51 protein-coding genes, 2 tRNA genes, 1 other RNA gene and 4 pseudogenes (2 of these 58 running past the window's edge) are annotated in these 56,833 nt (G+C 56.2%); 38 read left to right on the plus strand and 20 right to left on the minus strand.

Annotated elements, in window-relative coordinates:
• The 7 genes from N018_RS03995 to N018_RS04025 all read left to right on the plus strand — a co-directional run.
• Positions 1-546: the 3' end of an ABC transporter ATP-binding protein/permease gene (locus tag N018_RS03995; RefSeq protein WP_024645563.1), read on the plus strand. Its footprint begins 1,188 nt before the window's first position; 546 of the gene's 1,734 nt are visible here — the last part of the coding sequence; its start codon lies off the left edge, out of view; its stop codon occupies positions 544-546.
• Between the two features lie 99 nt (positions 547-645).
• A complete protein-coding gene (locus N018_RS04000) occupies positions 646-1,395 on the plus strand; it encodes a FadR/GntR family transcriptional regulator (RefSeq protein WP_024645562.1) in 750 nt (249 codons plus the stop codon).
• 307 nt (positions 1,396-1,702) lie between these two features.
• Positions 1,703-2,614, plus strand: coding sequence for a 5-dehydro-4-deoxyglucarate dehydratase (gene kdgD, locus N018_RS04005; protein WP_005620479.1), 912 nt, complete (start codon positions 1,703-1,705; stop codon positions 2,612-2,614).
• Between the two features lie 164 nt (positions 2,615-2,778).
• Positions 2,779-4,164, plus strand: coding sequence for an MFS transporter (locus tag N018_RS04010; RefSeq protein ID WP_024647239.1), 1,386 nt, complete (start codon positions 2,779-2,781; stop codon positions 4,162-4,164).
• A gap of 10 nt (positions 4,165-4,174) precedes the next feature.
• Complete coding sequence (gene garD / locus N018_RS04015) at positions 4,175-5,728, plus strand: galactarate dehydratase (RefSeq protein WP_025388894.1); 1,554 nt, start codon at positions 4,175-4,177, stop codon at positions 5,726-5,728.
• A gap of 287 nt (positions 5,729-6,015) precedes the next feature.
• A complete protein-coding gene (locus tag N018_RS04020) occupies positions 6,016-6,255 on the plus strand; it encodes a PLD nuclease N-terminal domain-containing protein (protein WP_024647237.1) in 240 nt (79 codons plus the stop codon).
• Between the two features lie 188 nt (positions 6,256-6,443).
• Positions 6,444-6,638, plus strand: a complete 195-nt coding sequence (locus tag N018_RS04025; RefSeq protein ID WP_024647236.1) for a hypothetical protein — start codon at positions 6,444-6,446, stop codon at positions 6,636-6,638.
• Between the two features lie 319 nt (positions 6,639-6,957).
• Here the strand turns inward: N018_RS04025 and N018_RS27910 are convergent, their stop codons facing one another.
• From N018_RS27910 to N018_RS04040, 3 genes are all read right to left on the minus strand, one after another.
• Positions 6,958-7,158: a hypothetical protein gene (locus N018_RS27910; RefSeq protein ID WP_024647235.1), complete on the minus strand. Its 201-nt coding sequence runs from the start codon at positions 7,156-7,158 to the stop codon at positions 6,958-6,960.
• A 216-nt stretch (positions 7,159-7,374) separates the two neighbouring features.
• Complete coding sequence (locus N018_RS04035) at positions 7,375-8,160, minus strand: sulfite exporter TauE/SafE family protein (protein ID WP_025388895.1); 786 nt, start codon at positions 8,158-8,160, stop codon at positions 7,375-7,377.
• Between the two features lie 91 nt (positions 8,161-8,251).
• The gene (locus N018_RS04040; protein ID WP_025388896.1) at positions 8,252-10,075 is read right to left on the minus strand and encodes a sensor domain-containing phosphodiesterase; all 1,824 of its coding nucleotides are present in this window, start codon (positions 10,073-10,075) and stop codon (positions 8,252-8,254) included.
• Positions 10,076-10,513: 438 nt separating this feature from the next.
• Here N018_RS04040 and N018_RS04045 point away from each other — a divergent pair, with 438 nt between their 5' ends.
• Positions 10,514-10,969 (plus strand): GNAT family N-acetyltransferase, encoded by a 456-nt coding sequence (locus tag N018_RS04045; protein WP_025388897.1) that lies wholly within the window; start codon positions 10,514-10,516, stop codon positions 10,967-10,969.
• Positions 10,970-10,982: 13 nt separating this feature from the next.
• Here the strand turns inward: N018_RS04045 and N018_RS04050 are convergent, their stop codons facing one another.
• From N018_RS04050 to N018_RS28495, 3 genes and pseudogenes are all read right to left on the minus strand, one after another.
• Positions 10,983-11,483, minus strand: coding sequence for a GAF domain-containing protein (locus N018_RS04050; RefSeq protein WP_025388898.1), 501 nt, complete (start codon positions 11,481-11,483; stop codon positions 10,983-10,985).
• 210 nt (positions 11,484-11,693) lie between these two features.
• Positions 11,694-12,575 carry a methyl-accepting chemotaxis protein gene (locus tag N018_RS28490; RefSeq protein ID WP_418903466.1) on the minus strand — a complete coding sequence of 294 codons (882 nt, stop codon included), beginning with the start codon at positions 12,573-12,575 and terminating at the stop codon, positions 11,694-11,696.
• Positions 12,549-13,319, minus strand: a pseudogene (locus tag N018_RS28495) (MCP four helix bundle domain-containing protein); the annotation flags it as partial. The pseudogene N018_RS28495 and the gene N018_RS28490, both read right to left, overlap by 27 nt.
• A gap of 281 nt (positions 13,320-13,600) precedes the next feature.
• Between N018_RS28495 and N018_RS26060 the strand changes: the two are divergent.
• Together N018_RS26060 and nhaA are read left to right on the plus strand one after the other, a co-directional pair.
• Positions 13,601-13,835: pseudogene (locus tag N018_RS26060) on the plus strand (hypothetical protein); the annotation flags it as partial.
• Between the two features lie 87 nt (positions 13,836-13,922).
• Positions 13,923-15,101 carry a Na+/H+ antiporter NhaA gene (gene nhaA, locus N018_RS04060; protein ID WP_025388900.1) on the plus strand — a complete coding sequence of 393 codons (1,179 nt, stop codon included), beginning with the start codon at positions 13,923-13,925 and terminating at the stop codon, positions 15,099-15,101.
• A gap of 75 nt (positions 15,102-15,176) precedes the next feature.
• On the opposite strand, the gene katG is transcribed toward nhaA, so the two are convergent.
• Positions 15,177-17,447: a catalase/peroxidase HPI gene (gene katG, locus N018_RS04065; RefSeq protein ID WP_025388901.1), complete on the minus strand. Its 2,271-nt coding sequence runs from the start codon at positions 17,445-17,447 to the stop codon at positions 15,177-15,179.
• Between the two features lie 408 nt (positions 17,448-17,855).
• Between katG and N018_RS04070 the strand changes: the two genes are divergently transcribed.
• From N018_RS04070 to N018_RS27200, 3 genes are all read left to right on the plus strand, one after another.
• Positions 17,856-18,290, plus strand: a complete 435-nt coding sequence (locus N018_RS04070; protein ID WP_025388902.1) for a GNAT family N-acetyltransferase — start codon at positions 17,856-17,858, stop codon at positions 18,288-18,290.
• Between the two features lie 244 nt (positions 18,291-18,534).
• A complete protein-coding gene (locus tag N018_RS04075; protein ID WP_025388903.1) occupies positions 18,535-19,503 on the plus strand; it encodes an IS5 family transposase in 969 nt (322 codons plus the stop codon).
• 681 nt (positions 19,504-20,184) lie between these two features.
• The gene (locus N018_RS27200) at positions 20,185-20,961 is read left to right on the plus strand and encodes a hypothetical protein (RefSeq protein ID WP_154219930.1); all 777 of its coding nucleotides are present in this window, start codon (positions 20,185-20,187) and stop codon (positions 20,959-20,961) included.
• Between the two features lie 303 nt (positions 20,962-21,264).
• On the opposite strand, the gene tnpC (N018_RS04080) is transcribed toward N018_RS27200, so the two are convergent.
• Together tnpC (N018_RS04080) and tnpB (N018_RS04085) are read right to left on the minus strand one after the other, a co-directional pair.
• A complete protein-coding gene (tnpC, locus tag N018_RS04080; RefSeq protein WP_025388904.1) occupies positions 21,265-22,797 on the minus strand; it encodes an IS66 family transposase in 1,533 nt (510 codons plus the stop codon).
• A gap of 18 nt (positions 22,798-22,815) precedes the next feature.
• Positions 22,816-23,088, minus strand: coding sequence for an IS66 family insertion sequence element accessory protein TnpB (gene tnpB, locus N018_RS04085; protein ID WP_025388905.1), 273 nt, complete (start codon positions 23,086-23,088; stop codon positions 22,816-22,818).
• Positions 23,089-23,173: 85 nt separating this feature from the next.
• Here tnpB (N018_RS04085) and tnpB (N018_RS04090) point away from each other — a divergent pair, with 85 nt between their 5' ends.
• Together tnpB (N018_RS04090) and tnpC (N018_RS04095) are read left to right on the plus strand one after the other, a co-directional pair.
• Complete coding sequence (gene tnpB, locus N018_RS04090; protein ID WP_024647222.1) at positions 23,174-23,533, plus strand: IS66 family insertion sequence element accessory protein TnpB; 360 nt, start codon at positions 23,174-23,176, stop codon at positions 23,531-23,533.
• 18 nt (positions 23,534-23,551) lie between these two features.
• A pseudogene (gene tnpC / locus N018_RS04095) lies at positions 23,552-25,191 on the plus strand (IS66 family transposase).
• 43 nt (positions 25,192-25,234) lie between these two features.
• Here the strand turns inward: tnpC (N018_RS04095) and N018_RS04105 are convergent.
• The 8 genes and pseudogenes from N018_RS04105 to smpB form a co-directional block, all read right to left on the minus strand.
• A pseudogene (locus N018_RS04105) lies at positions 25,235-25,809 on the minus strand (transposase); the annotation flags it as partial.
• 38 nt (positions 25,810-25,847) lie between these two features.
• Positions 25,848-26,186: an IS66 family insertion sequence element accessory protein TnpB gene (tnpB, locus tag N018_RS27920; protein WP_229631276.1), complete on the minus strand. Its 339-nt coding sequence runs from the start codon at positions 26,184-26,186 to the stop codon at positions 25,848-25,850.
• A 170-nt stretch (positions 26,187-26,356) separates the two neighbouring features.
• A complete protein-coding gene (locus N018_RS04115; RefSeq protein ID WP_025388907.1) occupies positions 26,357-26,818 on the minus strand; it encodes a hypothetical protein in 462 nt (153 codons plus the stop codon).
• Positions 26,796-27,185 carry a polymorphic toxin type 44 domain-containing protein gene (locus N018_RS04120; RefSeq protein ID WP_025388908.1) on the minus strand — a complete coding sequence of 130 codons (390 nt, stop codon included), beginning with the start codon at positions 27,183-27,185 and terminating at the stop codon, positions 26,796-26,798. The genes N018_RS04115 and N018_RS04120 overlap by 23 nt, the downstream gene beginning before the upstream one ends.
• 29 nt (positions 27,186-27,214) lie before the next feature.
• Positions 27,215-27,715 (minus strand): Hcp family type VI secretion system effector, encoded by a 501-nt coding sequence (locus tag N018_RS04125; RefSeq protein WP_025388909.1) that lies wholly within the window; start codon positions 27,713-27,715, stop codon positions 27,215-27,217.
• 263 nt (positions 27,716-27,978) lie between these two features.
• Positions 27,979-28,370, minus strand: a transfer-messenger RNA (tmRNA) gene (gene ssrA, locus N018_RS26065).
• Positions 28,371-28,481: 111 nt separating this feature from the next.
• Positions 28,482-28,769 carry a hypothetical protein gene (locus N018_RS04130; protein WP_024644251.1) on the minus strand — a complete coding sequence of 96 codons (288 nt, stop codon included), beginning with the start codon at positions 28,767-28,769 and terminating at the stop codon, positions 28,482-28,484.
• A 291-nt stretch (positions 28,770-29,060) separates the two neighbouring features.
• Entirely contained in the window at positions 29,061-29,543 is a 483-nt protein-coding gene (smpB, locus tag N018_RS04135) for an SsrA-binding protein SmpB (protein ID WP_024644252.1), read from the minus strand.
• 112 nt (positions 29,544-29,655) lie between these two features.
• Here smpB and N018_RS04140 point away from each other — a divergent pair, with 112 nt between their 5' ends.
• Genes N018_RS04140 through N018_RS04150 form a run of 3 tightly spaced genes read left to right on the plus strand, consistent with a single transcriptional unit; the run spans position 29,656 to position 31,808 of the window.
• Positions 29,656-31,059, plus strand: coding sequence for a sodium-dependent transporter (locus N018_RS04140; protein WP_025388910.1), 1,404 nt, complete (start codon positions 29,656-29,658; stop codon positions 31,057-31,059).
• Positions 31,060-31,066: 7 nt separating this feature from the next.
• Entirely contained in the window at positions 31,067-31,501 is a 435-nt protein-coding gene (locus N018_RS04145; RefSeq protein ID WP_024644254.1) for a type II toxin-antitoxin system RatA family toxin, read from the plus strand.
• Positions 31,494-31,808: an RnfH family protein gene (locus N018_RS04150; RefSeq protein WP_025388911.1), complete on the plus strand. Its 315-nt coding sequence runs from the start codon at positions 31,494-31,496 to the stop codon at positions 31,806-31,808. Before N018_RS04145 ends, N018_RS04150 begins: the two co-directional genes overlap by 8 nt.
• Before the next feature lie 65 nt (positions 31,809-31,873).
• On the opposite strand, the gene N018_RS04155 is transcribed toward N018_RS04150, so the two are convergent.
• Positions 31,874-32,395, minus strand: coding sequence for an outer membrane protein assembly factor BamE (locus N018_RS04155; protein ID WP_025388912.1), 522 nt, complete (start codon positions 32,393-32,395; stop codon positions 31,874-31,876).
• Between the two features lie 98 nt (positions 32,396-32,493).
• On the opposite strand from N018_RS04155, the gene fur reads away from it, so the two are divergent.
• Positions 32,494-32,901 (plus strand): ferric iron uptake transcriptional regulator, encoded by a 408-nt coding sequence (gene fur, locus N018_RS04160; protein ID WP_002555142.1) that lies wholly within the window; start codon positions 32,494-32,496, stop codon positions 32,899-32,901.
• A gap of 47 nt (positions 32,902-32,948) precedes the next feature.
• Here fur and recN read toward each other — a convergent pair whose 3' ends face one another.
• On the minus strand, positions 32,949-34,622 hold the full coding sequence (recN, locus tag N018_RS04165) for a DNA repair protein RecN (protein ID WP_025388913.1): 1,674 nt from the start codon (positions 34,620-34,622) through the stop codon (positions 32,949-32,951).
• Between the two features lie 270 nt (positions 34,623-34,892).
• On the opposite strand from recN, the gene grpE reads away from it, so the two are divergent.
• The 7 genes from grpE to greA all read left to right on the plus strand — a co-directional run bounded on the left by grpE (position 34,893) and on the right by greA (position 44,961).
• Positions 34,893-35,456, plus strand: coding sequence for a nucleotide exchange factor GrpE (grpE, locus tag N018_RS04170; RefSeq protein ID WP_024644258.1), 564 nt, complete (start codon positions 34,893-34,895; stop codon positions 35,454-35,456).
• 110 nt (positions 35,457-35,566) lie between these two features.
• Positions 35,567-37,483, plus strand: a complete 1,917-nt coding sequence (dnaK, locus tag N018_RS04175) for a molecular chaperone DnaK (protein WP_024644259.1) — start codon at positions 35,567-35,569, stop codon at positions 37,481-37,483.
• Between the two features lie 325 nt (positions 37,484-37,808).
• On the plus strand, positions 37,809-38,951 hold the full coding sequence (dnaJ, locus tag N018_RS04180) for a molecular chaperone DnaJ (RefSeq protein WP_024644260.1): 1,143 nt from the start codon (positions 37,809-37,811) through the stop codon (positions 38,949-38,951).
• 21 nt (positions 38,952-38,972) lie between these two features.
• Positions 38,973-39,776: a 4-hydroxy-tetrahydrodipicolinate reductase gene (gene dapB / locus N018_RS04185; protein ID WP_007249034.1), complete on the plus strand. Its 804-nt coding sequence runs from the start codon at positions 38,973-38,975 to the stop codon at positions 39,774-39,776.
• A gap of 216 nt (positions 39,777-39,992) precedes the next feature.
• Complete coding sequence (gene carA, locus N018_RS04190) at positions 39,993-41,129, plus strand: glutamine-hydrolyzing carbamoyl-phosphate synthase small subunit (RefSeq protein WP_024644261.1); 1,137 nt, start codon at positions 39,993-39,995, stop codon at positions 41,127-41,129.
• A gap of 137 nt (positions 41,130-41,266) precedes the next feature.
• Positions 41,267-44,488 carry a carbamoyl-phosphate synthase large subunit gene (gene carB, locus N018_RS04195; RefSeq protein ID WP_024644262.1) on the plus strand — a complete coding sequence of 1,074 codons (3,222 nt, stop codon included), beginning with the start codon at positions 41,267-41,269 and terminating at the stop codon, positions 44,486-44,488.
• The gene (greA, locus tag N018_RS04200) at positions 44,485-44,961 is read left to right on the plus strand and encodes a transcription elongation factor GreA (protein ID WP_024644263.1); all 477 of its coding nucleotides are present in this window, start codon (positions 44,485-44,487) and stop codon (positions 44,959-44,961) included. The genes carB and greA overlap by 4 nt, the downstream gene beginning before the upstream one ends.
• A gap of 79 nt (positions 44,962-45,040) precedes the next feature.
• Here greA and N018_RS04205 read toward each other — a convergent pair whose 3' ends face one another.
• Positions 45,041-45,352, minus strand: coding sequence for a YhbY family RNA-binding protein (locus tag N018_RS04205; protein WP_002555133.1), 312 nt, complete (start codon positions 45,350-45,352; stop codon positions 45,041-45,043).
• Between the two features lie 103 nt (positions 45,353-45,455).
• Between N018_RS04205 and rlmE the strand changes: the two genes are divergently transcribed.
• The 12 genes from rlmE to rbfA all read left to right on the plus strand — a co-directional run.
• Positions 45,456-46,106, plus strand: coding sequence for a 23S rRNA (uridine(2552)-2'-O)-methyltransferase RlmE (rlmE, locus tag N018_RS04210; protein WP_005888982.1), 651 nt, complete (start codon positions 45,456-45,458; stop codon positions 46,104-46,106).
• Between the two features lie 193 nt (positions 46,107-46,299).
• Positions 46,300-48,204: an ATP-dependent zinc metalloprotease FtsH gene (ftsH, locus tag N018_RS04215; protein WP_024644264.1), complete on the plus strand. Its 1,905-nt coding sequence runs from the start codon at positions 46,300-46,302 to the stop codon at positions 48,202-48,204.
• An 8-nt stretch (positions 48,205-48,212) separates the two neighbouring features.
• Entirely contained in the window at positions 48,213-49,064 is an 852-nt protein-coding gene (gene folP / locus N018_RS04220) for a dihydropteroate synthase (protein WP_025388914.1), read from the plus strand.
• Between the two features lie 16 nt (positions 49,065-49,080).
• Positions 49,081-50,424, plus strand: coding sequence for a phosphoglucosamine mutase (glmM, locus tag N018_RS04225; RefSeq protein ID WP_024644266.1), 1,344 nt, complete (start codon positions 49,081-49,083; stop codon positions 50,422-50,424).
• Positions 50,425-50,490: 66 nt separating this feature from the next.
• The gene (gene tpiA, locus N018_RS04230) at positions 50,491-51,246 is read left to right on the plus strand and encodes a triose-phosphate isomerase (RefSeq protein WP_025388915.1); all 756 of its coding nucleotides are present in this window, start codon (positions 50,491-50,493) and stop codon (positions 51,244-51,246) included.
• Between the two features lie 4 nt (positions 51,247-51,250).
• Entirely contained in the window at positions 51,251-51,631 is a 381-nt protein-coding gene (gene secG / locus N018_RS04235) for a preprotein translocase subunit SecG (protein ID WP_024644268.1), read from the plus strand.
• A 45-nt stretch (positions 51,632-51,676) separates the two neighbouring features.
• Positions 51,677-51,762: transfer RNA gene (locus N018_RS04240), tRNA-Leu, on the plus strand.
• Between the two features lie 95 nt (positions 51,763-51,857).
• Positions 51,858-51,934, plus strand: a tRNA-Met gene (locus tag N018_RS04245).
• A gap of 130 nt (positions 51,935-52,064) precedes the next feature.
• A complete protein-coding gene (gene rimP / locus N018_RS04250; RefSeq protein ID WP_024644269.1) occupies positions 52,065-52,523 on the plus strand; it encodes a ribosome maturation factor RimP in 459 nt (152 codons plus the stop codon).
• Positions 52,524-52,582: 59 nt separating this feature from the next.
• The gene (gene nusA, locus N018_RS04255; protein ID WP_024644270.1) at positions 52,583-54,064 is read left to right on the plus strand and encodes a transcription termination factor NusA; all 1,482 of its coding nucleotides are present in this window, start codon (positions 52,583-52,585) and stop codon (positions 54,062-54,064) included.
• 27 nt (positions 54,065-54,091) lie between these two features.
• Positions 54,092-56,617 carry a translation initiation factor IF-2 gene (infB, locus tag N018_RS04260; protein ID WP_024673505.1) on the plus strand — a complete coding sequence of 842 codons (2,526 nt, stop codon included), beginning with the start codon at positions 54,092-54,094 and terminating at the stop codon, positions 56,615-56,617.
• Positions 56,618-56,777: 160 nt separating this feature from the next.
• Positions 56,778-56,833, plus strand: the beginning of a protein-coding gene (gene rbfA / locus N018_RS04265; RefSeq protein WP_024644272.1) for a 30S ribosome-binding factor RbfA. It continues 361 nt past the right edge of the window; 56 of the gene's 417 nt are visible here — the first part of the coding sequence; it begins with the start codon at positions 56,778-56,780; its stop codon lies off the right edge, out of view.

Here is a 56,833-nt window from a genome sequence, read left to right on the forward strand (position 1 = left end):
GGTGAGCGGGTAATGCTCAGCGGTCGTTCAGGCAGCGGGAAGAGCTCTTTGCTAAGGGCGCTGGGCGGTTTGTGGACAGAAGGCGCAGGTACGATTCAGCTGCCGGCCGGCGCGGCGCTATTCCTGCCGCAGCGGCCTTATCTGCCAATCGGGACCCTGCGCGGGGCAATGAGTTATCCACAGCCCCCCGAGCACTATTCGGCGGAACGCTTTGCCGAGGTGCTGATTCAATGCCGTCTTGAGCATCTGGTGCCGCATCTGGATGAAAGCAATCACTGGCAACGCTTTCTGTCACCCGGCGAGCAGCAGCGCGTGGCGTTTGCGCGTGCGCTGCTGATTGCACCGCGCTGGCTGTACATGGATGAGGCCACCTCGGCCATGGATGAAGAAGACGAAGCAGCAATGCACCGCGCGATCATCGAAGGTCTGCCTGGACTCGGCTTGCTCAGCGTCGGGCATCGCAGCAGCTTGAAGCGTTTTCATGATCGGCATGTGCGGGTGGAAAGGGGGACGTTGATCGAACAATCGACTTCCGAGCCTGTTTGAGCTTGATTTTGCCCGGAGAACGGCGATTTTTGAGGGTGTGATCATACAACCGCTGAGCTATGATTAGCCCTTGTTTAGCAGTCCAGAGATCGACGTTGGATGGAAAATCAAAGCGCTCTGCCTCGCGCCCGTAGAAAACATCGCAGTCTCGCGCAGGAGCTGGTGACCGAGCTGTCCGAGCGTATTCGCAGCGGTCAGCTCAAGCGCGGTGACAAACTGCCCACCGAATCCGCAATCATGGAAGAGCAGGGCGTCAGTCGTACGGTAGTGCGTGAGGCGATTTCGCGCCTGCAAGCGTCCGGCCTGGTCGAAACCCGTCACGGGATCGGCACCTTCGTTCTGGACACGCCGAGCCCCAGCGGCTTCCGCATTGATCCGGCGACCATCGTGACCCTGCGTGATGTGCTGGCAATTCTGGAGCTGCGCATCAGTCTGGAAGTGGAGTCGGCAGGGCTTGCCGCCCAGCGCCGGAGCGACGAGCAACTGGCAGCCATGCGTGCTGCTCTGGACGCACTCAATGAAAGTGCCACACACGCAACTGATGCAGTGGCGTCGGATTTCCAGTTTCACCTGCAGATCGCGCTGTCGACCGGCAACCGCTATTTCACTGACATCATGACGCACCTGGGGACCAGTATCATTCCGCGCACGCGTCTGAATTCTGCGCGCCTGGCCCACGATGATCAGCAGCACTACATGGACCGCCTGAGCCGTGAGCACGAAGAGATCTTCGACGCCATCGCCCGTCAGGACTCCGACGCCGCCCGTGCCGCCATGCGCCTGCACCTGACCAACAGCCGCGAACGCCTGCGCCACGCGCATGAAGAGGCTGAATCGCAGCGGGCTTGATGCCCGCACCTGCCTACACCGCTCAATCAAGATCGGACGCAGAGCGTCCAGAACGGCATGCCGACGCGGAGCGTCGCACGATAGTCGAGATTATCGTTGCTCACGCTCCAGCGTAGGAATGCCCTGGGTGACGCTCCGCGTCACAGATCTGCGCCATACCGCCTGCTCAAACCGGACGCTGTCTCCTTGCGCTGAAAAAACCCGAAAATCCCTGTTGAGTGATTTTATTATCAGTTGTACGATGACTTACGACATCGGCACTGGCCCGGTGATCTTCTAACAATTATGTCCCCAGGGTGTTCGAATAATGAATCCACAAGAACTGAAGTCCATCCTCTCTTCCGGCCTGCTGTCCTTCCCGGTTACCGATTTCAATGCGCAGGGCGATTTCCATCGCGCTGGCTACATCAAACGCCTTGAGTGGCTGGCCCCGTATGGCGCCAGCGCTCTGTTCGCTGCGGGCGGTACAGGTGAGTTCTTCTCCCTGGCAGCCAGCGAATACTCTGAAATCATCAAGACTGCCGTCGACACCTGCGCTACCAGCGTGCCGATTCTGGCCGGTGTGGGCGGTGCGACTCGCCAGGCTATCGAATACGCTCAGGAAGCCGAACGTCTGGGTGCCAAAGGCCTGTTGCTGCTGCCGCACTACCTGACCGAAGCCAGTCAGGACGGCGTTGCTGCCCACGTTGAAGCGGTGTGCAAATCGGTCAAGATCGGTGTGGTGGTCTACAACCGCAACGTTTGCCGCCTGACGCCAACCCTGCTGGAGCAACTGGCCGAGCGTTGCCCGAACCTGATCGGTTACAAGGATGGCCTGGGTGATATCGAGCTGATGGTTTCGATCCGTCGCCGTCTGGGTGATCGCTTCTCGTACCTGGGCGGTTTGCCTACCGCCGAAGTCTACGCCGCTGCCTACAAGGCGTTGGGCGTACCGGTCTACTCGTCCGCGGTGTTCAACTTCGTACCGAAACTGGCGATGGATTTCTACCACGCCATTGCCCGTGACGATCACGAGGCAGTCGGCAAGTACATCGACGATTTCTTCCTGCCTTATCTGGAAATCCGCAACCGCAAAGCCGGTTATGCCGTGAGCATCGTCAAGGCTGGCGCGAAGATCGCTGGCTACGACGCAGGGCCGGTTCGTGCGCCATTGACCGACCTGACCCCCGACGAGTGCGACATGCTCGCCGCTCTGATGGACAAGCAAGGCAAGCAATAACACTTGCTACGACAGAGCCGCTGAGCAATCAGCGGTTTTTTCGTTGCAATGCATGACCCTTACAGGTGGTAGATGTCGTCGCCGTGGCACTGCCAAGGGGCCTGTAACGCTTTACCCAAAAACAGCTTTACCCGCCTAAAAAAATAATCAGTGGGAGCTCTACCATGCAAAAGTCCAAGCCGACGCACGTCCGCTATTTGATTTTGTTGATGCTGTTTCTCGTCACCACGATCAACTACGCCGACCGTGCCACCATCGCTATCGCTGGTTCCAGTATCCAGAAAGACCTCGGCATCACTCCGGTCACACTGGGCTTTATCTTCTCTGCATTCGGCTGGGCCTACGTGGCTGGCCAGATCCCTGGTGGCTGGCTGCTTGACCGATTCGGGTCGAAAAAAGTCTATGCCATGAGCATTTTCACCTGGTCGCTGTTCACCCTGCTGCAAGGCTATGTGGGTGAATTTGGTATTTCCACGGCCATCGTCGCGCTGTTCATGCTGCGCTTTCTGGTCGGGCTGGCCGAAGCGCCTTCCTTCCCAGGCAACGCACGCATCGTCGCCGCCTGGTTCCCGACCGCCGAACGCGGCACAGCTTCGGCAATCTTCAACTCGGCGCAATATTTCGCCACCGTCCTGTTCGCTCCGCTGATGGGCTGGATCGTCTACACCTACGGCTGGCAGCACGTGTTTGTGGTCATGGGCGCAGTCGGCATCGTGTTCTCGATGATCTGGATGAAGGTCATTTATGGCCCGCGCAACCACCCGATGATCAACGAGGCCGAGTTCGAACACATCGCCAGCAATGGTGCGCTGGTCGATCTGGATCAGGACAAGGGCAAAGGCACTCAAGCGGCAGCCAACAGCGGCCCCAAGTGGGACTATATTCGCCAGTTGCTGACCAACCGCATGATGCTTGGCATCTACCTGAGCCAATACTGCATCAACGGCATCACCTATTTCTTCCTGACCTGGTTCCCGGTCTACCTGGTTCAGGAGCGTGGCATGACCATCCTCAAGGCAGGCATGATCGCGTCCTTGCCAGCCATCTGCGGGTTTATCGGCGGAGTATTGGGCGGGATCATTTCCGATTATCTGCTGCGCAAGGGCCATTCGCTGACCTTCGCCCGCAAGGCGCCGATCATCGGCGGTCTGCTACTGTCGACCTCTATCGTGACCTGCAACTATGTGGACGTGGAGTGGGTGGTCGTCGGCTTCATGGCCCTGGCCTTCTTCGGTAAAGGCGTGGGCGCGCTGGGCTGGGCGGTCATGTCCGACGTCTCGCCCAAGCAGATTGCCGGTTTGAGTGGCGGCCTGTTCAACACCTTCGGTAACGTTGCATCGATCACCACCCCGATTGTGATTGGCTACATCATCAGCAGCACCGGCTCGTTCAAATGGGCACTGGTGTTTGTCGGCGCCAACGCGCTGGTGGCGGTGATCAGTTACATTTTCATTGTGGGCGAAATCAAGCGTGTGGAATTGAAAGAGCCGCCTGCCAAGGGGCCATTGCTGAACGACTCGGTCAGCGACCTTTCCGAAGCAAAATCCTGAGGAAACCGTGATGAACCTGATTCAACATGCCGATTCTCCACGCTACATCCGGCTGCATCCGCTGGATAACGTTGTGGTCGTGGTCAACGACCAGGGCGTGCCGGCCGGAACCGAATTCGACGACGGCCTGGTGACCGTCGATAACGTGCCGCAAAGCCATAAGGTCAGCACCGTTGACCTTGCGGTAGGCGAGGCGATCATTCGCTATGGCCATACCATCGGCTACGCGCTGCAACCGATACCGCGCGGCAGTTGGGTCAGGGAAGATCAACTGCGCATGCCATCCGCGCCAGCGCTCGACAGCCTGCCGATGTCCGATGCAGTGCCAGAGAAACAGCCACCGCTGGAGGGTTTTACCTTCGAAGGCTACCGCAATGCCGACGGCACGGTGGGCACCCGCAATATTCTGGGCATCACCACCACCGTGCAGTGTGTGACCGGCGTACTGGATCATGCAGTCAAGCGCATTCGTGAGGAGTTGTTGCCCAAGTACCCTAACGTCGATGACGTGGTAGCGCTGACCCACAGTTACGGTTGCGGCGTGGCCATTACCGCCACCGACGCCTACATCCCGATTCGTACTGTGCGCAATTTGGCACGCAACCCGAATCTGGGTGGCGAGGCGTTGGTGATCAGCCTGGGCTGCGAGAAATTGCAGGCCGGGCAGGTCATGCATGAAGGCGACAGTTCGGTTGACCTCAGCGATCCTTGGCTGTACCGACTTCAGGACTCCAGCCACGGCTTCAACGAAATGATCGAGCAGATCATGGAGCTGGCCGAAACGCGCCTGAAGAAACTGGATGTGCGCCGGCGCGAAACGGTTCCGGCTTCGGAGCTGATTCTGGGCATGCAGTGCGGCGGCAGCGATGCGTTTTCCGGTATCACCGCCAATCCGGCCCTCGGCTATGCTTCGGACCTGCTGTTACGTGCTGGCGCGACTGTAATGTTTTCCGAAGTGACGGAAGTGCGGGATGCCATTTATCTGCTGACGTCCCGTGCGCAGGATCAGGACGTCGCCCAGGCACTGGTTCGCGAGATGGATTGGTACGACCGCTACCTGGCCAAAGGTGAGGCGGATCGCAGCGCCAACACCACGCCGGGCAACAAGAAGGGAGGATTGTCGAACATTGTCGAGAAATCCCTGGGGTCTATCGTCAAGTCCGGCAGCAGCGCGATCAACGGCGTGCTTGGCCCTGGCGAGCGGGTCAGCGGCAAGGGGCTGATCTTCTGCGCCACGCCTGCCAGTGATTTTGTCTGCGGCACATTGCAACTGGCCGCCGGGATGAACCTGCACGTATTCACCACCGGACGCGGTACGCCGTATGGTCTGGCGATGGCGCCGGTGGTGAAGGTCTCGACCCGCACCGAACTGGCCCAGCGCTGGCCTGATCTGATCGACATAGACGCCGGACGCATCGCGACCGGTCGTGCGAGCATCGAGGATCTGGGCTGGGAGTTGTTCCATTTCTATCTCGACGTGGCCAGCGGCAAGAAAAAGACCTGGACCGAACACTACCGGCTACACAACGACATCACGCTCTTCAACCCTGCACCGATTACCTGACGGGAGTGTGAGGCGCAGCGTCGCGAACGGTATTCCGACGCTGGAGCGTGAAGAACGATCCGTGTCTGAACATGTACCGATCTGTGCGTGAACGCACGCCTATTGTGCCCATGCTCCGCGTGGGCGTGCCGTTCTGGACGCTCTTGCCTCTGCGGTGAAGCGCATTCCAGTGTCGAGCACCCGGTTACATTCCGAAAGATTCTCTGAACTTTCAGGTACTTTCATGCCTCTTCTACAGTATGGGCAGCCGGTCTGGCTGCCTTCGTTGAAGGTGCAGGAGATTTCAAATGGGTTGGATATCGGAAAATCATTTGTGGTTGTTCGCAGCGTTGACTGCCTTGATTGTGATTTCGGACATCTGGGCAGTGTTGCGTATTCGCAAGAGCAAGACGCAGTCCAGCAACAAGCTGATGTGGATCATCATCGTTGTCGCCGTGCCGATTGCTGGCGTACTGGCACTGCTGGTTGCAGGTCCGCGCCATGTGGACACCCCGGCCAAACCTGAACAGCAAAGCACCAAGTACTGACCCCGCCTTCCGGAAATGCCCCGCCAGCCGGCGGGGTATTTCTTTTTCAAAGACTCCATCGTCCCGCTCGCTGAACATCTTCATGGAAAGATGCGCTGCCGACTGGCAAAAAGAAAAATCTCTGCAATTCTTCTGCAATGGTGAGGTGTTTACATGCTCGCCATCCAGACCGGAAAAGGAGAGAGCACATGTCGATCATTACCAAGTGGGCGTTGCAGGCGGTTGCATTGTTTGTGTTGGGCTGGATGGCGACGGTGACTGCGAGCTGGAGCAACAATGTTGCCACCGGCACGGGCAGTGATCGATTGGCAGAATTGAGTAGCGGTGTGCTGACGGCGTCAGCGACGACCGTCCTGAGCGCTACAGCGCCGCAGAGTGAATGATCAGGCTTGGCGAGCCGGGTAGAGCGTTACTTTTTCGCAGGCAAAAAAATGGCCCACAACGGGGTGGGCCAAATGGGATTCATCAAAGGAGTGGGTTCAATTTACCCAGCCTCACGTGAAGAAGATGTGAAACGGATGTCATGGAAACGAGAACTGTTTTAAAAGAGTGCCTGGTCGATAATTCAGTAAAGGCGGCGTGGTGACGGGGATTTGCAGGATATGCTTATCGTACCGACGCGATGCATCGGCACGATAGGCAAAGAAATGTATGTCAGCCGTATACAGCGCTGATCAGGGATTCAGTTTGGAGATCGGCGCCTTAGCGGGCCATTGCTCTGGCGCTTCGCTCGGGAGCGGCATGTTGCGTCATGTAGGGGAGTGTATGAGGCGCATCGATCCTGGATTTCATGCGATCTGCAAATTCTCTGGCTTCCTGCCAGCTCCGGCAGCTCACCGGGTAGTCACCCAGCTTTACAACCCAATTAGCTCCGTACATACCTTCTTCAATTCGGATAAGCATTGTTGGCATCCTCCAGTCAGTAAGGTTGAATCTGTGCCGGGTCATCGGCTATCAAGCAGACGACCGAAAGCCTGCGCCGAAAATCTGCGTGGTGCTACAAAAAAATACAAATCCCGATGAGTGCAACTCACCGACGAACCGCTGCATCAGGAACTCTGAAAAAGTGTGCACGCGGGCAGCCTGACGCAGAAATGTGACAGGCTGATGAGGCCGGCGTCAGAACGCCAGTTTGAAGCCGATGATGCCGAGCATGATTGCCAGGCAAGGGCGCAGCAAATCATCGGATATACGACCCGCCATGTGGCTGCCCAGGTAAATGCCCGGCAACGACCCCATCAATAGCCAGCCCAGCAATTCCCAGTTCATATTGCCCATGCTCGCGTGGCCTAAACCTGCGACCAGTGTCAGCGGAACGGCATGCGCGATTTCCGTGCCGACCAGGCGGCGAGTGGGCAGCAATGGATAAAGAATGAACAACGCCACAGTGCCCAGCGCGCCCGCCCCGATAGACGTCAGCGCCACCATGGTGCCGAGAATCAGGCCAGTGATGACCGTCAGTACGGTCAGGCTGGTGCCGCTGAAAAAAGATTTTCCATCGCCGCGCCCGTGGGCGAACGCCAGCAGCTTCTTCTTGAACAGAATGGCGGTAGCGGTGAGCAACAGGACAAACCCCAGTGCCTGCTTGATAATCGCGTTCAACGCGTCAGGTGCTGTATGCAGCGAGCTGAGGAACCACAGCGTCATCAATACTGCCGGGACGCTGCCCAAGGTCAACAGCCCAGTGACTTTCCAGTCGATATTGTCATTTTTACGGTGAACCAGAACCCCGCCGGATTTGGTAATCGCGGCATACAGCAGATCCGTCCCCACAGCTGTCGCCGGATTGATGCCGAACCACAGCAGAATCGGCGTCATCAACGAGCCACCACCGACGCCCGTCATGCCCACGATGAAACCGACCACCAACCCTGCTACTACAAAACCCAGATTACCCGCTTCCATAACCAACCCTGTCGAACACATGCATCAGGCAAAAAGTGCCGGGAAGCATAACGACTTGAGTCTGAAACGGTTATGAAGAAAGGATCTAAGGTTATAACCGCTTATCGCGGGTTATCGCCGCTTCGGCCGCTTCGACAACGCTTTGAAGGCGACGGGTCGGGCCCAGCCAGTCAACCAGTGCGTTAGCCTCCATGGGCTTGGCAATCAGATAGCCTTGACCCTCGTCACAGCCCCATTGCTTGACCAGGCGGCGAATCTCTTCGGTTTCGATACCTTCAGCCACGACGCAGTAGCCCAATTTCTTGGCCAGACCGATTAATGCTTTAACCAGCCGCTGATCAGTCTTGTCGGACGCGAGATTACGAATCAGGGACTGGTCAAGTTTGACCGTGGTGGCCGGCAACTGGCGCAGATAATTCCAGTTGCTGTAGCCCGTGCCGAAGTCATCAATTGCGACATCCATGCCCATCTGGCGCATGCGTTCCAATTGGTGGCGCACTTCGGCCGGATTGTGCATCAACGCACCTTCGGTGAATTCCAGCTCAAACCGGGTCGGATCGATCTTGTGCTGCCCCAAAAGGCGGATCATGCGGTCGGTAAAGGCTGGGCCGGTGAGGTCTTCCGGGCTGACGTTGATGGCAATGCGGAAGTCGAAGCCCTGCTGCTGCCAGCGTGCTGCCTGTTCGATTGCGCTCTTCAATACCCACAGGCTCAGCGGGCGCATCAGGGCGGTCTTTTCGGCCAGCGGTACAAACTCGGCAGGGCCGATGGGGCCAAGCGTCGGATGGTTCCAGCGCAGCAAGGCTTCCACCGAAGTGCACAGGCCGGACTCGAGGTCGATGCGGGGCTGATAAACCAGGCGCAACTGATCGTGGGCATGCACGGCGGTGGTCAGCGAACTGAGCAACTTGAAAGCGCGTTGCTGGGCGGCATCGAAGTGCGGTTCGTACATCGCCCAGCCGAGATCGCGGTCACGTGCGTCGTCAGCCGCGCTGATGGCCATGCGCATCCAGTCCTGTTTTCCATTCGGGTCGCGATTCAAGGTCACGATTCCGAGACCCACCTGCATCAGCACCGGAATGCCCCTGCATTCGACCGGCGTCTCGAAGTCTCGCAGGAGGGTGCGAAACAGGTGATCAGGCACACGGTCCCCCGGCAGCAGAAAACCGAAGCGGGTAGGGCTGACCTTGTACAGTGAACAACCCTGCGGTAACAGGCTCTCCAGGCGCGCCTTGATCTCCGTCACCATGTCCTGAGAGAAGCTGTAACCGAGCGCTTTGACAATATCGTTGAGGAACGTGGAGGTGATCATGTCCACCGCCACCAGTTGGTAATCGATACCGGACGCCAGCGCCTGCTGAATGTCTTCCTGCAGGCGCGACCGGTTGTACAGGCCGGTGGGCTGGTCGATGAAGCAACTGAGCCGCAGACTGACGATGCGCTTCATGACCAGTGACGCAAAGCCCTTGAGCATCTGCATCTGGTGTTCGGTCATAGGCTCGCGAGGCTGGGTGTCGATCACACACAGACTGCCCAGCGCCAAGCCGTCATCAGTAATCAGCGGGGCTCCGGCGTAATAGCGGATATCAGGGTGCCCGGTGACCAGACCGTTGTTCATGAAACGCTCGTCGATCGTGGCGTTGGGCACCTCGAACAACGTGTCGGAAAGGATCGTATAGGCACAAAACGAAACGTTGCGCGGCGTCTCTATGGCCTTCATACCGACCCTGGAGCGAAACCACTGGCGATTTTCGTCAACAATCGAGACCAGCGCGATGGGCGCCTGAAAGAACGCAGCGGTCATCGCCACGATCTCGTCCAGTACCTCATCTGACGTATCTTCAAGGACGCACAGCTCCCTAATACGCAACAGGCGTTGCGTTTCATTCATCGGGATGGGGGCGCTGGCGTTCATAGAATTCTCGCTGGGTGCTCAATGATGACTATTTGACATCACGTTATTCACTTTAACAGACGAAAAATTTTCGACTACGGGCGCGCGACATACAATTAGTCGGCAGAAGCGCAGGTTTTTTGAGGGCGGTTTGTCCTACAAGCCCGATTAACAAGGCTTTGTCCTTTTATTTTCGGGGCTTTATAGCTATTGCCGTTCGTCGCCTGGTTGTAAACGGCACGAGATAATGGGGGCATGTTGAACAGTGTCTGTACTTCAAGCGCTGGCCAGCATCGTTTGAGAAGGGCTTGGAAGTTCGCCTGAGCAGAAGAAACCTGGCATAAAACGTTTACGTATCGAATCCGTTACAAAGGCGCCAAATGTTCATCAAGGACCTGCGTAGCAGTCATTTACCTATTTTGCCGCCGGCATAATCTCAGTCTCAACAAGCCAAAAAAAATGACTCTCCACATCCGTCCTGCCACCCCATCAGACACACCCGCCATCAGCCGTCTGATCCTGACCACGCTGCGCACCAGCAACGCCATGGATTACCCCGTCAGTGTTATCGAGCGCGTGGAGCAGAGTTTCACCCCGGAGGCATTAGCCGTATTGATGTTGCGGCGTCTTGTGTTTGTCGCCGCAGCGGGGGAGGTTATCGTCGGAACCGCGAGCCTGGACGGGCGGGCTGTGCGTTCGGTGTTTGTTGATCCCGAATGGCACCGGCATGGGGTGGGACGGCTATTGATGTGTGAGGTCGAGCGGGTTGCCCGTGGGAATGGCGTGTTGTCTCTGGTGGTGCCGTCATCGTTGACTGCACAGGGGTTCTACGTCGCGCTGGGTTTTGAGGTCGTGCGCGAGCAACAGCATGGCGAGGAGCGTACCTTGATCATGGAGCGGAAGTTAAGCGTCTGAGGCTTACCGCGTATCAGGCGGTGACCTCTTGAATTTCCTGCAACTGGTAGTGCGCATACAGCGTACTGGCGATCAGTGTGCAGAATACTTTCAGGGTGTCGAGGGTGTCGTGATCGTCGAGTTGCGCCGGCAGAGTGTCCAGGCCGCACAGCGTGCCGAAGAAATCGCCATTGGGAAAAACGATGGGCAACGAAAAATAGCTCTGGAAGCCGTAGAGCTTTGGAACGGGGTGCTCTGCGTAAACCGCATCGGTAGCCAGCTCGTTGATGACAATGGGCTGCCTGTGCTGGCGCAGTTCATTGCACAGCGTGGCTTCAAGCTTGAGCTCGTGACCCGGTTCCAGTCCGAAATTGATTTCGTCGTAGACTGCGCACGCGGTCCAACTGCTATCAGTCACTTTCGCAATCGCTGCAAATCTCAACCCCGTCAGGCGGGTAACCAGCCGCAAGAGGCTGGAAGTGGCTTCGATTTCACTGATGACTGCCAGCTCTGCTGAAGTCAGGTTGCTATTCAAAATGTATCACCCTGGTCATAAAACACTCATGCAGCGTCGGCAGTAAGCCTGGCGCTGTCGATTCCGTGCAGAGTGTGATCGTGCCATATCTGATCAGGGCTTACATAGCTATCTTGTCGTTACCCATAATATTTAGTATCAACTTTTAGAATTGGTCAGGACGCACGCTTTGGCAACGCTGCATTCGTCAGCGTTGCAAACGCAAGAGCATCACGTTTTGAATCGTAATACCAAATCATTCAGATTTACCGCTAGCTCAGAAAGCTCGTTACTGGCTTCCAGCGTCTGGCGTGTGCCTTCGCTGCTTTGCACGGCCAGGTTGCGGATGCTGATCAGGCTTCTGTCCACGTCCCGCGCTACATGCGCTTGTTGTTCAGAGGCGGTGGCGATTTGCAGGTTGCGGTTGTTGATCTCCAATACCGAATCGGTGATCTGGCGCAGTGATTGCCCGGCGTCCTCTGCCGTTTTACGAGTGTTGTGAACTTCCAGCGTGCTCTTCTGCATGGATTCGACGGTAGCGGACGAGCCCGCCTGGATCGCCGAGATCATCTGTTCCACTTCCTGGGTAGAGGTTTGTGTGCGATGCGCCAGTGCCCGAACTTCATCAGCCACCACTGCAAACCCGCGACCCTGTTCACCTGCGCGAGCAGCTTCGATGGCGGCGTTGAGTGCCAGCAGGTTAGTCTGCTCTGCAATTCCGCGAATCACGCCCAGTACCTTGCTGATGTCCTGTGCCTGACCGGCGAGGGCGGTGACCTGTGCGGATGAACCTTCAACCAGTCCGGTCAGGTTCTGCATGGCGATCAGGGTTTCCGAAACGCGCTGGTTACCCAGGTCGGCAGAGACGCTGGACTGTTGAGCCGCTTCAGACGTGGACGTAGCATTACGAGCGACCTCCTCTACGGCAGCACTCATTTCGTTTACGGCAGTCGCGGCCTGTTCGATTTCGCTGTTCTGTTGTTGCAGGGTGCGGTCGGCGCTTTCGGTGATTGAAGTCATTTCGACGGCGGCGGTGCTCAGTTGAGCCGACGCGCCGGAGATTTGCTGAATGGTCTCGCGCAGGTTTTTCGACATCAGGTTCAGCGAGGTCATCAGGCGGGACGCCTCGTCGTTGCCGGTGACTTCCAGTTGTCGGGTCAGATCGCCTGCCGCGATGTCTTCTGCGAGCTTCAGGGAGACGCTGATCGGATCGACAATACTGCGGGTCAGCGCAATCGCAAGGAACACCGTCAATATCGACGCAATAATCACCACGGTCAGCAGTACATTGACGCTGTGGTCATAGACCGCCGTGGCGTCACTGCCAGAGAGTTCAGCTTCTTTCGCATTCTGCCCACGGAGTGTGCTGAGATCGGCCTGATAGGCATTGGCCCGTTTGACTTGCTCGTTGTTGGCGAAAGACAACGCTTTTTCGTGATCCGTAGCGTCGGTTGTAATGATCTGCTTCACACCTGCCACGTAGGCGTCCATCTTGTTGTGGGCGTCCTCGAACTGGATTCGGTCCTGCTCGCCGGAAATCAAATGCTGCCGGTAGAACTCACTGCGTGATTGCAGCGTATCAATGGCTTCCCGGGCGCTGGTCGCGGCGGTACTTCGCACTGTAGGGTCTGTGCTTGCCAGCATGCGGATGCTTTCCAGGCGGGCATGAAGCAGAGCGATCTGAATATCGTCGACGACCTGAATGCTGGGCAGCGAGTTCTCCTCTATGTTCTGCTCCGCCCCGCGCAAGTGGCCGATCTGAACGTAAGAAAACGCCCCCAGGCCTATTAAAAGCAGGGTAATGATGCCAAAGCACAACGATGCCCTGCGCGAGATATTTAACGATCTGAGGTTCATGGTTGCCTCCAGCGGCAAAAAAACAGGCGGACGGGTGAAAAGCCCCTTCCAATAACGGGTTTTCTGCCGAAGCCGGGCGAGCTTTAATTAAAAGCCATGAAACTTATTTCATGCCGGCGGCAAGTTACTGGATGTACAAAGTTGACGTCAGACAAGCGTGTTAATAGTTGAGGGTGTGAGTGATAGCACCTCCACACTTAAGTATTAACTCTAATTTTAGTGCTTCGGTTTTGATGACGCGGTTTTGTTTATCCATAGCGTCTTTCCAGATCTACCCGAGCCAGCGCTGGCAGATGTACATCGATCTGCAGAAAATGGCCAAAGCGGACGTCAACTGGAACGATCTCTACTACAGTCGACACATCAGTGTTTCGCGCAAGAACATTGAGCACTTCGGCCAGAACCCGTTGAGTCGTTTTCATGCTTGAAGAAACCGCCAGGAAATGCAGCAGACAGGGCTCTCTGCTTAGCGCAAGGAGCTCTGATTCCTCGAACGATGACTGCCCTGCGGGCTAATTTGTATCTTCAGGTTTACCAGGTCTTTGACAGGCTTCGCGAGTGGTAAGGTTCGCCCTTTTTGCGCTTGTACCCTGCGGAGCCTTCATGCACAAACCCACCCCTCGTACTGAATCCCCGAACGCGCTGGCGTTCATCACGCGGTTTTTCGCCGCAGAGTCCGCTGGTGGCCTGATCCTGATGGCCGCTGCGCTGGCAGCCTTGATTGTTGCGAACTCGCCGTTGGCTGACAGCTATTTTGCCGCATTGCATGCGGTAGTCGCGGGGCTCTCGGTTTCGCACTGGATCAACGACGGCCTGATGGCGATCTTCTTCATGCTGGTCGGCCTGGAAATCAAACGGGAAATGCTGGCCGGCCAGCTTGCGTCCTGGAGCCAGCGAGCATTGCCGGGTTTCGCCGCGTTGGGCGGCATGGTGGTTCCGGCACTGATCTACGTGGCATTCAACTGGGGCCAGCCAGACACCATCGGCGGCTGGGCCATTCCGGCGGCGACCGACATCGCCTTCGCGCTGGGTGTGCTGTCCTTGCTTGGCAAGCGCGTGCCGCTGTCCCTCAAGATATTTCTGTCTGCCCTGGCGATCCTCGATGACCTCGGCGCGGTACTGATCATCGCGCTTTTCTACACCAGCGACCTGTCGATCCCCATGCTGCTGGCAGCGTTTGCCAGCATTGCCGTACTGGTGGCACTGAACCGACTAGGCGTGAAAAAACTGCTGCCCTACCTGATCATTGGCGCGCTGCTGTGGTTTTTCATGCTCCAGTCCGGCATCCATGCCACCCTCGCAGGCGTTGCGCTGGCGCTGTGCATTCCGCTCGGCAAACCTGACGAAGAGGCCAGCTCGCCGCTGCTGCATCTTGAAGAGAAACTGCATCCATGGGTCGCTTTCGCCGTCGTGCCGATTTTCGGATTCGCCAACGCCGGCGTGTCGCTGTCAGGCATCACCGCAGAGAAGCTGGTTGACCCGGTGCCGCTTGGCGTCGCCCTCGGGCTGTTGATCGGCAAACAGGTCGGCATCTTCGCCCTGGCTGCGCTGGCCATCCGCGCCGGCCTGGCTCGCTTGCCCGACGGCAGCAACTGGGGTCAGCTTTACGGTGTTGCAGCACTGTGCGGCATCGGCTTCACCATGAGCCTGTTCATCGGCGCACTGGCCTTCCCGGGCTCACCGGAACTGGTAGACGAGGTGAAGGTGGGTGTGTTGATTGGCTCGGTATTGTCGGCTGCGTTGGGCGTTGTGGTGTTGCGCAGGTTTGGGCGGCAGGTGTGAGAAGGCGTAAGTAGCAGGCAGAAAAACGCCTCCACTCGGGAGGCGTTAATCTTTACTCAGTACATCACTAAAGAATCAGGCCAGATCGAAACGGTCCAGGTTCATCACCTTGGTCCAGGCGGCCACGAAGTCTTTAACGAACTTCTCGTTTGCGTCCGAGCTGCCATACACCTCGGAGATCGCACGCAGTTGAGCGTGTGAGCCGAAGACCAGATCGACACGAGAGCCGGTCCACTTCACTTCGCCGGTCTTGCGGTCACGTGCTTCGAAGGTGTCGTTGGCACCCGAAGTCGCTTTCCACTCGACACCCATGTCCAGCAGGTTCTTGAAGAAGTCGTTGGTCAGGGCTTCTGGCTGGTGCGTGAACACGCCATGTTTGGTCTGCCCTACGTTGGTGTTCAAGACCCGCATACCGCCCAGCAGCACCGACATTTCTGGTGCAGTCAGCGTCAGCAGCTGCGCCTTGTCTACCAGCAGCGACTCAGCCGACACCTTGTAACGGCCTTTCTGATAGTTGCGGAAGCCATCGGCAATCGGCTCAAGGAAGCTGAACGACTCAACATCGGTCTGCTCTTGAGAAGCGTCTGCACGACCCGGTGTGAACGGAACCGTAACCTGCTGGCCTGCGTTCTTCGCGGCTTGTTCGACGCCTGCATTACCGGCCAGAACAATCAGATCGGCGATGGAGACCTTCTTGCCACCCGACTGAGCAGTGTTGAACTCATTCTGAATACCCTCAAGGGTCTTCAGTACGCTCGCCAACTGCGCAGGCTGGTTGACGGCCCAGTCCTTCTGCGGAGCGAGACGCAGACGGCCACCGTTGGCACCGCCGCGCTTGTCGGAGCCACGGAAGGTGGAAGCGGCTGCCCATGCGGTCGACACCAACTGCGAAACCGACAGGCCCGACGCGAGAATCTTCGCCTTGAGCGCGGCAACATCCTGATCATCGACCAGCGCGTGATCGACGTTTGGAATCGGGTCTTGCCAGAGCAGCTCTTCGGCTGGCATTTCCGGACCGAGGTAGCGGGCGAGCGGGCCCATGTCACGGTGAGTCAGCTTGAACCAGGCACGGGCAAATGCGTCGGCCAGTTGCTCAGGGTTAGCCAGGAAGCGGCGCGAGATCTGCTCGTAAGCCGGATCGAAACGCAGCGCCAGGTCAGACGTCAGCATGCTTGGCGCGTGACGTTTGCTTGGGTCATGGGCATCCGGAATCTTGCCAGCGCCAGCGCCGTTTTTCGGTGTCCACTGGTGTGCGCCCGCCGGGCTTTTGGTCAGCTCCCAGTCGAAAGCAAAGAGGTTTTCGAGGTACTCGTTGCTCCACTGAGTTGGCGTCGAAGTCCAGGTCACTTCCAGGCCGCTGGTGATGGTGTCACCACCTTTACCGGTGCCAAACTTGTTGACCCAGCCCAGGCCCTGCAACTCAAGACCGGCCGCTTCCGGCTCCGGACCGACGTTGTCAGCCGGGCCTGCACCGTGAGTCTTGCCGAACGCGTGACCACCGGCGATCAGCGCCACGGTCTCTTCGTCATTCATCGCCATGCGGCCGAAGGTTTCACGGATATCCCTTGCCGAAGCAACCGGATCAGGAACACCTTCCGGGCCTTCCGGGTTCACGTAGATCAAGCCCATCTGCACAGCGGCAAGCGGGTTTTCCAGATTACGTTCGCCACTAGCAGTACGGCTTTCTTCGTTAGCGTGATTTTCCGGTTCGGCCACCAACGTGCCGTCGCCCGGTTGCTGCATCTTCTTCTGCGCGCCGTAACGCTCTTCGCCACCCAGCCAAGTGGTCTCGGAGCCCCAGTACACATCTTCTTCCGGTTCCCAGACGTCAGGACGACCACCGGAAAAACCGAAGGTCTTGAAGCCCATCGACTCCAGCGCAACGTTACCGGTGAGCACGATCAGGTCAGCCCAGGAAATCTTGCGGCCATACTTCTGCTTTACCGGCCAGATCAGACGACGGGCCTTGTCCAGGCTGACGTTGTCAGGCCAGCTGTTGAGCGGCGCAAAGCGCTGCTGACCGGCACCAGCACCGCCACGACCGTCACCGGTCCGGTATGTGCCGGCGCTGTGCCAGGCCATGCGAACGAAAAAGGGACCGTAATGACCGAAGTCAGCCGGCCACCAGTCCTGGGATTGAGTCATGACATCGCGCAGGTCTTGTTTGACCGCTTCGAAATCCAGGCTTTTGAATTCTTTGGCGTAGTCAAAACTCTCGCCCATCGGGTCAGAGAGCGAGGAATGCTGATGCAGAATCTTCAGATTCAGCTGCTTCGGCCACCAGTCACGGTTGGTGGTGCCGCCGCCAGCAGCGTGGTTGAAAGGGCACTTCGATTCAGTTGACATGCTTGATACACCTTTTTGTCATTTCCATCCGGCCGTTCACTCCACTCTGGAAATTCGGACCGCGATGAAGGAACTCAGTAGCACAGGGTTCATACCGGCCGCTCGATCGGGCCGACTCTACAAATACGCCGCGTAGCGCCAATCAGATTGCTACGCTGCTAGCCCACAACCTGCGCAGTAAGCTTGAGCTCATTCTTATCTCCTTATCAGGGCAAAACCGCACGGCCTCCGCCGGTGCATTCCTAGATTAGCCTTCTTGGTGGATATTTCTAATAGAAAGAACGTTGGGAGGTGATAGGGAGATTTTGGTACTGGCCTGGATTGGTGAATCTACGTTGTGCCGTCATCGAAATGCCCGGTCATTCTGCTAGCCTGTCCGGTCATTCAGCCTGCATATCAGACGTACCCATGATCACGATTAGAACCATGACGATGGACGACTACGACGCCGTTATCGAACTCATGAGCAATACACCAGGCATCTCGATTCGCGATGCCGACTCACGCGAATCGACCGCACGTTATCTGGAACGCAACCCCGGCATGAGCTTTGTGGCTGAGGCAGATGGTGGTTTATGCGGCTGTGTCATGTGTGGGCACGACGGTCGCCGGGGGTATTTGCAGCATTTGGTGGTGCTGCCTGAGTATCGGCGGCGGGGGATAGCGAAAGACCTGGTTGAGCGGTGTCTTGGGTGTCTGGAGGCAGTGGGGATTTATAAGTGTCATCTGGATGTGTTGAAGGGGAATGAGGCGGCTGGGCGGTATTGGTTGGGGCAAGGGTGGGTTTTGCGGGAGGATATTGATCGGTATTCGATGGTGCGGCGGGGTGGGGGGAATGTTTGAGGTGGGGGGAGGCGTCGGCAACTCTGGATTTTAGGCGCAGAAGAAGACGTCTGTAGACGTCTTCATTTGCAATTTGGTGGCCGGGGTAATCTGAAACAGTCGTTTATCCTATTGATTAATATAATAAACTCTTGTCCCAGCTTTTGACTGGAATACCAATTGGAATACCTCAAGGGAAACTCTGAAAAAGACTTCCAAATCTGGTGAAATACACCAGGCCTAAAAAATGAACGGTTGAGCCCGGATGAAACAGATCTCCTTCGCTGACGCCGAATACGCTGGAAAACGTAAACAGACCCGCCGTGAACGCTTCCTGATCGAGATGGATCAGGTCGTGCCTTGGAAAGGCTTGATCGAGCCGCACTATCCAAAGGGCGAAGGTGGGCGTCCGGCATACCCGTTGATGGCAATGCTGCGGGTTCATCTGATGCAAAACTGGTTCGGTTATAGCGATCCGGCGATGGAAGAGTCCCTCTACGAGACCACGATTCTGCACCAGTTTGCCGGGCTGCATCTGGATCGGATTCCAGACGAAACCACGATCCTCAACTTCCGCCGACTGCTGGAAAAGCATGAACTGGCTGGCGGGATTTTGCAGGTTATCAACGGCTATCTTGGCGACCGTGGTTTGTTGCTGCGCCAGGGCACCGTGGTCGATGCGACGATCATCCATGCGCCCAGCTCGACGAAGAACAAGGACGGCAAGCGCGACCCTGAAATGCACCAGACGAAGAAAGGAAATCAATATTTCTTTGGGATGAAAGCGCACATCGGTGTGGATGCCGAATCCGGTTTGGTGCACAGCGTGGTGGGCACGGCGGCGAATGTGGCGGACGTAACCCAGGTCGATCAGTTACTGCACGGAGAAGAAACTTACGTCTCTGGCGACGCCGGTTACACTGGCGTCGAAAAACGTCCCGAGCATCAAGGTCGTCAAATGATCTGGTCGATTGCAGCGCGGCCGAGCCGTTATAAAAAGCATGCAAAGAAGAGCCTGATCGGGCGCATGCGTCGCAAAATCGAATACGCGAAGGCCCAAGTGCGAGCCAAGGTTGAACATCCATTTCGCGTGATCAAACGCCAGTTTGGCTATACGAAAGTGCGCTTCCGAGGCCTGCTGAAAAACACGGCGCAGCAGACCACGTTGTTTGCTCTGTCGAACCTGTGGATGATGCGAAAGCGATTGCTGAGCGCGGGAGAGGTGCGCCTGTAATGCGGACAGTGAGCGCTGAAAAGCGCTTTATCGCAGAAAAAGAGGTGATTGAGGGAGGGAAAGGTCTGATTTCGATTGAGTCGACGTTTTTTGAACACTGAAGCAACGTGTAGATTAAAAACGTCTGCCTACTTCAGACCTTCCCAAGGTATCCTGTTAGCTCTCGGGTATATCCGAGGTGGTAATTTTTTCGCATCTATGATTGGCAGGGGCCTTCGAAAATCTGTCGGGATAACAGACCGCAATCGAACTGAGCTGAAAGTTGCGACAGGCAAAGCTGGCCAGTAGTTTGCTGGTCAGCTGGTATCGGCTGTAGGAAAAAGCTAATGTTAGAGTCCGCATAGAAAATCCAGGATGGTTTACTAATTATTGCGCCGGGCAGAGGATAGAATTTGTGATAGTACCTACGGACGGTTTGCTTTTGTGGCTGGCGCCTTGCGTTGTTATATCGGAATTTAGTCCGCTGATGGAAACCAGGTCGAGCTCGCCACATCCTTGAACGAGTTGCGGAGTTAATGGATTTTCGTTTGCTGTCTGTCCAACGTGATAATCAGATTGCTCGGCAAACCGTTGTCATTCGTTCCTTGGCGGAGTATGTACGCGCCAGAGACGCTATCTCACATTGGGATGTAAACTTTTTTGGCTGAATAGAATTCCTATAATGCTAGCAGAGGAAAATAATTGAAAAATGGGATATGTGGATTGTGCAAAAGACAGGCAATTCTCAAGAAAAGTCACTTATTGCCTAAGTCGGCCTACAAAGTACTAAGGTGCTCAGGCACTAAGTTTTCACCACCAACTAAAGTTGAAATTGATCGGAAAAGATTTGTAAAAACGGATCGGCAGATCGTGGAGTATTTTTTATGTGGAAAATGTGAGCAAAGATTCTCCACAAGAGGTGAAGACGTAGTTTCAAAACTTTGGGCTAGAAGAGAAAGATTTCCGCTTCTGGATATTCTTCAGCTGCTTCAACCCGTAAGTATTCGCGGCGAAAATTGTGGATATGCAACTGAAGATTTAGATCAATTTATTGTCAGGTCTTTACATTATTTTGCGATTAGCGTCGTATGGCGTGCAATAAAATGGCCTGGTGAGAATTGTAGCTTTGGTGGTGCTGATGTTCGAGTTAGTTGCGAGAGCTTGAGGCGGATCGAAGAGTACCTGTTGGGAGGACGTGTCAATCTCGAAAATTCTCTAATAATGATTTCTGTCAATACGTATGACGGGTTGAATGATATAATATCAATTCCATCATCTCACGCTTGGGAAGAATTCAATTTTTTCGAATTTTACATTTTAGGTTTGAGATTTAGAGTTTTTTTAAATTTTCGTTTTTTTGAGTCAAAAATAAGAATTATTGAAAATGGGCTAAATGTCATGATCATGACTGCGGATCATGGTAATGAACCATTTATAAAGGAGGTCGCCAATTTCTTTTTTAAAAACAATATAGGTTAGTGTTGTTCTGATTTTAGTTAAATATTTTCAATGTGTTGTATCCTGATTGTAACTTTACTTTGGCGTGGCTTAGAGGCGTATGGTACGTCTTCAAAGCCAGGCGATTTTGCAGGGGGGGGTAACAGGGAACTGTCTGGAGCATAGGCGAAAGAGCACTAAGTTTCACCAAGATAGTCTGAGTCGAGTTTGTATGTAGAGTATTGTTTTGTTTCTATAACGCCCAGTCCGTACTCTATCATCAGTTGTGCTAAGTTATTTTGTAAGCGCTCCACAAACCCCATCTAACCAAAGACGACGGTGCGTCTAGGAATGCAAACGAGGCGTACAGTTCCACGGCAGCAAGGCTTCGTAATCTTCAACCGAGGTCGCCAGTGGTAGCCGTTCTAATGCGTGGCGCAGCCACGCATAGGGCTCCTGGCCGTTGGCTTTAGCCGTCTCGACCAAGCTGTAGAGTTGAGCACTGGCCTTGGCACCCTTGGGGGTATCGCTGAATAGCCAGTTCTTGCGTCCGATCACAAACGGTCTGATCGCACGCTCTGCCGCATTGTTGTCGATGGGCAAAAATCCAGCTTCGGTATAGCGCAGCAGCTTTTGCCAGTTGCTGGCTAGATAACTGATCGCCTTACCCAGCGCATTTTGCGCCGTGACGTGAGGCAGCGTTTTCTCCATCCAGGTGTGCAACTGAGTCAGCACCGGTACGCTGTTTTGCTGGCGAGCTTCATAACGCTGCTCATCGCTGCCTTCTTTCAACGCCCGCTCGATACCGTAAAGCTTGTTGATCAAATTCAGGGCAACATCAGCCCGCCCGGTTTTGCCCTTGGGCTGCACTTTTTGTGCTTCTACGAACTTGCGACGAGCATGCGCCCAACAACCCAAGCGCTCGACACCGGCTTGCGCTCCAAGCGCGTTGTAACCGGCGTAATCATCAGTCATCAAGTAGCCACGATAGCCTTCTAGCAGGCGCGTCGGTACCTCCTGCGCACGGCTGGTTGAGTAGTCGAAAAGAACAACAGGCTGATTAGGCGGGCCTCCAGTTTGTACCCACATCCAGGATTGACTGGCGGGCTCTCGATCAGGCTCTTTATTAACCTGCACTCGCGTCTCATCGCAGTGGATGACACGACTTTCCAGCAGTCGATCCCGCATCAAGTTGAGCAAGGGTTGCAGATGCTCGCCGCACTGAATCACCCAGCGCGCCAACGTTTGTCGAGGAATATCCATGCCGTGGCGGCCCAACACTTTTTCAAAGCGGTGAAGCGGTAAACCATCTACATATTTAGTGGTAAGCAGCATCGCCAAAACGCTAGGGCTGGCCATGCTCTTCTCGATCACTTGCGCAGGTTTATCAGCAGTGACCGGGGCTGTTTCGCAGTCGCGGCAGGCATAGACTTTTCGGATGTGTTTGATCACGCGGATCTGCATCGGCACGATTTCAAGCTGCTCGCTGACTTCTTCGCCAATGGTGTGTTTGCGGCAGCCACAAACGCAGGTCAGTTCGTGCTCATGCAGTTCGTGGATGACTTCGACGCGGGGTAAATCGGCAGGCAAAGGTTTGCGCTTGCCACGGCGCCTGGTCGGAGCAACGACCTCTTCATCTGAAGCTTCGTCCACAGGCTCGATGACGCTTTCTACTTCATTGAAGAGGGCCAGTTGCGGCGTTGCCGCATCAGCTGTTTGCTCGGACTTACGTCCGAACAAACGCTGAAGCAGGAGGGCATTCTGTTCTTGTAGCCGAATAATCTTTCCCTTATCCAACTGACGCTCGTCGAACATCTGCCCAAGCAGTTGCTTGAGCAGAACGGGATCATCTGGAAGGTTTTCGGGCACGGAATTCATGCCCTGGATTATACCGAATCAGGCTACGAATCGCGGCGTCAAAACTTGATGAGGACGGTTGCGCCAGAGGTCAAAGCCATCGAGCATCCAGTTGAGTTCCTGAACCGTCAGGACAATCGCTTCGTCGGTGGCGTCTGGCGATGTTTTGAATCGTTCGGACTCCAGACGCTTGAGCCAAAGGCAAAAGCCATTGCGCTCCCAGTACAAGATCTTCACGCGGTTGCGTGGCTTGTTGAGGAAGACGAAAAGTACTGGATCAAAGACGGCGACCTTGATGTCCAGTTCGACCAATGTAAGCGCTCCATAAACCCCACATTCAAAGTGCTTAGCTGATCCCGGAAGCTGTGATCCCGATTCCCTCAGGAGCCAGCTCGCCATGATGCGACCCGATGCCAAAGTCGAAAAAGTGTATCTGTACCCCAAGCCTGTGGACTTCCGAAAGTCTATCGACGGTCTGGCGGCATTGGTCGAACTGGACATCAAGGTCGCCGTCTTTGATCCAGTACTTTTCGTCTTCCTCAACAAGCCACGCAACCGCGTGAAGATCTTGTACTGGGAGCGCAATGGCTTTTGCCTTTGGCTCAAGCGTCTGGAGTCCGAACGATTCAAAACATCGCCAGACGCCACCGACGAAGCGATTGTCCTGACGGTTCAGGAACTCAACTGGATGCTCGATGGCTTTGACCTCTGGCGCAACCGTCCTCATCAAGTTTTGACGCCGCGATTCGTAGCCTGATTCGGTATAATCCAGGGCATGAATTCCGTGCCCGAAAACCTTCCAGATGATCCCGTTCTGCTCAAGCAACTGCTTGGGCAGATGTTCGACGAGCGTCAGTTGGATAAGGGAAAGATTATTCGGCTACAAGAACAGAATGCCCTCCTGCTTCAGCGTTTGTTCGGACGTAAGTCCGAGCAAACAGCTGATGCGGCAACGCCGCAACTGGCCCTCTTCAATGAAGTAGAAAGCGTCATCGAGCCTGTGGACGAAGCTTCAGATGAAGAGGTCGTTGCTCCGACCAGGCGCCGTGGCAAGCGCAAACCTTTGCCTGCCGATTTACCCCGCGTCGAAGTCATCCACGAACTGCATGAGCACGAACTGACCTGCGTTTGTGGCTGCCGCAAACACACCATTGGCGAAGAAGTCAGCGAGCAGCTTGAAATCGTGCCGATGCAGATCCGCGTGATCAAACACATCCGAAAAGTCTATGCCTGCCGCGACTGCGAAACAGCCCCGGTCACTGCTGATAAACCTGCGCAAGTGATCGAGAAGAGCATGGCCAGCCCTAGCGTTTTGGCGATGCTGCTTACCACTAAATATGTAGATGGTTTACCGCTTCACCGCTTTGAAAAAGTGTTGGGCCGCCACGGCATGGATATTCCTCGACAAACGTTGGCGCGCTGGGTGATTCAGTGCGGCGAGCATCTGCAACCCTTGCTCAACTTGATGCGGGATCGACTGCTGGAAAGTCGTGTCATCCACTGCGATGAGACGCGAGTGCAGGTTAATAAAGAGCCTGATCGAGAGCCCGCCAGTCAATCCTGGATGTGGGTACAAACTGGAGGCCCGCCTAATCAGCCTGTTGTTCTTTTCGACTACTCAACCAGCCGTGCGCAGGAGGTACCGACGCGCCTGCTAGAAGGCTATCGTGGCTACTTGATGACTGATGATTACGCCGGTTACAACGCGCTTGGAGCGCAAGCCGGTGTCGAGCGCTTGGGTTGTTGGGCGCATGCTCGTCGCAAGTTCGTAGAAGCACAAAAAGTGCAGCCCAAGGGCAAAACCGGGCGGGCTGATGTTGCCCTGAATTTGATCAACAAGCTTTACGGTATCGAGCGGGCGTTGAAAGAAGGCAGCGATGAGCAGCGTTATGAAGCTCGCCAGCAAAACAGCGTACCGGTGCTGACTCAGTTGCACACCTGGATGGAGAAAACGCTGCCTCACGTCACGGCGCAAAATGCGCTGGGTAAGGCGATCAGTTATCTAGCCAGCAAAACAGCGTACCGGTGCTGACTCAGTTGCACACCTGGATGGAGAAAACGCTGCCTCACGTCACGGCGCAAAATGCGCTGGGTAAGGCGATCAGTTATCTAGCCAGCAACTGGCAAAAGCTGCTGCGCTATACCGAAGCTGGATTTTTGCCCATCGACAACAATGCGGCAGAGCGTGCGATCAGACCGTTTGTGATCGGACGCAAGAACTGGCTATTCAGCGATACCCCCAAGGGTGCCAAGGCCAGTGCTCAACTCTACAGCTTGGTCGAGACGGCTAAAGCCAACGGCCAGGAGCCCTATGCGTGGCTGCGCCACGCATTAGAACGGCTACCACTGGCGACCTCGGTTGAAGATTACGAAGCCTTGCTGCCGTGGAACTGTACGCCTCGTTTGCATTCCTAGACGCACCGTCGTCTTTGGTTAGATGGGGTTTGTGGAGCGCTTACAAACCATCTACATATTTAGTGGTAAGCAGCATCGCCAAACCGCTAGGGCTGGCCATGCTCTTCTCGATCACTTGCGCAGGTTTATCAGCAGTGACCGGGCTGTTTCGCAGTCGCGGCAGGCATAGACTTTTCGGATGTGTTTGATCACGCGGATCTGCATCGGCACGATTTCAAGCTGCTCGCTGACTTCTTCGCCAATGGTGTGTTTGCGGCAGCCACAAACGCAGGTCAGTTCGTGCTCATGCAGTTCGTGGATGACTTCGACGCGGGGTAAATCAACAGGCAAAGGTTTGCGCTTGCCACGGCGCCTGGTCGGAGCAACGACCCCTTCATCTGAGGCTTCGTCCACAGGTTCGACGACGCTTTCTACTTCATTGAAGAGGGCCAGTTGCGGCGTTGTCGCATCAGCTGTTTGCTCGGACTTACGTCCGAACAAACGCTGAAGCAGGAGGGCATTCTGTTCTTCTAGCCGAATAATCTTTCCCTTATCCAACTGACGCTCGTCGAGCATCTGCCCAAGCAGTTGCTTGAGCAGAACGGGATCATCTGGAAGGTTTTCGGGCACGGAATTCATGCCCTGGATTATACCGAATCAGGCTACGAATCGCGGCGTCAAAACTTGATGAGGACGGTTGCGCCAGAGGTCAAAGCCATCGAGCATCCAGTTGAGTTCCTGAACGTCAGGACAATCGCTTCGTCGGTGGCGTCTGGCGATGTTTTGAATCGTTCGGACTCCAGACGCTTGAGCCAAAGGCAAAAGCCATTGCGCTCCCAGTACAAGATCTTCACGCGGTTGCGTGGCTTGTTGAGGAAGACGAAAAGTACTGGATCAAAGACGGCGACCTTGATGTCCAGTTCGACCAATGCCGCCAGACCGTCGATAGACTTTCGGAAGTCCACAGGCTTGGGGTACAGATACACTTTTTCGACTTTGGCATCGGGTCGCATCATGGCGAGCTGGCTCCTGAGGGAATCGGGATCACAGCTTCCGGGATCAGCTAAGCACTTTGAATGTGGGGTTTATGGAGCGCTTATGCTCATTTCGGAGTGCGAAAGATTTTATTAACTAGGCCAGACGCAAGTTATCAATATAACCAGCTCTTCAGGTAGTACTTTATCCATCAGTCCCTTGGCGTGGTGTCTTCTTGAGTTAGCGTAATCCTGTAGCTCCTAAGGTCGTCGCCTTCACTGACATACTCCTTGCTAAAGTAACGGTAGACAGCACCCTTTACCGTAATTCCTACGCCATTAGGTGTATCATGGATTGCGACGTTTTCTAAAGAACTGTCCGTGATCAGAAATTCGCTTTCCTTATTTAGTTTATGCAGTACTTCTGAATCATCGCCTTCAAGCGGTTTGCTGATGAAAAAGCGTAGTGTGTCCACGTCAGTAGCCATGGCGCCGTAACGTGTAATATAAAGCCAATCACCCTGAGGAAGCGCCCGCTTCAACACTACTTCATCCGCGTCACTACCGAAATCAAAAAAGTCGCCAAGAAATGCCTTGGCTATTAAAAAGACTACAAGTATCCAAAACGAATTCTTGTAAGTAAATCTAAAGTTAGTATCCTTTGGATTTTGCATACAAGATCCCCATTCTTATCCATTTCTGGTCTTTGGGGTCATCCCCGTATGGAGGCAGCCAGAACCAATAGCCCCACTTATGCTTTCGTGTTTTGGCTTCTCCTTGGGCGAACCCAGCGGCTCTCAGTAGAAGCTGCTCAGTTAATTGGCCGGCTGTCCCAACAGCGCCGTAATGAAAATTGCCGAAGTCCTCCCACTCAGGATGTTTCTGCTTGTAGTCCCACGGGCTCTTGTTACGTACTTTGTAGTAAAACCAACTCATGAACGCACCCGTACTAGGATCTTTTTTCCACTGATCGTTCGCGAGCTTCATGTGGACGTCTACATTGACTCCGGGAGGAATGACTGCTGGCATTTCGTAATTCATCGCCTGTCCCTGCGAAATCTAATGAGTGGTTATGAAAATATCTTGTTGCTGATAGCATCCCAGCCGCCAGCAATTTGTCCAGCGCTTTGCCCTGTTTTTCGACTTTGTTTGGAGTAAATAAGTTTAATTCTTCCATAGTTTAGAGCGATAAGTTCGCTTGGGAAGCTATTGTCTTGGTCGCCATTGCCCGTTAATGAAAAAGAACTGATAATAACTTCTTCAAGTTTTATCTCCAGGTATTTGACTTTTGGATCGCCTGCGCGGAAAAGATGCACAGATACTTGCTTGAAGTGCTTACCACTGCAGCAAGCCTCATGAAGCTTTGGGGTGGCATTATCAACAGCCTTACGAACTAGCATGTCGCTCATGTAAGCCCTGCCAGAGGTTGCGCCGCCGGCTGACGTGGAGGTAGCTGAGGCCGTCTGACTAGCCGAAAGGTCGAAGTCTTGCAGCTCTATCCAGTTTTCGTAGCCTTCTGAGAGGGTCTCGCCGGGAACACCTTCGATCTGCAGATATGCTTCTAATGACATTTTAAATTCCTTTTAATGCGATCCTGAGCTTTTGATAATACACGGAAGCTTTTTTGATGTGAATCGCTCAGTCGGGTGGGGCAGGACGCGCATTTTGCAGAAAGGCGGGACAAAAAAATGCCAGTAGAAAACCAGGCCCGCCGCCAGCCCTTGCGGGCAGTCAAGGCTGTCATAAAGCTGGCATTACTGAGCCAAAACTGCCCAATAAGACACAAAAAAAGCACTTGCGATAAACGCTAAGTGCTTGATTTGTAACGCTTGTATGGTGGAGCCGGGGGGATTTGAACCCCCGTCCGCCAGTACTCCGCTGTCGGTACTACATGCTTAGCCGTGTCTATTAAGTTAACCCTCAGCGACCCGACGGGCAGGGTGCTTTGGGCGAGTTGCGTAAGTTTTAGTCGCTTCGTCCGCAACGTACTAGGCGACGATCCTGTTCTATATGACAATCATTTCGGGTTTACAGGCATCCCCTGATGATTGCTGGAGCCGAAGCTACCAGAAGGAAGGCTAGCACCGCTTACGCGGCGAGAGCGTATTCCCCGTAGGTTTCGTCATTGGCAACTATAGAAAGTTGCAACAGTGGATTTACGAGTTCTGTTACCAACTCGGCATGCACCTAAAGTTTCATCACCGGCGTCGAATCCAAATCGGCCCCGAGATCGCTTTCGCAATCGCTGGTGCGGAGTGTACGCCGTTTGGCGTGTCACGTCGACCCGTTTGCTGCACTCGATCAGGTCAGCCCTTGAGGCTGACCTGATCAAGGGGGTTACTTGGCGGCGCCTTCGCTGCCCGAACCAGTATTTTTCAGCGAGGTGATCACCTTGGTGGTGATCTCGATGCATTTTTTCTCGTCGTTCTGAGCCTGGGCAGCTTTGGCGTTCTTCTCAGTGGTTTCGAGCATGGTCTTGTTTTCAGGGCTCAGGTTGGTGCCGGAAGAGGCCTGAGCATTTTCGATGGTCTTGATGTTGGCGGCACACAAATCATCGGCGGCGAAGACTGGCGAAGCCAACAGGGCAGCGCTGAGGAACAATCCAGTGAGGGCGGTACGCTTCATGTGTCTCTCCTTATAACCTGTGGACTCGGTATGGCCGGTCTTTGACGCCGTCGCCCGAGGGTTTTGAAAGCCCGTTAATTGTCAGGGCCTAAAGGATTGACTGTGTTGTAACGCAGGCGTTCTATTTATTTTCGGACACATGCGAAAAAGCCACATTGGGCAGTTAAGGCACCAAAATGGGGCGATCTTCGGGTAAAGGTTATGATCGTGCTGAAGCGGGAGGGGAGGGCAGTGAGGTAAAGCTTTGAGGCGCCTAATGCCTGAGTCAAGGCATCGGGCGCCTGGCGAGGTCTAGTCGTCCTTGCCCTTCGAGCGAACGGCACGTTGCAGCTCACGGTCCGAATCGCGTTCGCGTTCGGTGTGGCGCTTGTCGTATTCCTTTTTACCCTTACCCAAAGCAATTTCGCACTTGATCAAGTGCTGCTTCCAGTAAATGGAAAGGGCCACGCAGGCATAGCCTTTCTGCTGAACCGAAGAGGTGAGCTTTTCGAGCTCGCGCTGGTTGAGCAGCAGTTTACGGGTGCGTGTCGGGTCAGCGATGACGTGCGTGCTGGCAGTCTTCAGAGGCGTGATGTGGCAACCCATCAACCATGCCTCGCCGTCTTTGAGCAGCACATAACTGTCGACCAGCTGTACCTTGGTGGCACGCAGGCTTTTTACTTCCCAGCCAGACAGGACCAGACCGGCCTCGAACTTGTGTTCGATGAAGTAATCGTGACGCGCTTTCTTGTTTTGCGCGATGGTCCCTGTAGGGTGTTGCTTGAGCTTAGCCATAGGGGGCGCATTATAGGGAGTTGCATCAATGTCGGCTACGGGAAAGCGCGTGCTTGAGCACAAAGGTTGAATCCCGGACAATGCGCGATCTTTTTTGGCTGGGCTTTCAATAATGTCGACGGACAAGGTTTCGGTCCACGGTAGCTGGGCGAGTCGCTGGGTGTTCATCCTGGCTGCCACCGGTTCCGCCGTGGGGCTGGGCAGCATCTGGAAATTCCCGTACATGGTTGGCGCCTATGGCGGCGGCGCGTTCGTGCTGGTTTTTCTGGCGTGTATCGCACTGATCGGTATCCCGGTCATGATCGCCGAGACGCTGATTGGTCGTCGTTCGCGGCTCAGTCCGGCGAATGCGCTCAAGACCCTGGCGGTCGAGGCGGGGCATTCGGCGCGTTGGTCGTGGGGTGCTTTCGCAGGGATGATCACGGCGCTGCTGATTCTCTCCTTTTATAGTGTGGTGGGCGGTTGGTCGCTGGATTACCTCATCGATATGGGCCGTGGCGACTTTCAGGGTGTGTCGCCGGATCAGGTGGGTGCCTATTTCGGCGCGGTCATCGCTGATCCATGGCGCCTGATCCTCTGGCATACGATCTTCATGCTGCTATCGGCGGTGGTGATCGGCAAGGGTGTCGAGGCCGGTCTGGAGAAAAGTCTGCGCATCATGATGCCAATGCTGTTCCTGCTGATGCTGGCGCTGTTGGGCTACAGCCTGACCACCGGGCATTTTATGGAAGGCGTGCATTTCATGTTCGACTTCAATCCCGACAAGGTGCTGGATGGCTTGCTGCCGGCGATGGGGCACGCGTTTTTCTCCTTGAGCGTCGGTGTCGGCTCGATCATGGTGTACGGTGCGTACATGACCAAAGGCGCGTCGATCAGCACAACGGTGGTCGGCATTGCACTGCTCGACACCTTTGTTTCCCTGCTGGCGGGGCTGGCGTTATTCCCTATCGTGTTTGCCGCAGGTCTGAACCCGAGTGAAGGTCCTGGCCTGATGTTCGTCACATTGCCTTACGCATTCGGTAATGTGGCGTTCGGTCAGTTGATGGGTGTCGTTTTCTTTGTGCTGGTAGCGGTTGCGGCCTGGAGTTCGGCGATTTCATTGCTTGAGCCGATGGTCGCGTACCTGGTCGAGCGCACCCGTATTCGCCGCGTCTGGGTGACGTTCTGGCTGGCATTTACCTGTTGGTTCGTTGGCCTTGGAACGGTGTTCTCGTTCAATATCTGGCAGAAAGCCAAGTTCTTCGTGAACGATGGGGGCGTATTCCACCTCTATCAATGGGGCGCATCGAATGGCCTGGACTTCTTTGGGGTCATCGATTTCTTCACTTCGCGGATCATGTTGCCGCTGGGTGGATTGTGCTTTGTGGTATTCGCAGGTTGGGTGATGGGCCGTGAGGCGGTGCGCGATGAGTTGTCGATTCGCAGCCCGTTGCTTTTCAACCTGACCTTCTTTCTGATGCGCTACGTGGCGCCGCTCGGCATTCTTGTGGTGTTTGCCGCTCAGCTCTGGAAATAACGCTCATATGACGACGCATATACAACGTTCTGCGCTTTTGCCCTATCCGGCCCGGTTTCTTTATGACCTGGTCAATGACGTGGCTCATTACCCCCAGTTTCTGCCGTGGTGTTCTTCGGCTACCGTGCTTGATGCCAGCGATGAGCAGATGCGCGCCAGCCTGGAAATCGCCAAGGGCGGTCTGAGTCAGAAATTCATGACGCGCAACACACTGGTTCCCGGCGAATCGATTGTGATGGATTTGATCGAGGGGCCGTTTGAGCAGTTTCACGGTGTCTGGACCTTCAAGCCTTTGGGCGAAAAAGCCTGCAAGATCAGCCTGGACCTGTCTTTCGATTACGCCGGGACGATCGTTCGTGCGACTTTGGGGCCGCTGTTCAATCAGGCGGCCAATACACTGGTGGATGCGTTCTGTCAGCGAGCGAAAGAGCTGCATGGCTGAGGCAATGATTCAGATTGAGGTGGTGTATGCCACCGCACAGCGCCAGGTGCTGATGACGGTCGATGTTCCGGCCGGCTCGTCAGTGCGTGAGGCGTTGGCGCTTAGCGGTATGAATCGAGAGTTTCCCGAGCTGGATCTGGCCCAATGTGCTGTAGGTATCTTCGGCAAAGTGGTAGTGAACCCTGCCGAGCGTCTGCTGGAGGCTGGCGAGCGGATTGAAATCTATCGTCCGCTGTTGGCCGACCCTATGGAAATCAGACGCCTACGTGCGGCCAAAGCGCGTGAGAAGAGAGCGCTGTCTGGCTGAACATCAGCTGAAAGAAAGGTACAAAAAAGCCCGGCATGCCGGGCTTTTTGCTGAGCGTCTGGAGACTAGCGGTTGTTGGTGTCCAGAGGCTCTTGAGTCGGGACCGGTACAGTCTCGACGCTGTCTACGTCTTTCTGAATGGTGTCCAGCAGCGAGCCTGGTTTGGCTGGCTCTTCCGGCTTCTGCTGCGGCTGATTCTCCACCGGAGCAGTGCCTTCAGTGCCTTTGCCGAGAATGGCTTCATCGCGGCTCACGCCTGGCATGAAGTCACCGGAGAGGCTGACGAGCTGGTCATTACCGTTGAATATCAGGCTGACACGTTCCTGCTGGCGTTCACCGCCACCGGGCTGCAGGCTGTACAGGTAATCCCACCGATCGGCGTGGAAAGTGTCGGTCAGCAGGGGGTTGCCCATGATAAACCGTACTTGCCGCCGGGTCATTCCGGGGCGCAACTGGTCTATCATGTCCTGCGTGACGACATTACCCTGCTGGATGTCGATTTTGTAAACCCCGGGGAATGAACAACCGGCGAGTGCGAGCAGTCCCACGAAGGTGAAACTGGTTAGCAAGAGCTTGGTGTTTTGCATCGGTGGGCGACTTCCACTATCTTGGCTGGGACAACGTAAACCCCGATCATACCTGCATTAAGAGAAGCTGCGAAGCAGCGTCTGCGAGAAAGCTGACCATGGTTGAAAATAGCGAACTACGTAAAGCAGGACTCAAGGTAACTCTGCCTAGGGTCAAAATACTCCAAATGCTCGATTCTGCCGAGCAACGCCACATGAGTGCCGAGGATGTTTACAAGGCGCTGATGGAGGCTAGCGAGGATGTCGGCCTGGCCACGGTCTACCGTGTCCTGACCCAGTTTGAAGCCGCAGGATTGGTGGTTCGCCACAATTTCGATGGTGGTCATGCTGTGTTCGAGCTGGCTGATGGCGGCCATCATGACCACATGGTCAACGTGGAATCAGGTGAAGTGATCGAGTTCTTCGACGAAGAAATCGAGAAGCTTCAAAAGGCGATTGTCGAAAGACACGGCTTTGATCTGGTGGACCACAATCTGGTGCTCTACGTCCGTAACAAAAAGGCGTAACACCATGCGACAAAGGCGACCTGGGTCGCCTTTGTGCTTTCTATTGCTCAGTTTTTAGCCGTCACGACCATCTTTTTGGCATGCGCCAGCGATTCCTTGGTCAGATCGATACCGCCCAGCATTCGTGCGACCTCTTCTATGCGTTCGGTCTTTGTGAGTTTTGACACGGCAGTGCGGGTTGCATCGTTGTCTCTGACCTTGTGCACGAACAAATGCTGATGACCTTGCGCTGCAACCTGCGGCAAGTGGGTTACGGTCATGACCTGGCCGCGTTCGCCCAGCCGACGCAGCAGCTGGCCCACGATTTCAGCAGTCGGCCCGCCGATCCCCACGTCCACTTCGTCAAACACCAGAGTTGGCACGCGTGATGTCTGCGCGGTGATGACCTGGATCGCAAGGCTGATGCGTGACAGTTCACCGCCCGATGCGACTTTCGCCAGCGCTTTCAACGGCTGTCCGGGGTTGGCACTGACCAGCAGTTCTACCTGTTCCAGACCGTGAGGAAGTGGGTCGGCATTGGCGTTGGGTTTCAGCTCGATATGAAAGCGCCCGCCCGGCATCCCGAGGCGATGAATCTCCTGTTCGACCGCGCTGGCCAGTCTGGTGGCCGAGGTGCTGCGCAGGTCGCTCAGTTCACGGGCCTTTTCCTGATAATGCCGGGCGAACGCCTGAACTTCGTGCTGCAAGCGCTCGATGGATTCGTCGTTGGCATTCAATGTCTCGATTTCATCCAGCAGCTTCTGTTGCAGGGTCGCGACTTCGCCTGGCTGGATGCGGTGCTTGCGCGCGAGTGTATAGATGGCGTCGAGCCGTTCTTCAAGCTGTTGCAGCCTTGCCGGATCGGCGTCGAAATGATCAAGAAAGCGATTCAGCTCGCCAACGGCTTCTTCTACCTGAATCTGCGCGCTGGACAACAGGTCCGTGGCTTCGCTCAAGGCTGACGGCGAGTGATCTACGCTGCCAAGACGATGCAGACTGGCAGTAAGGGTGGTGAGCACGTTGCCGGAATCACTTTCGCTGCATTGTTCGACGACCTGACGGCAGATGCTCAGCAGGCTTTCGGCGTTGGTCAGGTCCTTGTGTTCCTGTTCGAGTTGCTCCAGCTCGTTTTCGCCGAGGCTCAGGCTTTCCAGCTCTTCAAGCTGATAGCTCAGCAACTGATGGCGTGCGCGCTGTTCGTCGCCGGAATTGGAAAGGCGCTCCAGCTCTTGCCGCGTCTGCTTCCAGCGCTGTGCGGCAAGGTGTACTTGACGAGCCAGATCGGTCGCGCCCGCGTATTCGTCGAGTAGGCGCCTATGGGTTTCGGTCTTGAGCAGTGACTGGTGTTCATGCTGGCTGTGAATGTCGATGAGCAGTTCGCCCAGCGCTTTCAGATCACCCTGAGGGCAGGGCGATCCATTGATATAAGAGCGCGAGCGGCCTTCGGCGGTGATCACGCGGCGCAGGATGCACGGCCCGTCGTTATCCAGATCGCGCTCTTTCAGCCAGGCCTCTGCCTCGGGGATGTCGCCAAGATCGAAGGTGGCGAGGATGTCTGCCTTGTCGGCGCCCGGCCTGACCACGCCGCTGTCGGCCCGGTCGCCCAGTGTCAGCCCCAGAGCGTCGAGCATGATCGACTTGCCAGCGCCAGTTTCGCCGGTGATGACGCTCATGCCTCGATCCAGTTCCAGATCAAGGTGTTCAACGATGGCGTAGTTGTGTACGGAAAGGTGCACCAGCATTGAGCGGCTCCCGGGCTATTTGTCTGGTTATTTATACAGTGTTTTATTTGCTGCTGACAATGCCTTGCCTTAGCTCGATTTGATTGGTCGTTACTGTTTTTTAGTCGCTGTTGTGAAGAGCCGCGAGTTTCTTCAGGGCTGAATCCGGATTTTTTTGTCAGGGAATACGTATCTCGATCACACAAGCCCCTTGAACGAGGGAAATCCGATCCCATATAGATGGGCAGAAGCGCGAGTCGGGATCGCGGACGTTTTTAGAGGAGAACATTTATGGCTGACGAACAGAATCTGGATGCGCAAGCTCAGGATCAGGCTGCCGAGGCAGGTACGGGTGAAGAATTGACAACCCGCGTGCAGTTGCTTGAAGAGCAGCTGGCTGCCGCGCAGGACCAATCCCTTCGAGTGGCTGCGGATCTGCAGAATGTCCGCCGCCGCGCCGAACAGGATGTTGAAAAGGCTCACAAGTTTGCGCTGGAAAAATTTGCCGGTGATCTGCTGCCGATCATCGACAGCCTGGAGCGTGGGCTCGATCTGTCCAGCCCGGACGACGAGAGCATTCGCCCTATGCGCGAAGGCATTGAGCTGACCTTGAAGATGTTTCAGGACACCCTCAAGCGTTATCAGCTCGAAGCCATTGATCCACATGGCCAGCCGTTCAGTGCCGACCGGCACCAGGCAATGGCCATGCAGGAGAGTGCAGATGTAGAGCCCAACACGGTGCTCAAAGTGTTTCAGAAGGGTTATCAGCTTAATGGTCGCTTGTTGCGCCCGGCCATGGTTGTGGTCAGCAAGGCACCATCGCCTGCAACGCCGTCAATTGACGAGCAGGCTTGAAATCAGCTGTAAGGCCCCCATTTAAAGGTCAAGCGCTTAAGAGCTACCGCAATTTGTAAACGCAATTGCGGCAACCACATTCAAATTTTGCAAGTTTCGGGAGAGTCAAGATGGGCAGAATTATCGGTATCGACCTGGGGACTACCAACTCCTGCGTCTCCATTCTGGAAAACGGTAACGTCAAGGTTATCGAGAACGCTGAAGGCACTCGCACCACGCCTTCGATCGTTGCTTATGCCAATGACGGTGAAATTCTGGTCGGTCAATCCGCCAAGCGTCAGGCTGTAACCAACCCGCACAATACGCTGTACGCGGTGAAGCGTCTGATCGGCCGCAAGTTCGACGAGCAGGTTGTTCAGAAAGACATCCAGATGGTCCCTTACAAGATCGTCAAGGCTGACAACGGTGATGCCTGGGTTGAAGTGAATGGCCAGAAAATGGCACCTCCTCAGATTTCCGCTGAAATTCTGAAAAAGATGAAGAAGACTGCCGAAGACTACCTCGGCGAAGCAGTAACCGAAGCGGTCATCACCGTTCCGGCCTACTTCAACGACAGTCAGCGTCAGGCGACCAAGGATGCTGGCCGTATCGCCGGTCTGGACGTCAAGCGCATCATCAACGAACCGACCGCAGCCGCTCTGGCTTACGGTATGGACAAGGCCAAGGGCGACCACACTGTCATCGTTTATGACCTGGGTGGCGGTACGTTCGACGTCTCGGTGATCGAGATCGCTGAAGTCGATGGCGAGCATCAGTTTGAAGTGCTGGCAACCAACGGTGACACGTTCCTCGGTGGTGAAGACTTCGACATTCGTCTGATCGATTACTTCGTCGACGAATTCAAGAAAGAAAGCGGCATGAACCTCAAGGGTGATCCGCTGGCAATGCAGCGTCTGAAAGAAGCTGCCGAAAAAGCCAAGATCGAGCTGTCGTCCAGCACTCAGACCGAAGTCAATCTGCCGTACATCACTGCAGACGCTTCAGGTCCGAAGCACTTGGTCGTGAAAATCTCGCGTTCCAAGCTGGAATCGCTGGTTGAAGACCTGGTTCAGCGCACCATCGAGCCTTGCCGCATGGCGTTGAAAGATGCTGGTATCGACATCAGCAAGATCAACGACGTGATTCTGGTCGGTGGTCAGACACGTATGCCGCTGGTGCAGAAGCTGGTGACCGAGTTCTTCGGTAAAGAAGCACGTAAAGACGTCAACCCGGACGAAGCGGTTGCCATGGGTGCTGCTATCCAGGGCGCGGTATTGGCCGGTGATGTCAAAGACGTTCTGCTGCTCGACGTCAGCCCGCTGACCCTGGGTATCGAAACCATGGGCGGCGTGATGACCGCGCTGATCGAGAAAAACACCACGATTCCTACCAAGAAATCCCAGGTGTTCTCGACTGCCGACGACAACCAGAGCGCCGTGACCATTCACGTGCTGCAAGGCGAGCGTAAGCAAGCGACGCAGAACAAGTCGCTGGGCAAGTTCGATCTGGCCGAGATTCCACCTGCTCCACGTGGCGTGCCTCAGATCGAAGTGACCTTCGACATCGACGCAAACGGCATCTTGCACGTTGGCGCGAAAGACAAGGCTACCGGCAAGCAGCAGTCCATCGTGATCAAGGCCAACTCCGGTCTGTCCGAGGAAGAAATTCAGCAAATGGTTCGTGATGCTGAAGTCAACTCCGAAGAAGATCGCAAGTTCGAAGAGCTGGCCTCTGCCCGTAACCAGGGTGACGCGCTGGTCCACTCGACTCGCAAGATGATCGCTGACGCAGGTGACAAGGTCACTGCTGAAGAGAAGACCGCTGTCGAAGCTGCGCTGGTTGCTCTGGAAGCTGCCATCAAGGGCGACGACAAGGCTGCCATCGAAGCCAAGGTCGAAGAGCTGTCGAAGGTTTCCGCGCCAATCGCTCAGAAGATGTACGCCGAGCAGGCCGAAAACCCTGAAGCAGCCGCCAAGCCTGCTGAAGAAAATAACAAGGCCGACGATGTTGTCGATGCCGAGTTTGAAGAAGTGAAAGACCACAAGTAAGCGCAGGCTCACTTGAAAGCCGGTTGACCTCTTTCGAGCGGTGGCTGGTAGGATGTCGCCGCGCGGGAGCTTGCTCCCGCGTTGGCGTGTCTGGAACAAGCAAAAATTCCGGCGTGCGGATTCGCTCCGCACGCCACGTGGCAAGATCGCGACGCTCCTGCGTGGCGATCATTCTGCCGCTTTCTCGGTCAGTCAGATCTGGCTGTTGAACGAAGACCAGGATCGTTGAATCGACGTGAGTTGGGTCCGGGCCTGTATGGGGCTCAACGAGTTTTGCATGGCTCAGGAGAGTGGTGCCGAACGTCCTCAAGAGTGCGGAAGAATTATGGCTAAGCGTGATTACTACGAAGTGTTGGGCGTGGAGCGAGGCTCCAGCGAGGCGGACCTGAAAAAGGCGTACCGTCGTCTGGCGATGAAGCACCACCCTGACCGTAACCCTGATGACAAAGCGTCTGAAGAGTTGTTCAAAGAGGCCAATGAGGCCTACGAAGTGCTGTCCGATGCCAGCAAGCGCGCTGCCTACGACCAGTACGGCCACGCCGGTGTCGATCCGAGCATGGGCGGTGGCGGTGGTTTTGGCGGCGGTGCCGGTGGCGCCAACTTCTCCGATATCTTCGGTGATGTGTTCAGTGACTTCTTTGGTGGTGGTCGCGGCGGTGGCGGCGGTGGTCGTGGCGGTGCTCAGCGCGGCAGCGATCTGCGTTACACGCTGGAGCTGAACCTTGAAGAAGCGGTTCGCGGCACCTCCGTGAATATCCGTGTTCCGACGCTGGTCAACTGCAAGCCTTGCGACGGCAGCGGCGCGAAGAAAGGCTCGTCTCCGGTGACCTGCCCTACGTGTGGCGGTATCGGTCAGGTGCGTATGCAGCAGGGTTTCTTCTCTGTGCAGCAAACCTGCCCGCGTTGCCATGGTCAGGGCAAGATCATTTCCGATCCGTGTGATTCGTGCCATGGCGAAGGCCGTGTCGAAGAGTACAAGACGCTCTCTGTCAAAGTGCCGCCAGGTGTTGACACCGGTGACCGTATTCGCCTGTCTGGCGAAGGTGAGGCGGGTGTCCAGGGTGGGCCGACCGGCGACCTGTATGTCGTGATCAATGTGCGCGAACACGCAATCTTCCAGCGTGACGGCAAGCATCTTTACTGCGAAGTGCCGATCAGCTTTACCGACGCGGCGCTGGGCGGTGAGCTTGAAGTGCCGACGCTCGATGGTCGCGTCAAACTCAAGATTCCTGAGGGCACCCAGACCGGCAAGCAGTTCCGCTTGCGTGGCAAGGGCGTGGCTCCGGTGCGTGGCGGTGGTGCAGGCGACTTGATGTGCCGTGTAGCGGTCGAGACGCCGGTCAATCTGAGCAAGCGTCAGCGTGAATTGCTTGAAGAGTTCCGCACATCGCTTGAGAACGACGAATCCCACTCTCCCAAAGCCAGTGGCTGGTTCGAGGGTGTGAAGCGTTTCTTCGGCGATCTGTAAGGCTATCAACGGGAGCAAGGCATGCGACGTATTGCTGTAGTAGGCGCCGCCGGGCGTATGGGTAAAACCTTGATCGAAGCGGTTCAGCAGGCGCCTGGCGCCGGTCTGACTGCTGCTGTCGATCGCCCCGACAGCACACTGGTCGGCGCTGACGCCGGTGAGTTGGCGGCATTGGGTCGTATTGGTGTGCCGTTGTCGGGTGATCTGGCGAAAGTGGCCGATGAGTTCGACGTGCTGATCGACTTCACTCACCCGTCAGTGACGCTGAAGAATCTGGCTTTCTGTCGCAAGGCAGGCAAGGCCATGATTATCGGCACCACGGGTTTCAGTGCTGAAGAGAAGCAGCGTCTGGTTGAGGCGGGCAAAGACATTCCGATCGTGTTTGCCGCCAACTTCAGTGTCGGTGTGAACCTGTGCCTGAAGCTGCTCGACACGGCCGCGCGCGTTCTGGGCGATGAGGTCGATATCGAGATCATCGAGGCGCACCACCGGCACAAGGTTGATGCGCCATCCGGAACAGCCTTGCGTATGGGCGAAGTTGTCGCCAATGCGCTGGGTCGTGATCTGGAGAAAGTCGCGGTGTACGGTCGTGAAGGCCAGACCGGTGCGCGTGATCGCGAGACCATCGGTTTCGCGACCATACGTGCGGGTGACGTGGTGGGTGATCATACCGTGCTGTTTGCTGCAGACGGTGAGCGGGTCGAGATCACTCACAAGGCGTCCAGCCGCATGACGTTCGCCAAGGGCGCAGTCCGGGCTGCAATGTGGCTCGACGGCAAGGCCCCTGGGCTGTACGACATGCAGGATGTGTTGGGTCTGCATTGATTTCATACAGGGTCATTCACGGCCGTGTCGCATTTTCCCGCTTTTCAGGCTCATTGGTGGTAGACCAAAATGAGCCTTTTCTGTAAGCTACAGCTTTAGTGTGTCCACTAAAAGCGCGCAGATGATTCCATAAGAAAGCGGGGTGACGTTACTACGTCATTCCGCTTTTTTGCAGCCTGCGATCGCCCTTTCAGGTTTTATTTACGGGAGGTCTTCTTGACTAAGCCAGCCATACTCGCCCTTGCTGATGGCAGCATTTTTCGCGGCGAAGCCATTGGAGCCGACGGTCAGACCGTTGGTGAGGTGGTGTTCAACACCGCAATGACAGGCTATCAGGAAATTCTTACCGATCCTTCCTACGCCCAGCAGATCGTTACTCTGACTTACCCGCACATTGGCAACACCGGCACCACGCCTGAAGACGCCGAGTCGGATCGTGTCTGGTCCGCCGGTCTGGTCATTCGTGACCTGCCGCTGGTAGCCAGCAACTGGCGCAACAAGCTGTCCCTCGGTGATTACCTGAAAGCCAACAAGGTTGTTGCCATCGCCGGGATCGACACGCGTCGCCTGACCCGCATCCTGCGTGAGAAAGGCGCCCAGAACGGCTGCATCATGGCCGGTGATAACATCTCCGAAGAGGCAGCCATCGCCGCTGCTCGCGGGTTCCCGGGCCTCAAGGGCATGGACCTGGCCAAAGAAGTCAGCACCAAAGATACGTACGAGTGGCGTTCCAGCGTCTGGGACCTGAAAACCGACAGCCATGCTGAAATTGCAGCGTCCGAGCTGCCGTATCACGTTGTTTCTTACGACTACGGCGTCAAGGTCAACATCCTGCGCATGCTGGTCGAGCGCGGTTGCCGGGTCACCGTGGTTCCGGCGCAAACGCCTGCCAGTGAAGTGCTTGCCTACAAACCGGATGGCGTGTTCCTGTCCAATGGTCCAGGCGATCCCGAGCCCTGCGATTACGCTATCAAGGCGATCAGAGAAGTGCTGGAAACCGACATTCCGGTATTCGGCATCTGCTTGGGTCACCAGCTTCTGGCATTGGCCGCGGGCGCCAAGACCGTAAAAATGGGGCATGGTCACCACGGTGCAAACCACCCGGTTCAGGATCTGGACACCGGCGTTGTCATGATCACCAGTCAGAACCACGGTTTTGCGGTTGATGAAGCGACCCTGCCGGGCAACGTTCGCGCCATTCACAAGTCGCTGTTCGACGGCACCCTGCAGGGTATCGAGCTGACCGACAAGAGCGCCTTCAGCTTCCAGGGTCACCCTGAAGCGAGTCCTGGTCCGAACGACGTAGCGCCTCTGTTTGATCGCTTTATAGAAGCCATGGCCAAGCGCCGCTGACCGGTTGCCTTGAGACTGTAATACGCAGGTGCCCAGGGCGGCCCCGGACCCAGAGTCCGGTCGCTGCCGCCCAGGTCACCTTAGATAAATGTTCAAGACGGCTTGCCGACTGAACCTGCGGATTTGAGTGACCACCCATGCCAAAACGTACAGACATAAAAAGTATCCTGATTCTCGGCGCCGGCCCTATCGTGATCGGTCAGGCCTGTGAATTCGACTACTCCGGCGCCCAGGCCTGCAAGGCTCTGCGCGAAGAGGGTTACCGCGTCATCCTGGTGAACTCCAACCCGGCCACCATCATGACCGACCCGTCGATGGCCGACGCCACCTACATCGAGCCGATCAAGTGGCAGACCGTTGCCAAGATCATCGAAAAAGAGCGCCCGGATGCCTTGCTGCCCACCATGGGCGGCCAGACTGCACTGAACTGCGCGCTGGATCTGGAGCGCGAAGGCGTTCTGGAGAAATTCGGCGTCGAGATGATCGGTGCCAACGCCGACACCATCGACAAGGCTGAAGACCGCTCGCGTTTCGACAAGGCCATGAAGTCCATCGGCCTTGCGTGCCCGCGCTCCGGTATCGCGCACAGCATGGAAGAGGCCAATGCGGTTCTTGAGAAGCTTGGCTTCCCGTGCATTATCCGTCCATCGTTCACCATGGGCGGCACCGGCGGCGGTATCGCTTACAACCGTGAAGAGTTCGAAGAAATTTGCGCCCGTGGTCTGGACCTGTCGCCGACCAAGGAACTGCTGATCGACGAATCGCTGATCGGCTGGAAAGAATATGAAATGGAAGTTGTCCGCGACAAAAAGGACAACTGCATCATCGTCTGCTCCATCGAAAACTTTGACCCGATGGGCGTGCACACCGGAGACTCGATCACCGTTGCTCCCGCACAGACCCTGACTGACAAGGAATACCAGATCCTGCGTAACGCCTCGCTGGCGGTACTGCGCGAGATCGGCGTCGAAACCGGCGGCTCCAACGTGCAGTTCGGCATCTGCCCGGACACCGGCCGTATGGTCGTGATCGAGATGAACCCGCGTGTGTCGCGTTCCTCGGCGTTGGCATCCAAAGCCACAGGCTTCCCGATTGCCCGGGTTGCAGCCAAACTGGCGGTCGGTTATACCCTTGACGAGCTGTCCAACGAGATCACTGGCGGCAAGACTCCAGCGTCCTTCGAACCGTCCATCGACTACGTCGTGACCAAGCTCCCGCGCTTCGCTTTCGAGAAGTTCTCCAAGGCCGACGCTCGCCTGACCACGCAGATGAAGTCGGTCGGTGAAGTCATGGCCATCGGCCGCACGTTCCAGGAATCGCTGCAGAAAGCCCTGCGCGGTCTGGAAGTCGGCGTTTGCGGTCTTGATCCGAAGCTGGACCTGAGCCACCCGGAAAGCATGAGCACGCTCAAGCGCGAGCTGACCGTGCCGGGCGCCGAGCGTATCTGGTACGTCGCTGATGCATTCCGTGCCGGCATGTCGGTCGAGGACATCTTCGCCATGAACATGATTGACCCCTGGTTCCTGGTGCAGATCGAAGATCTGGTCAAGGACGAAGAGAAGGTCAAGACCCTGGGTCTGTCGGCTATTGATCGCGACCTGATGTTCCGTCTCAAGCGCAAGGGCTTCTCCGATGCGCGTCTGGCCAAGCTGCTGGGTGTGACCGAGAAGAATCTGCGCACTCACCGTCACAAGCTGGAAGTGTTCCCGGTCTACAAGCGTGTCGACACCTGCGCAGCCGAGTTCGCAACCGACACTGCTTACCTGTACTCGACGTACGAGGAAGAGTGCGAAGCCAACCCGTCGACGCGCGACAAGATCATGATCCTCGGCGGTGGCCCGAACCGCATCGGCCAGGGTATCGAGTTCGATTACTGCTGCGTACACGCTGCATTGGCGCTGCGTGAAGACGGTTACGAGACCATCATGGTCAACTGCAACCCGGAAACCGTCTCCACTGACTACGACACCTCGGACCGTCTGTACTTCGAGCCTGTAACCCTTGAAGACGTGCTGGAAATCGTCCGCGTCGAGAAGCCGAAAGGCGTGATCGTGCAGTACGGTGGTCAGACGCCTTTGAAGCTGGCGCGAGCTCTTGAAGCGGCCGGTGTACCGATTATCGGCACCAGCCCTGATGCCATTGACCGTGCAGAAGACCGCGAGCGTTTCCAGCACATGGTCGAGCGCCTGAACCTGCGTCAGCCGCCAAACGCCACCGTGCGCAGCGAAGACGAAGCGATTCGTGCCGCCGCCAAGATCGGTTATCCGCTGGTGGTGCGTCCGTCCTACGTATTGGGCGGTCGTGCGATGGAAATCGTTTACCAGGAAGACGAACTCAAGCGTTACCTGCGCGAAGCGGTTCAGGTATCCAATGACAGCCCGGTGCTGCTGGATCACTTCCTGAACTGTGCAATCGAAATGGACGTCGATGCGGTCTGTGACGGCACTGACGTGGTGATCGGCGCGATCATGCAGCACATCGAACAGGCAGGCGTTCACTCCGGTGACTCCGCCTGCTCGCTGCCGCCGTACTCGCTGCCTGCCCATATCCAGGACGAGATGCGCGAACAGGTCAAGAAAATGGCTCTGGAACTGGGCGTTGTCGGCCTGATGAACGTACAGCTGGCACTTCAGGGCGAAGACATCTACGTCATCGAAGTGAACCCGCGTGCTTCGCGTACCGTGCCGTTCGTGTCCAAGTGCATCGGTGTTTCCCTGGCGATGATCGCTGCGCGCGTGATGGCCGGCAAGACGCTGAAAGAGCTGAACTTCACCAAGGAAATCATCCCGAATTTCTACAGCGTGAAAGAGGCGGTGTTCCCGTTCGCCAAATTCCCTGGCGTTGACCCGATCCTTGGCCCGGAAATGAAGTCGACCGGCGAAGTGATGGGCGTGGGCGATACCTTCGGTGAAGCGTTTGCCAAGGCCCAGATGGGTGCCAGCGAAGTGCTGCCGACCGGCGGTACTGCGTTCATCAGCGTGCGTGACGACGACAAGCCTCTGGTGGCTGGCGTTGCGCGTGACCTGATTGACCTGGGCTTCCAGATCGTCGCCACCGCAGGTACTGCCAAGCTGATCGAAGCAGCAGGGCTGAAAGTGCGCCGCGTCAACAAGGTTACCGAAGGTCGTCCGCATGTGGTCGACATGATCAAGAATGACGAAGTCACCCTGATCATCAACACCACCGAAGGTCGCCAGTCGATTGCGGATTCGTACTCTATCCGTCGCAATGCCTTGCAGCACAAGATTTACTGCACCACCACCATTGCAGCAGGCGAAGCGATTTGTGAAGCGCTCAAGTTCGGTCCAGAGAAGACCGTACGTCGCTTGCAGGATCTCCATGCAGGATTGAAGGCATGATCAAGTACCCTATGACAGTTCAGGGCGCTCAAGCCCTGGAAGAAGAGCTGACCCACCTGACCAAGGTTGTGCGTCCCAAGTTGAGCCAGGACATTGGTACTGCGCGTGAACTGGGTGACCTCAAGGAAAACGCCGAATACCATGCTGCCCGCGAGCAGCAGGGCATGGTTGAAGCGCGTATCCGTGATATCGAAGGGCGCATGCAGAACGCCGTGGTGATTGATGTCACCACGATCGAGCCTACCGGGAAGGTAATCTTCGGCACCACGGTCGAGATCGCCAACGTCGAGACTGACGAGCGTGTGACCTATCAGATCGTTGGTGAGGACGAAGCGGATATCAAGAAGGGCAAGATTTCAGTGGGTTCGCCCATTGCCCGTGCCTTGATTGCCAAGGAAGAGGGTGACGTCGTGGCCGTGAAAACGCCGGGTGGCGTTATCGAGTACGAAATCATCGAGGTGCGTCACATCTGATGTCAGCGCCCGCCGAGGCGGGCGCTTTCAGCGGTAAAAACGAGTCAGGGCACGCTTGAGGCGGCCCTGACGTGTGTTTTTATCCGTGTGCGCGGTGGACGTTGGACAGTTGCTTGTTTACCTTTGGGTTCTTGCGATAGATCAACGCCATTTTGCCGATGACCTGTACAAGGTCGGCTGAGCCAGCCTTGCACAATTCTGCAACGGCTCCCAGACGGCTTTCGCGGTCGAGGATATTGAGCTTGATCTTGATCAGCTCATGATCGCTCAAGGCGCGTTCAAGTTCTGCAAGCACACCTTCAGTCAAACCATTGTCCGCCACGATCAATACCGGTTTCAGGTGGTGGCCAATGGATTTGTATTGTTTCTTCTGCTCTGGAGTGAGCGGCATAATCTGACCTCTGCGTCTGATCTTTTAAAAGCGGCGGCCAGTTTACCCGAGCGAGTCCGGGACCGCCCGGTTAATCACGACTCGTTTATTTTTGAGGTGCCCTGTGGCCCGTTCCAAGACAAGCCATAACTGGCTCAAAGAACACTTCGACGACAAGTACGTCAAAATGGCACAGAAGGACGGCTACCGTTCACGTGCCAGTTACAAGCTTCTCGAGATTCAGGAGAAGGACAAGATTATCCGCCCGGGCATGACCGTGATCGACCTCGGTGCCGCGCCAGGCGGCTGGTCGCAGGTGACCAGTCGTCTGATTGGTGGTCAAGGGCGTCTGATCGCTTCCGACATCCTTGAGATGGACAGCATTCCTGACGTGACCTTCATTCAGGGCGATTTCACTGAGGATGCAATTCTGGAGCAGATCCTCGAAGCAGTCGGTAATACGCAGGTAGACCTTGTGATTTCCGATATGGCCCCCAATATGAGTGGATTGAGCGCTGTCGATATGCCGCGTGCAATGTTTCTCTGTGAATTGGCGCTCGATCTGGCCGGCCGGGTACTGCGTCCCGGTGGCGATTTTCTGATCAAGGTCTTCCAGGGTGAAGGCTTCGATGTCTACCACAAGGATATTCGCAAGCTGTTCGACAAGGTGCAGATGCGCAAGCCTTCGTCGTCGCGTGACAGATCGCGTGAGCAATACCTGCTGGCACGTGGCTTTCGTGGAATCGATGGCGCAGCCAGCATCGAACGGTTTTGATGTCATGCGATAGCTTTTTTCAAATGGCCTTTGCGATGCAGCATGAACGAGTATCGCGTTGTCATAGTTTCACAAAGGGTTACAGACGGTGTCTGCCGCATCTGTAGGTTCTGTAGTAAGTTAGGCCGGTGAATATCATGCGAGGCACGCTTGCTGCGTGGAGCTTGCTTCAGAGGGTAGCTAATTGAACGATATGGCAAAGAATTTGATCCTGTGGTTGATCATCGCAGCTGTCCTGGTGACGGTGATGAACAACTTCTCCAGCCCGAACGAGCCGCAGAACCTCAACTATTCCGAGTTTATCCAGCAGGTTAAGGATGGCAAGGTCGAGAAGGTTTCTGTTGACGGCTACGTCATCACGGGCAAGCGCAGCGACGGTGACACCTTCAAGACCATCCGCCCGAACATCCCGGACAATGGTCTGATCGGCGATCTGGTCAGCAACAATGTCGTGGTCGAAGGCAAGCAGCCTGAGCAGCAGAGCATCTGGACCCAGCTACTGGTGGCCAGCTTCCCGATTCTGGTGATCATCGCTGTCTTCATGTTCTTCATGCGCCAGATGCAGGGCGGTGCGGGCGGCAAGGGCGGCCCGATGAGCTTTGGCAAGAGCAAGGCGCGTCTGCTGTCTGAAGATCAGGTCAAGACGACCCTGGCGGACGTTGCAGGTTGTGACGAAGCCAAGGAAGAAGTTGGTGAGCTGGTCGAGTTCCTCCGCGACCCGGGCAAGTTCCAGCGCTTGGGTGGCCGGATTCCTCGCGGCGTGCTGATGGTCGGCCCTCCGGGCACCGGTAAGACGCTGATCGCCAAGGCCATTGCCGGCGAAGCGAAAGTACCGTTCTTCACGATTTCCGGTTCCGACTTTGTCGAAATGTTCGTGGGTGTTGGTGCAAGCCGCGTCCGTGACATGTTCGAACAGGCCAAGAAGCACGCACCCTGCATCATCTTCATCGACGAAATCGATGCGGTCGGTCGCCACCGTGGCGCTGGCATGGGTGGTGGGCACGACGAGCGCGAGCAGACCCTCAACCAGTTGCTGGTCGAGATGGATGGTTTCGAAATGAATGACGGCATCATCGTCATCGCTGCGACCAACCGCCCTGACGTGCTGGACCCTGCGTTGTTGCGTCCAGGCCGCTTCGACCGTCAGGTTGTGGTAGGTCTGCCGGATATCCGTGGTCGTGAACAGATCCTCAAGGTTCACATGCGCAAAGTGCCGATGGGTGAAGATGTAAACCCAGGCGTTATTGCTCGCGGTACTCCGGGTTTCTCCGGTGCCGATCTGGCCAACCTGGTCAACGAGGCTTCGTTGTTCGCTGCCCGGTCCGGCAAGCGCGTTGTAGAAATGAAGGAATTCGAGCTGGCCAAGGACAAGATCATGATGGGCGCCGAGCGCAAATCGATGGTCATGTCCGATAAGGAAAAGCGCAACACCGCTTACCACGAGGCGGGCCACGCTATCGTCGGACGTCTGGTGCCTGAGCATGATCCGGTCTACAAGGTTTCGATCATTCCTCGTGGTCGTGCCCTGGGTGTGACCATGTTCCTGCCGGAAGAAGACCGTTACAGCCTGTCCAAGCGTGCGCTGATCAGCCAGATATGCTCGCTGTACGGTGGTCGTATCGCGGAAGAAATGACGCTGGGCTTTGATGGTGTCACGACCGGTGCTTCCAACGACATCATGCGTGCCAGCCAGATCGCCCGGAACATGGTCACTAAATGGGGCTTGTCTGAAAAGCTTGGTCCATTGATGTACTCCGAAGACGAAGATGCTGGTTATCTGGGTCGCGGTGGTAGTCAGAATTCCAGTGTTTCTGGTGATACTGCCAAGCTGATCGACTCTGAAGTGCGCAGCATCATTGATCACTGCTACGGCACCGCCAAGCAACTGCTCACGGAAAACCGTGACAAGCTTGAGGCGATGGCCGATGCATTGATGAAGTACGAAACCATTGATGCCGATCAGATCGACGACATCATGACCGGTCGTCCGCCGCGCGAACCGCGTGACTGGGGTGGTGGTTCGGGTACCAACGGTACTCCGATAACACCGGACCCACGTCCTGAGGCGCCAATCGGCGGCCCGGCTGCCGAGCATTAAGGTCTGACATGACATCTGCGCTGTACCCAACCCGGTTGCCTTGCGGCAACCGGGTTCTTGATTTGGCCCATACGCACGTTATGGGTATCCTCAATGCAACCCCCGATTCCTTTTCAGACGGCGGCCGTTACAGTCAGCTCGATGAGGCGTTGCGTCATGCCGAGTCGATGGTGCTGGCGGGCGCGACACTGATTGATGTCGGTGGCGAGTCCACGCGTCCGGGCGCACGTCCGGTGTCAGCGCAGGAGGAGGTCGAGCGTGTCGCGCCGATCGTCGAGATTATCGCGCGCGAACTCGATGTGATTATTTCAGTTGATACGTCTACGCCTGAGGTCATGCTGGAGACGGCTGCGCTGGGTGCTGGCCTTATCAATGACGTCCGCTCGCTACAGCGTGCTGGTGCGGTGCAGGCGGCTGCAGGCACTGGGTTGCCGGTCTGCCTGATGCACATGCTGGGTGAACCGGGCACCATGCAGGAAAACCCTCACTACCAGGATCTGCTGAGTGAGGTCAGCGCGTTCTTGCTTGAACGCATGCATCAATGTGTCGCTGCCGGTATTGGCAGGCACCAGATTATCCTGGACCCGGGCTTTGGTTTCGCCAAGACACTGGATCACAATCTGAGCCTGTTCCGCCACATGGAAGCGCTGCATGCGCTCGGTCAGCCACTGCTGGTGGGTGTGTCACGCAAAAGCATGATTGGCGCGGTGTTGAACCGTTCGGTCGACCAGCGTCTTTCCGGTGGTCTGGCGCTCGCTGCTTTGGCAATGACCAAAGGAGCAAAAATTCTCCGTGTGCACGATGTCGCCGAAACGGTTGACGTGGTGCGCATGATCGCAGCTGTTGAAGCAGCTGAATAACAACAGTGGGGCATCCATGAGTACCAGGAAATATTTCGGAACCGACGGCATCCGTGGTCGTGTAGGGCAATTCCCGATCACTCCCGAATTCATGTTGAAACTGGGCTGGGCTGCGGGTATGGCGTTCCGCAAAATGGGTACGTGCCGGATTCTCGTCGGCAAGGACACCCGTATTTCCGGTTATATGTTCGAGTCCGCACTTGAAGCCGGTCTCTCCGCAGCGGGTGCCGATGTGCTGCTGCTCGGGCCGATGCCGACCCCTGCGATTGCCTACCTCACGCGTACTTTTCATGCTGAAGCGGGCATTGTCATCAGCGCTTCGCATAACCCGCATTACGACAATGGCATCAAATTCTTCTCGGGGCAGGGCACCAAATTGCCTGACGAGATCGAGATGATGATCGAAGAATTGCTTGATGCCCCGATGACCGTTGCCGAATCCGAAAATCTCGGCAAGGTCTCGCGCATCAACGATGCTGCCGGCCGGTACATCGAGTTCTGCAAGAGCAGTGTTCCGACCAGCACCGACTTTGCCGGTCTCAAAGTGGTTATAGATTGCGCGCATGGCGCGACTTACAAGGTCGCGCCCAATGTCTTCCGCGAGCTGGGTGCCCAGGTCGTGGTGCTTTCCGCGCAACCTGACGGGCTGAACATCAACAAGGATTGCGGTTCTACGCACATGGAAGCCTTGCAGGCTGCCGTGGTCGCAGAGAACGCCGACATGGGTATCGGCTTCGATGGCGATGGTGACCGTGTATTGATGGTCGACCATACTGGCACCATCGTTGATGGTGATGAGTTGCTGTACATCATTGCTCGCGATCTGCACGAGCGCGGCCGCTTGCAGGGCGGTGTGGTGGGTACGCTGATGAGCAACCTCGGCCTTGAGCTGGCCCTCGCCGAACAAAATATTCCGTTCGTGCGCGCAAATGTCGGTGACCGGTATGTGATTGCAGAGCTGCTTGAGCGCAACTGGCAGATTGGTGGCGAGAACTCTGGGCACATCGTGTGTTTCCAGCACGCTACCACGGGTGATGCGATCATCGCTTCGTTGCAGGTCATACTGGCGCTTCGTCGCAGTGGTATCAGCCTTGCCGAGGCGCGTCTGAAATTGCGCAAATGCCCGCAGATCCTGATCAATGTGCGTTTTGAGGGTTCCAGTGTCGACCCTGTTTCGCATCCTTCGGTGCAGGAAGCCTGCGCGCGCGTCACCGAGCAGATGGCAGGCCGTGGCCGGGTTCTGTTACGCAAGTCCGGCACCGAACCGTTGGTGCGCGTGATGGTGGAGGGTGAGGACGAGGCGCAGGTCCGCGGCTATGCCGAAGGGCTCGCAAAACTGGTTGCTGAAGTTTGCGCCTGATTTCGGCTTGCCAGTGTCGAAAGTGTTGGGTAACATCTGCGCCCACTTTGACCCACGAGGTGTAGCATGCGCCGCCCAATGGTAGCTGGTAACTGGAAAATGCACGGTACCCGCGCCAGCGTCGCTGAGCTGATCGAGGGGCTGGGCAAACAAGTGTTGCCGGACAACGTCGATGTTGTCGTGATGCCTGCGAGTCTGTTCATCAATCAGGTGATCGAAGGCCTTGAAGGGACTGCGATCATCGCAGGTGCGCAGGACGCAGCCATACAGGCAGCGCAAGGCGCACTGACCGGTGAGATCGCATCCAGTCAGTTGGCTGATGCAGGTTGCAGGCTGGTCCTCGTCGGGCACTCCGAGCGTCGTCAGTTGATTGGCGAGCAGGATGATGTGCTCAACAAGAAGTTCGCAGCGATCCAGGCAAGTGGTTTGACACCTGTTCTGTGTATAGGTGAGACCCTGGAGCAGCGCCAGGCCGGTCAGACGCTTGAAATCGTCGGGCGTCAACTGGACAGCGTGATTGCCGAGTTCGGCATCAATGCACTGGTCAATGCAGTAATTGCCTACGAGCCAGTCTGGGCCATTGGCACCGGATTGACCGCTTCGCCTCAAGAGGCGCAGGAAGTGCACGCAGCTATTCGTGCGCAGTTGGCGAAAGAGAATGCCGAAGTCGCACAAGGCGTGCGACTTCTCTATGGCGGCAGCGTGAAGGCGGCCAATGCGGTCGAGCTATTCAGCATGCCGGATATCGATGGGGGGCTCATTGGTGGAGCTTCCTTGAATGCAGATGAGTTCGGTGCGATCTGTCGCGCCGCGGGAAACTGAAAAAATGCTGGAAACAGTCGTAATTGTTTTTCATCTGTTGGGCGCGCTGGGCGTTGTTGCCCTGGTATTGCTGCAGCAGGGTAAAGGTGCCGACGCAGGTGCGTCTTTCGGAGCGGGTGCGTCAAATACTGTCTTCGGAGGTCAAGGAACCTCTACCTTTCTCAGTAAGTTTACTGCTATACTCGCCGCATGTTTTTTCATAACCAGCTTGGGGTTAGGTTACTTTGCTAAAGAGAAAGCTCAACAGCTGACTCAAGTAGGTTTGCCAGATCCAGCGGTATTGGAAGTGAAGCAAAAACCGGCAGCAGATGATGTGCCGGTGCTCGAAGCGCAAAAGCCAGCAGTTGTTCCTGCTGACGTACCTCCAGCTTCAGGGCAGAAGTAAAAAAGAATTCGGCGATGTTTCGCGAGGTCGCCAAAGAGTTGTAATGCCGAGGTGGTGGAATTGGTAGACACGCAACCTTGAGGTGGTTGTGCCCAATGGGTGTAGGGGTTCGAGTCCCCTTCTCGGTACCAATTAACAAGAAGGCCCGCATTAGCGGGCTTTCTTGTAGGTGGATGTTGGATTGACCCAGCAATGGATCGGTCGTATACTTCCGCCCCAGCTTTGTCGCGGGGTGGAGCAGTTTGGTAGCTCGTCGGGCTCATAACCCGAAGGTCGTTGGTTCAAATCCAGCCCCCGCAACCAGTTTTAGCGGAGCCCCTTTTAAGGGGCTTTTTGTTAGCTGGACAGTACATGACGTCGATGTTCAGCGGCGTTTTCAGGGATGGGCTTTTGCCCATTTTTTTATTTTTAAAGCATGCACGAGGGGGTTCAGGTGTCGAGCAAGCTAGAACAGTTGCAGGACTTGTTGGCCCCGGTGGTCGTGGCCCTAGGCTATCAATGCTGGGGGATCGATTTCAGTTCCCAGGGCAAGCATTCGGTGCTGCGCATTTATATCGACAAGGAAGGTGGTGTTCTGGTGGATGACTGCGCAATCGTCAGTCGCCAGATCAGCGGTGTGTTGGATGTAGAAGATCCAATCAGCACTGAGTACACCCTCGAAGTATCTTCTCCTGGCATGGAGCGCCCGCTGTTCACTATTGAGCAGTTTGCTTCGTACGCCGGGGAACAAGTAAGAATAAAGCTGCGCTCGCCCTTTGAAGGCCGGCGCAACTTTCAAGGCCTTCTCCGCGGGGTGGAGGAGCAGGATGTCGTGGTGCAGGTTGAAGACCATGAGTTCCTGTTACCGATCGACTTGATCGACAAGGCCAACATTATTCCCACGTTTGACTGAGACGTGCCGGTTACTGCGGATCCCGCGGATCCAATGGCTTGCGAAAGGCGAGGCGTACGATGAGCAAAGAAGTACTGCTGGTTGTTGAGTCGGTGTCCAATGAAAAGGGCGTTCCGGCAAGTGTGATTTTTGAAGCGCTGGAGCTGGCCTTGGCCACTGCTACCAAAAAACGTTTTGAAGATGAAGTTGAGCTGCGTGTAGAGATCAACCGCCAAACAGGTAACTACGAGACTTTCCGTCGCTGGACAGTTGTCGAAGACGAAGATCTGGACGATCCGGCTTACGAGCTGGCCGTTGATCAGGCTCAGGCTAAAAGGCCGGGTGCCGTAGCTGGCGAACTGATCGAAGAAAAAATCGACTCCATCGAATTCGGTCGTATCGCTGCACAGACTGCCAAGCAAGTCATCGTGCAGAAAGTCCGTGAAGCCGAGCGTGCTCAGGTCGTCGACGCCTACCGCGAGCGTCTGGGTGAAATCATTTCTGGTACTGTTAAAAAGGTTACGCGTGACAATGTCATCGTTGACCTGGGTAACAATGCCGAGGCATTGCTGGCTCGTGAAGACATCATCTCCCGGGAGACTTTCCGGGTCGGTGTCCGCGTCCGCGCATTGCTCAAGGAAATTCGCACTGAAAACCGTGGCCCTCAGCTGATTCTGTCGCGTACTGCGCCAGAGATGCTGATCGAGCTTTTCCGCATTGAAGTGCCGGAAATTGCCGAAGGTCTCATTGAGGTGATGGCTGCCTCTCGTGACCCGGGTTCACGTGCCAAAATCGCTGTTCGCTCCAAGGACAAACGAATCGATCCGCAAGGTGCCTGTATCGGCATGCGCGGTTCGCGCGTTCAGGCTGTTTCCGGCGAGCTGGGTGGCGAGCGTGTGGATATCGTGCTCTGGGACGATAACCCGGCGCAGTTCGTGATCAATGCAATGTCCCCTGCAGAAGTAGCGGCAATCATCGTAGATGAAGATGCGCATGCAATGGACATCGCGGTTGGCGCGGACAACCTGGCCCAGGCTATTGGTCGTGGTGGTCAGAACGTTCGTCTGGCGAGCCAGTTGACTGGCTGGACCCTGAACGTAATGACCGAATCGGACATCCAGGCCAAGCAGCAAGCTGAAACCGGTGACATCCTGCGCAACTTCATCGAAGAGCTCGAAGTCGATGAAGAACTGGCACAGGTACTGGTTGATGAAGGCTTCACCAGCCTGGAAGAGATTGCCTACGTACCGTTGGAAGAAATGCTCAACATCGACGGCTTTGACGAAGATATCGTCAGCGAGCTTCGCGCTCGTGCCAAGGATCGTTTGTTGACCAAAGCCATCGCTACAGAGGAAAAGCTGGCAGACGCCCATCCGGCCGAAGACCTGCTCTCGCTTGAGGGTATGGACAAGGATCTGGCGATGGAACTGGCGGTGCGCGGCGTAATTACCCGCGAAGACCTGGCCGAGCAGTCTATAGACGATCTGCTCGACATCGACGGCATTGACGATAATCGTGCCGGCAAGTTGATCATGGCCGCCCGAGCCCATTGGTTCGAGTAAGTAAGCGCGGCCTGAGGAGAGAAGTGCATGACGCAAGTCACGGTGAAAGAACTGGCCAAAGTGGTCGACACACCGGTAGAGCGCCTGTTACAGCAGATGCGTGAGGCAGGTCTGCCGCACACCGCCGCCGAGCAAGTTGTGACCGATAACGAAAAGCAAGCCCTGCTGACGCACCTGAAAAGTGGTCACAAGGCCAAGGTGGAAGAGCCACGCAAGATTACCTTGCAGCGCAAGACCACCAGCACCCTGCGCGTTGCTGGCAGCAAAAGCATCAGCGTTGAAGTGCGCAAGAAGAAAGTATTTGTACAGCGCAGCCCGGAAGAAATCGAAGCCGAGCGCAAGCGCGAGATGGACGAACGCCGTGCGGTAGAAAATGCCGCTCGTCAAAAGGCTGAAGAAGAAGCCAAGCGTCGCTCCGAAACAGACGCGACCAGCCAGCCAGCTGCCGCTCAGGATGCTCCGGCACCTGCGCAGCCTGTTGCTGCTGCCGAGCCTGCGCGTGAAGCACAAGCGGCCGCTGCTCCGGCACCTGCCAGCGCTGCGCCATCGGCCGACGCTCGCAAGCGTGACGAACAACGTCGCCCTGACAAGCCTCGCGCTGACGATCGCAATGCCCGTGGCGGCGACGGCGATCGCAAGAACGCTCCGCATCGCGCCTCCGTTAAAGAGAAGGCTCCGGCCCCTCGCGTTGCGCCTCGCACTACCGACGAAGAAAGCGACAGCTTCCGTCGTGGCGGTCGTGGCAAGGGCAAGCTGAAGAAGCGTAACGCCCACGGTTTCCAGAGCCCTACCGGTCCTGTGATTCGTGACGTTGCCATTGGCGAGACCATCACTGTCGGCGAGTTGTCGGCACAGATGTCGGTCAAGGCTGCCGAAGTCATCAAGTTCATGTTCAAGATGGGCACTCCGGTGACCATCAACCAGGTACTGGATCAGGAAACTGCCCAGTTGATCGCCGAAGAGCTGGGCCACAAGGTCACGCTGGTCAGCGACAATGCCCTGGAAGATTCCCTGGCCGAATCGCTGAAGTTCGAGGGTGAGTCGTTCTCCCGTGCGCCGGTTGTGACCGTAATGGGCCACGTCGACCATGGTAAGACTTCCCTGCTCGACTACATTCGTCGTGCCAAGGTAGCGGCTGGCGAAGCCGGCGGTATCACTCAGCACATTGGTGCCTACCACGTTGAAACCGAACGCGGCATGGTTACCTTCCTCGACACCCCGGGTCACGCTGCGTTTACCGCAATGCGTGCTCGTGGTGCCAAGGCGACTGACATCGTGATTCTGGTTGTTGCTGCCGATGACGGCGTGATGCCGCAGACCATCGAAGCTGTTCAGCATGCTGTTGCTGCTGGCGTGCCGCTGGTTGTAGCCGTGAACAAGATCGACAAGCCAGGTGCTGACCTCGATCGCATTCGCAGCGAGTTGTCGGTCCATGGCGTGACGTCCGAAGAGTGGGGCGGTGATACGCCTTTCGTTTCGGTCTCCGCGAAAATGGGTACTGGCGTCGACGAGCTGCTGGAAGCTGTTCTGCTGCAAGCCGAAGTCCTGGAACTCAAGGCCACTCCATCGGCTCCTGGCCGTGGTGTTGTTGTCGAGTCCCGTCTGGACAAGGGCCGTGGTCCGGTTGCTACTGTTCTGGTTCAGGACGGTACGCTGCGTCAGGGCGACATGGTTCTGGTCGGTTCGAACTTCGGCCGCATCCGCGCCATGCTCGACGAGAACGGCAAGCCAGTCAAAGAAGCAGGTCCTTCCATCCCTGTCGAGATCCTCGGCCTGGACGGTACACCGGACGCTGGCGACGAGATGAGCGTGCTGTCGGACGAGAAGAAAGCCCGTGAAGTGGCTCTGTTCCGTCAAGGCAAGTTCCGCGAAGTCAAACTGGCCCGTGCTCACGCTGGCAAGCTTGAAAACATCTTCGAGAACATGGGTCAGGCAGAGAAGAAGACGCTCAACATCGTCCTCAAATCTGACGTACGTGGCTCCCTCGAAGCGTTGAACGGCGCCTTGAACGGCCTGGGTAACGACGAAGTGCAAGTGCGCGTGGTCGGTGGCGGTGTCGGTGGTATCACCGAGAGCGACGCCAACCTGGCACTGGCCTCCAACGCTGTACTGTTCGGCTTCAACGTGCGTGCCGATGCTGGCGCTCGCAAGATCGTCGAACAGGAAGGTCTGGATATGCGTTACTACAACGTGATCTACGACATCATCGAAGACGTCAAGAAAGCCCTTACCGGTATGCTTGGCAGCGACGTTCGGGAGAATATCCTGGGCATCGCCGAAGTCCGCGATGTGTTCCGTTCGCCGAAATTCGGCGCGATCGCAGGCTGTATGGTTCTGGAAGGCACCGTTTACCGTAACCGTCCGATCCGTGTTCTGCGTGAAGACATCGTTATCTTTGAAGGCGAGCTGGAATCCCTGCGCCGCTTCAAGGACGACGCTGCCGACGTACGTGCCGGCATGGAATGCGGTATCGGCGTCAAGAGCTACAACGACGTCAAGGTTGGTGACAAGATCGAAGTCTTCGAGAAGGTCCAAGTGGCTCGCAGCCTCTAAATCGCGAGCTTCAGGAGTCATGGTGGGAGCGTCGCATGCAAATGCCCTGCTTTCCTCCATGGGCTCTAAACGCAACGCCCGGTCTGGCAATTGTCAGGCCGGGCGTTTGCCGCTTTCAGACTGTCAGGGTTTGGTCCCGGATCAGTAACAGGTAACAAACATGGCAAAAGAATACAGCCGTACCCAGCGTATCGGCGATCAGATGCAGCGCGAGCT

Source organism: Pseudomonas syringae CC1557 (assembly GCF_000452705.1).
Classification (GTDB): Bacteria; Pseudomonadota; Gammaproteobacteria; order Pseudomonadales; family Pseudomonadaceae; genus Aquipseudomonas; species Aquipseudomonas syringae_F.

What these genes read in the sequence shown, in the direction of transcription:
- recN (WP_025388913.1), bottom strand. Translation starts at nt 34,622, where the DNA reads ATGCTGGTGCACCTTTCCGTACACAACTACGCCATCGTTGAACACCTT.
- secG (WP_024644268.1), top strand. Translation starts at nt 51,251, where the DNA reads ATGCTGGAAACAGTCGTAATTGTTTTTCATCTGTTGGGCGCGCTGGGC.
- dnaK (WP_024644259.1), top strand. Translation starts at nt 35,567, where the DNA reads ATGGGCAGAATTATCGGTATCGACCTGGGGACTACCAACTCCTGCGTC.
- N018_RS27910 (WP_024647235.1), bottom strand. Translation starts at nt 7,158, where the DNA reads ATGCTTATCCGAATTGAAGAAGGTATGTACGGAGCTAATTGGGTTGTA.
- N018_RS04045 (WP_025388897.1), top strand. Translation starts at nt 10,514, where the DNA reads ATGACTCTCCACATCCGTCCTGCCACCCCATCAGACACACCCGCCATC.
- ftsH (WP_024644264.1), top strand. Translation starts at nt 46,300, where the DNA reads ATGGCAAAGAATTTGATCCTGTGGTTGATCATCGCAGCTGTCCTGGTG.
- glmM (WP_024644266.1), top strand. Translation starts at nt 49,081, where the DNA reads ATGAGTACCAGGAAATATTTCGGAACCGACGGCATCCGTGGTCGTGTA.
- smpB (WP_024644252.1), bottom strand. Translation starts at nt 29,543, where the DNA reads ATGGCTAAGCTCAAGCAACACCCTACAGGGACCATCGCGCAAAACAAG.
- N018_RS04000 (WP_024645562.1), top strand. Translation starts at nt 646, where the DNA reads ATGGAAAATCAAAGCGCTCTGCCTCGCGCCCGTAGAAAACATCGCAGT.
- N018_RS04120 (WP_025388908.1), bottom strand. Translation starts at nt 27,185, where the DNA reads ATGAATTACGAAATGCCAGCAGTCATTCCTCCCGGAGTCAATGTAGAC.
- folP (WP_025388914.1), top strand. Translation starts at nt 48,213, where the DNA reads ATGACATCTGCGCTGTACCCAACCCGGTTGCCTTGCGGCAACCGGGTT.
- carB (WP_024644262.1), top strand. Translation starts at nt 41,267, where the DNA reads ATGCCAAAACGTACAGACATAAAAAGTATCCTGATTCTCGGCGCCGGC.
- tnpC (WP_025388904.1), bottom strand. Translation starts at nt 22,797, where the DNA reads ATGAATTCCGTGCCCGAAAACCTTCCAGATGATCCCGTTCTGCTCAAG.
- N018_RS04205 (WP_002555133.1), bottom strand. Translation starts at nt 45,352, where the DNA reads ATGCCGCTCACTCCAGAGCAGAAGAAACAATACAAATCCATTGGCCAC.
- N018_RS04010 (WP_024647239.1), top strand. Translation starts at nt 2,779, where the DNA reads ATGCAAAAGTCCAAGCCGACGCACGTCCGCTATTTGATTTTGTTGATG.
- N018_RS04115 (WP_025388907.1), bottom strand. Translation starts at nt 26,818, where the DNA reads ATGCAAAATCCAAAGGATACTAACTTTAGATTTACTTACAAGAATTCG.
- infB (WP_024673505.1), top strand. Translation starts at nt 54,092, where the DNA reads ATGACGCAAGTCACGGTGAAAGAACTGGCCAAAGTGGTCGACACACCG.
- N018_RS04035 (WP_025388895.1), bottom strand. Translation starts at nt 8,160, where the DNA reads ATGGAAGCGGGTAATCTGGGTTTTGTAGTAGCAGGGTTGGTGGTCGGT.
- greA (WP_024644263.1), top strand. Translation starts at nt 44,485, where the DNA reads ATGATCAAGTACCCTATGACAGTTCAGGGCGCTCAAGCCCTGGAAGAA.
- dnaJ (WP_024644260.1), top strand. Translation starts at nt 37,809, where the DNA reads ATGGCTAAGCGTGATTACTACGAAGTGTTGGGCGTGGAGCGAGGCTCC.
- N018_RS04020 (WP_024647237.1), top strand. Translation starts at nt 6,016, where the DNA reads ATGGGTTGGATATCGGAAAATCATTTGTGGTTGTTCGCAGCGTTGACT.
- N018_RS04075 (WP_025388903.1), top strand. Translation starts at nt 18,535, where the DNA reads ATGAAACAGATCTCCTTCGCTGACGCCGAATACGCTGGAAAACGTAAA.
- N018_RS04125 (WP_025388909.1), bottom strand. Translation starts at nt 27,715, where the DNA reads ATGTCATTAGAAGCATATCTGCAGATCGAAGGTGTTCCCGGCGAGACC.
- grpE (WP_024644258.1), top strand. Translation starts at nt 34,893, where the DNA reads ATGGCTGACGAACAGAATCTGGATGCGCAAGCTCAGGATCAGGCTGCC.
- N018_RS04150 (WP_025388911.1), top strand. Translation starts at nt 31,494, where the DNA reads ATGGCTGAGGCAATGATTCAGATTGAGGTGGTGTATGCCACCGCACAG.
- N018_RS04145 (WP_024644254.1), top strand. Translation starts at nt 31,067, where the DNA reads ATGACGACGCATATACAACGTTCTGCGCTTTTGCCCTATCCGGCCCGG.
- tnpB (WP_024647222.1), top strand. Translation starts at nt 23,174, where the DNA reads ATGATGCGACCCGATGCCAAAGTCGAAAAAGTGTATCTGTACCCCAAG.
- fur (WP_002555142.1), top strand. Translation starts at nt 32,494, where the DNA reads ATGGTTGAAAATAGCGAACTACGTAAAGCAGGACTCAAGGTAACTCTG.
- dapB (WP_007249034.1), top strand. Translation starts at nt 38,973, where the DNA reads ATGCGACGTATTGCTGTAGTAGGCGCCGCCGGGCGTATGGGTAAAACC.
- N018_RS04130 (WP_024644251.1), bottom strand. Translation starts at nt 28,769, where the DNA reads ATGAAGCGTACCGCCCTCACTGGATTGTTCCTCAGCGCTGCCCTGTTG.
- kdgD (WP_005620479.1), top strand. Translation starts at nt 1,703, where the DNA reads ATGAATCCACAAGAACTGAAGTCCATCCTCTCTTCCGGCCTGCTGTCC.
- N018_RS04070 (WP_025388902.1), top strand. Translation starts at nt 17,856, where the DNA reads ATGATCACGATTAGAACCATGACGATGGACGACTACGACGCCGTTATC.
- tpiA (WP_025388915.1), top strand. Translation starts at nt 50,491, where the DNA reads ATGCGCCGCCCAATGGTAGCTGGTAACTGGAAAATGCACGGTACCCGC.
- N018_RS28490 (WP_418903466.1), bottom strand. Translation starts at nt 12,575, where the DNA reads ATGACCTCGCTGAACCTGATGTCGAAAAACCTGCGCGAGACCATTCAG.
- nusA (WP_024644270.1), top strand. Translation starts at nt 52,583, where the DNA reads ATGAGCAAAGAAGTACTGCTGGTTGTTGAGTCGGTGTCCAATGAAAAG.
- N018_RS04040 (WP_025388896.1), bottom strand. Translation starts at nt 10,075, where the DNA reads ATGAACGCCAGCGCCCCCATCCCGATGAATGAAACGCAACGCCTGTTG.
- N018_RS04155 (WP_025388912.1), bottom strand. Translation starts at nt 32,395, where the DNA reads ATGCAAAACACCAAGCTCTTGCTAACCAGTTTCACCTTCGTGGGACTG.
- N018_RS04140 (WP_025388910.1), top strand. Translation starts at nt 29,656, where the DNA reads ATGTCGACGGACAAGGTTTCGGTCCACGGTAGCTGGGCGAGTCGCTGG.
- katG (WP_025388901.1), bottom strand. Translation starts at nt 17,447, where the DNA reads ATGTCAACTGAATCGAAGTGCCCTTTCAACCACGCTGCTGGCGGCGGC.
- tnpB (WP_229631276.1), bottom strand. Translation starts at nt 26,186, where the DNA reads ATGATGCGACCCGATGCCAAAGTCGAAAAAGTGTATCTGTACCCCAAG.
- nhaA (WP_025388900.1), top strand. Translation starts at nt 13,923, where the DNA reads ATGCACAAACCCACCCCTCGTACTGAATCCCCGAACGCGCTGGCGTTC.
- garD (WP_025388894.1), top strand. Translation starts at nt 4,175, where the DNA reads ATGAACCTGATTCAACATGCCGATTCTCCACGCTACATCCGGCTGCAT.
- N018_RS04025 (WP_024647236.1), top strand. Translation starts at nt 6,444, where the DNA reads ATGTCGATCATTACCAAGTGGGCGTTGCAGGCGGTTGCATTGTTTGTG.